The sequence below is a fragment of the Nocardia brasiliensis IFM 10847 genome, assembly GCF_000710915.1.
In the GTDB taxonomy this organism is placed as follows: Bacteria; Actinomycetota; Actinomycetes; order Mycobacteriales; family Mycobacteriaceae; genus Nocardia; species Nocardia brasiliensis_A.
Window position 1 is genome coordinate 1 of record NZ_BAUA01000120.1, and the last position, 54,261, is coordinate 54,261.

At 68.6% G+C, this 54,261-nt stretch carries 51 protein-coding genes and 3 pseudogenes; 30 read left to right on the forward strand and 24 right to left on the reverse strand.

The window, feature by feature from the left end:
- The first annotated feature begins 7 nt into the window (after window positions 1–7).
- On the forward strand, window positions 8–1,528 hold the full coding sequence (locus NBRGI_RS25930) for an MFS transporter (protein ID WP_063726309.1): 1,521 nt from the start codon (window positions 8–10) through the stop codon (window positions 1,526–1,528).
- Between the two features lie 21 nt (window positions 1,529–1,549).
- On the opposite strand, the gene NBRGI_RS25935 is transcribed toward NBRGI_RS25930, so the two are convergent.
- The gene (locus NBRGI_RS25935; protein ID WP_029899824.1) at window positions 1,550–2,134 is read right to left on the reverse strand and encodes a TetR/AcrR family transcriptional regulator; all 585 of its coding nucleotides are present in this window, start codon (window positions 2,132–2,134) and stop codon (window positions 1,550–1,552) included.
- Between the two features lie 99 nt (window positions 2,135–2,233).
- Between NBRGI_RS25935 and NBRGI_RS25940 the strand changes: the two genes are divergently transcribed.
- Both NBRGI_RS25940 and NBRGI_RS25945 read left to right on the forward strand, forming a co-directional pair.
- Window positions 2,234–3,295: a nucleoside hydrolase gene (locus tag NBRGI_RS25940; RefSeq protein ID WP_029899825.1), complete on the forward strand. Its 1,062-nt coding sequence runs from the start codon at window positions 2,234–2,236 to the stop codon at window positions 3,293–3,295.
- On the forward strand, window positions 3,292–4,179 hold the full coding sequence (locus NBRGI_RS25945; RefSeq protein WP_029899826.1) for an amidohydrolase family protein: 888 nt from the start codon (window positions 3,292–3,294) through the stop codon (window positions 4,177–4,179). Before NBRGI_RS25940 ends, NBRGI_RS25945 begins: the two co-directional genes overlap by 4 nt.
- A gap of 3 nt (window positions 4,180–4,182) precedes the next feature.
- On the opposite strand, the gene NBRGI_RS25950 is transcribed toward NBRGI_RS25945, so the two are convergent.
- Window positions 4,183–4,824 carry an NAD(P)-dependent oxidoreductase gene (locus NBRGI_RS25950; RefSeq protein WP_029899827.1) on the reverse strand — a complete coding sequence of 214 codons (642 nt, stop codon included), beginning with the start codon at window positions 4,822–4,824 and terminating at the stop codon, window positions 4,183–4,185.
- A 106-nt stretch (window positions 4,825–4,930) separates the two neighbouring features.
- Between NBRGI_RS25950 and NBRGI_RS25955 the strand changes: the two genes are divergently transcribed.
- The gene (locus NBRGI_RS25955; RefSeq protein WP_029899828.1) at window positions 4,931–5,425 is read left to right on the forward strand and encodes a MarR family winged helix-turn-helix transcriptional regulator; all 495 of its coding nucleotides are present in this window, start codon (window positions 4,931–4,933) and stop codon (window positions 5,423–5,425) included.
- A 53-nt stretch (window positions 5,426–5,478) separates the two neighbouring features.
- Here the strand turns inward: NBRGI_RS25955 and NBRGI_RS25960 are convergent, their stop codons facing one another.
- The gene (locus NBRGI_RS25960; RefSeq protein ID WP_029899829.1) at window positions 5,479–6,150 is read right to left on the reverse strand and encodes an L-2-amino-thiazoline-4-carboxylic acid hydrolase; all 672 of its coding nucleotides are present in this window, start codon (window positions 6,148–6,150) and stop codon (window positions 5,479–5,481) included.
- A 274-nt stretch (window positions 6,151–6,424) separates the two neighbouring features.
- Between NBRGI_RS25960 and NBRGI_RS48210 the strand changes: the two genes are divergently transcribed.
- Window positions 6,425–6,895, forward strand: a complete 471-nt coding sequence (locus NBRGI_RS48210; protein ID WP_029899830.1) for a type II toxin-antitoxin system VapC family toxin — start codon at window positions 6,425–6,427, stop codon at window positions 6,893–6,895.
- Here the strand turns inward: NBRGI_RS48210 and meaB are convergent.
- From meaB to NBRGI_RS25980, 3 genes are read right to left on the reverse strand one after another with little or no spacing between them, the layout of a single operon-like run.
- A complete protein-coding gene (gene meaB / locus NBRGI_RS25970; RefSeq protein ID WP_228836889.1) occupies window positions 6,776–7,855 on the reverse strand; it encodes a methylmalonyl Co-A mutase-associated GTPase MeaB in 1,080 nt (359 codons plus the stop codon). The genes NBRGI_RS48210 and meaB overlap by 120 nt on opposite strands.
- Entirely contained in the window at window positions 7,852–10,131 is a 2,280-nt protein-coding gene (gene scpA / locus NBRGI_RS25975) for a methylmalonyl-CoA mutase (RefSeq protein WP_029899832.1), read from the reverse strand. Before scpA ends, meaB begins: the two co-directional genes overlap by 4 nt.
- A complete protein-coding gene (locus NBRGI_RS25980; protein ID WP_029899833.1) occupies window positions 10,131–11,987 on the reverse strand; it encodes a methylmalonyl-CoA mutase family protein in 1,857 nt (618 codons plus the stop codon). The genes scpA and NBRGI_RS25980 overlap by 1 nt, the downstream gene beginning before the upstream one ends.
- A gap of 183 nt (window positions 11,988–12,170) precedes the next feature.
- On the opposite strand from NBRGI_RS25980, the gene NBRGI_RS25985 reads away from it, so the two are divergent.
- Window positions 12,171–12,851: a TVP38/TMEM64 family protein gene (locus tag NBRGI_RS25985; protein WP_029899834.1), complete on the forward strand. Its 681-nt coding sequence runs from the start codon at window positions 12,171–12,173 to the stop codon at window positions 12,849–12,851.
- A gap of 72 nt (window positions 12,852–12,923) precedes the next feature.
- On the opposite strand, the gene NBRGI_RS25990 is transcribed toward NBRGI_RS25985, so the two are convergent.
- The gene (locus NBRGI_RS25990) at window positions 12,924–13,826 is read right to left on the reverse strand and encodes a S1C family serine protease (protein WP_029899835.1); all 903 of its coding nucleotides are present in this window, start codon (window positions 13,824–13,826) and stop codon (window positions 12,924–12,926) included.
- 104 nt (window positions 13,827–13,930) lie between these two features.
- Complete coding sequence (locus NBRGI_RS25995; protein WP_106387040.1) at window positions 13,931–14,218, reverse strand: hypothetical protein; 288 nt, start codon at window positions 14,216–14,218, stop codon at window positions 13,931–13,933.
- Between the two features lie 290 nt (window positions 14,219–14,508).
- On the opposite strand from NBRGI_RS25995, the gene NBRGI_RS26000 reads away from it, so the two are divergent.
- Genes NBRGI_RS26000 through NBRGI_RS26010 form a run of 3 tightly spaced genes read left to right on the forward strand, consistent with a single transcriptional unit; the run spans window position 14,509 to window position 17,863 of the window.
- Window positions 14,509–15,387 carry a metal-dependent hydrolase gene (locus tag NBRGI_RS26000; RefSeq protein ID WP_051728034.1) on the forward strand — a complete coding sequence of 293 codons (879 nt, stop codon included), beginning with the start codon at window positions 14,509–14,511 and terminating at the stop codon, window positions 15,385–15,387.
- Window positions 15,384–16,922 (forward strand): flavin-containing monooxygenase, encoded by a 1,539-nt coding sequence (locus NBRGI_RS26005; RefSeq protein WP_036560829.1) that lies wholly within the window; start codon window positions 15,384–15,386, stop codon window positions 16,920–16,922. Before NBRGI_RS26000 ends, NBRGI_RS26005 begins: the two co-directional genes overlap by 4 nt.
- Window positions 16,919–17,863, forward strand: a complete 945-nt coding sequence (locus NBRGI_RS26010) for an SDR family NAD(P)-dependent oxidoreductase (RefSeq protein WP_029899839.1) — start codon at window positions 16,919–16,921, stop codon at window positions 17,861–17,863. Before NBRGI_RS26005 ends, NBRGI_RS26010 begins: the two co-directional genes overlap by 4 nt.
- Window position 17,864: 1 nt before the next feature.
- Here NBRGI_RS26010 and NBRGI_RS26015 read toward each other — a convergent pair whose 3' ends face one another.
- The 3 genes from NBRGI_RS26015 to NBRGI_RS26025 are packed head-to-tail and all read right to left on the reverse strand — an operon-like array spanning window position 17,865 to window position 19,778.
- Complete coding sequence (locus NBRGI_RS26015; RefSeq protein WP_029899840.1) at window positions 17,865–18,584, reverse strand: TetR/AcrR family transcriptional regulator; 720 nt, start codon at window positions 18,582–18,584, stop codon at window positions 17,865–17,867.
- Window positions 18,585–18,641: 57 nt separating this feature from the next.
- The gene (locus NBRGI_RS46615) at window positions 18,642–19,586 is read right to left on the reverse strand and encodes a CorA family divalent cation transporter (RefSeq protein WP_081878232.1); all 945 of its coding nucleotides are present in this window, start codon (window positions 19,584–19,586) and stop codon (window positions 18,642–18,644) included.
- Between the two features lie 3 nt (window positions 19,587–19,589).
- Complete coding sequence (locus tag NBRGI_RS26025; RefSeq protein WP_148310954.1) at window positions 19,590–19,778, reverse strand: hypothetical protein; 189 nt, start codon at window positions 19,776–19,778, stop codon at window positions 19,590–19,592.
- Window positions 19,779–20,227: 449 nt separating this feature from the next.
- Here NBRGI_RS26025 and NBRGI_RS26030 point away from each other — a divergent pair, with 449 nt between their 5' ends.
- Complete coding sequence (locus NBRGI_RS26030; RefSeq protein ID WP_235211104.1) at window positions 20,228–20,572, forward strand: ArsR/SmtB family transcription factor; 345 nt, start codon at window positions 20,228–20,230, stop codon at window positions 20,570–20,572.
- Between the two features lie 105 nt (window positions 20,573–20,677).
- Complete coding sequence (locus tag NBRGI_RS26035) at window positions 20,678–21,199, forward strand: DUF3558 family protein (RefSeq protein ID WP_029899844.1); 522 nt, start codon at window positions 20,678–20,680, stop codon at window positions 21,197–21,199.
- 20 nt (window positions 21,200–21,219) lie between these two features.
- Here NBRGI_RS26035 and NBRGI_RS26040 read toward each other — a convergent pair whose 3' ends face one another.
- From NBRGI_RS26040 to NBRGI_RS26075, 7 genes are all read right to left on the reverse strand, one after another.
- Window positions 21,220–21,813 (reverse strand): DUF4291 domain-containing protein, encoded by a 594-nt coding sequence (locus NBRGI_RS26040; RefSeq protein ID WP_029899845.1) that lies wholly within the window; start codon window positions 21,811–21,813, stop codon window positions 21,220–21,222.
- Between the two features lie 56 nt (window positions 21,814–21,869).
- Complete coding sequence (locus NBRGI_RS26045; RefSeq protein WP_029899846.1) at window positions 21,870–23,591, reverse strand: urease subunit alpha; 1,722 nt, start codon at window positions 23,589–23,591, stop codon at window positions 21,870–21,872.
- Window positions 23,592–23,664: 73 nt separating this feature from the next.
- On the reverse strand, window positions 23,665–23,979 hold the full coding sequence (locus NBRGI_RS26055) for an urease subunit beta (protein WP_029899847.1): 315 nt from the start codon (window positions 23,977–23,979) through the stop codon (window positions 23,665–23,667).
- A 13-nt stretch (window positions 23,980–23,992) separates the two neighbouring features.
- The gene (locus NBRGI_RS26060) at window positions 23,993–24,295 is read right to left on the reverse strand and encodes an urease subunit gamma (protein ID WP_014984739.1); all 303 of its coding nucleotides are present in this window, start codon (window positions 24,293–24,295) and stop codon (window positions 23,993–23,995) included.
- An 81-nt stretch (window positions 24,296–24,376) separates the two neighbouring features.
- The gene (locus tag NBRGI_RS26065) at window positions 24,377–24,823 is read right to left on the reverse strand and encodes a PaaI family thioesterase (protein WP_029899848.1); all 447 of its coding nucleotides are present in this window, start codon (window positions 24,821–24,823) and stop codon (window positions 24,377–24,379) included.
- A 43-nt stretch (window positions 24,824–24,866) separates the two neighbouring features.
- Window positions 24,867–25,676, reverse strand: coding sequence for a carbonic anhydrase (locus NBRGI_RS26070; protein WP_029899849.1), 810 nt, complete (start codon window positions 25,674–25,676; stop codon window positions 24,867–24,869).
- A gap of 310 nt (window positions 25,677–25,986) precedes the next feature.
- On the reverse strand, window positions 25,987–26,697 hold the full coding sequence (locus NBRGI_RS26075; protein ID WP_029899850.1) for a hypothetical protein: 711 nt from the start codon (window positions 26,695–26,697) through the stop codon (window positions 25,987–25,989).
- 109 nt (window positions 26,698–26,806) lie between these two features.
- Here NBRGI_RS26075 and NBRGI_RS26080 point away from each other — a divergent pair, with 109 nt between their 5' ends.
- The 13 genes and pseudogenes from NBRGI_RS26080 (at window position 26,807) to NBRGI_RS26140 (ending at window position 41,724) form a co-directional block, all read left to right on the forward strand.
- Window positions 26,807–27,853, forward strand: coding sequence for a FecCD family ABC transporter permease (locus NBRGI_RS26080; RefSeq protein WP_029899851.1), 1,047 nt, complete (start codon window positions 26,807–26,809; stop codon window positions 27,851–27,853).
- Window positions 27,850–28,935 carry a FecCD family ABC transporter permease gene (locus NBRGI_RS26085; protein WP_029899852.1) on the forward strand — a complete coding sequence of 362 codons (1,086 nt, stop codon included), beginning with the start codon at window positions 27,850–27,852 and terminating at the stop codon, window positions 28,933–28,935. Before NBRGI_RS26080 ends, NBRGI_RS26085 begins: the two co-directional genes overlap by 4 nt.
- A complete protein-coding gene (locus NBRGI_RS26090; protein ID WP_029899853.1) occupies window positions 28,932–29,801 on the forward strand; it encodes an ABC transporter ATP-binding protein in 870 nt (289 codons plus the stop codon). The genes NBRGI_RS26085 and NBRGI_RS26090 overlap by 4 nt, the downstream gene beginning before the upstream one ends.
- A 71-nt stretch (window positions 29,802–29,872) precedes the next feature.
- On the forward strand, window positions 29,873–30,262 hold the full coding sequence (locus NBRGI_RS26095) for a BlaI/MecI/CopY family transcriptional regulator (protein WP_029899854.1): 390 nt from the start codon (window positions 29,873–29,875) through the stop codon (window positions 30,260–30,262).
- Between the two features lie 40 nt (window positions 30,263–30,302).
- A pseudogene (locus NBRGI_RS44245) lies at window positions 30,303–31,239 on the forward strand (M48 family metalloprotease).
- A 220-nt stretch (window positions 31,240–31,459) separates the two neighbouring features.
- A pseudogene (locus tag NBRGI_RS44250) lies at window positions 31,460–32,752 on the forward strand (DEAD/DEAH box helicase); the annotation flags it as partial.
- Between the two features lie 443 nt (window positions 32,753–33,195).
- Entirely contained in the window at window positions 33,196–34,041 is an 846-nt protein-coding gene (locus NBRGI_RS26110; protein ID WP_029899856.1) for a DMT family transporter, read from the forward strand.
- A 123-nt stretch (window positions 34,042–34,164) separates the two neighbouring features.
- On the forward strand, window positions 34,165–35,601 hold the full coding sequence (locus tag NBRGI_RS26115; protein WP_029899857.1) for a GuaB1 family IMP dehydrogenase-related protein: 1,437 nt from the start codon (window positions 34,165–34,167) through the stop codon (window positions 35,599–35,601).
- A 294-nt stretch (window positions 35,602–35,895) separates the two neighbouring features.
- Window positions 35,896–37,338, forward strand: a complete 1,443-nt coding sequence (locus tag NBRGI_RS26120; RefSeq protein ID WP_036560858.1) for a hemolysin family protein — start codon at window positions 35,896–35,898, stop codon at window positions 37,336–37,338.
- Complete coding sequence (locus NBRGI_RS26125) at window positions 37,331–38,395, forward strand: hemolysin family protein (protein ID WP_029899859.1); 1,065 nt, start codon at window positions 37,331–37,333, stop codon at window positions 38,393–38,395. Before NBRGI_RS26120 ends, NBRGI_RS26125 begins: the two co-directional genes overlap by 8 nt.
- The gene (locus NBRGI_RS26130; RefSeq protein WP_029899860.1) at window positions 38,392–39,315 is read left to right on the forward strand and encodes a hypothetical protein; all 924 of its coding nucleotides are present in this window, start codon (window positions 38,392–38,394) and stop codon (window positions 39,313–39,315) included. The genes NBRGI_RS26125 and NBRGI_RS26130 overlap by 4 nt, the downstream gene beginning before the upstream one ends.
- 172 nt (window positions 39,316–39,487) lie before the next feature.
- Window positions 39,488–41,062, forward strand: a complete 1,575-nt coding sequence (locus tag NBRGI_RS26135; RefSeq protein ID WP_029899861.1) for an LVIVD repeat-containing protein — start codon at window positions 39,488–39,490, stop codon at window positions 41,060–41,062.
- A gap of 2 nt (window positions 41,063–41,064) precedes the next feature.
- The gene (locus NBRGI_RS26140; protein ID WP_029899862.1) at window positions 41,065–41,724 is read left to right on the forward strand and encodes a DUF305 domain-containing protein; all 660 of its coding nucleotides are present in this window, start codon (window positions 41,065–41,067) and stop codon (window positions 41,722–41,724) included.
- A 98-nt stretch (window positions 41,725–41,822) separates the two neighbouring features.
- Here the strand turns inward: NBRGI_RS26140 and NBRGI_RS26145 are convergent, their stop codons facing one another.
- Window positions 41,823–42,581 carry an NAD(P)H-dependent oxidoreductase gene (locus NBRGI_RS26145; RefSeq protein ID WP_029899863.1) on the reverse strand — a complete coding sequence of 253 codons (759 nt, stop codon included), beginning with the start codon at window positions 42,579–42,581 and terminating at the stop codon, window positions 41,823–41,825.
- A gap of 150 nt (window positions 42,582–42,731) precedes the next feature.
- On the opposite strand from NBRGI_RS26145, the gene NBRGI_RS26150 reads away from it, so the two are divergent.
- Complete coding sequence (locus tag NBRGI_RS26150; RefSeq protein ID WP_036560838.1) at window positions 42,732–43,496, forward strand: PaaI family thioesterase; 765 nt, start codon at window positions 42,732–42,734, stop codon at window positions 43,494–43,496.
- On the opposite strand, the gene NBRGI_RS26155 is transcribed toward NBRGI_RS26150, so the two are convergent.
- Entirely contained in the window at window positions 43,474–44,526 is a 1,053-nt protein-coding gene (locus tag NBRGI_RS26155) for a chitinase (protein WP_235211105.1), read from the reverse strand. The genes NBRGI_RS26150 and NBRGI_RS26155 overlap by 23 nt on opposite strands.
- A 246-nt stretch (window positions 44,527–44,772) precedes the next feature.
- On the opposite strand from NBRGI_RS26155, the gene NBRGI_RS26160 reads away from it, so the two are divergent.
- Window positions 44,773–45,015: a hypothetical protein gene (locus tag NBRGI_RS26160; RefSeq protein ID WP_051728036.1), complete on the forward strand. Its 243-nt coding sequence runs from the start codon at window positions 44,773–44,775 to the stop codon at window positions 45,013–45,015.
- A gap of 56 nt (window positions 45,016–45,071) precedes the next feature.
- Here the strand turns inward: NBRGI_RS26160 and NBRGI_RS26165 are convergent, their stop codons facing one another.
- Window positions 45,072–47,162, reverse strand: a complete 2,091-nt coding sequence (locus NBRGI_RS26165; protein WP_200882220.1) for a phosphocholine-specific phospholipase C — start codon at window positions 47,160–47,162, stop codon at window positions 45,072–45,074.
- Window positions 47,163–47,237: 75 nt separating this feature from the next.
- Window positions 47,238–48,125, reverse strand: coding sequence for an RNA polymerase sigma factor SigJ (sigJ, locus tag NBRGI_RS26170; protein WP_029899868.1), 888 nt, complete (start codon window positions 48,123–48,125; stop codon window positions 47,238–47,240).
- A 106-nt stretch (window positions 48,126–48,231) separates the two neighbouring features.
- On the opposite strand from sigJ, the gene NBRGI_RS26175 reads away from it, so the two are divergent.
- Window positions 48,232–48,810 carry an NADPH-dependent FMN reductase gene (locus NBRGI_RS26175; RefSeq protein WP_029899869.1) on the forward strand — a complete coding sequence of 193 codons (579 nt, stop codon included), beginning with the start codon at window positions 48,232–48,234 and terminating at the stop codon, window positions 48,808–48,810.
- Between the two features lie 10 nt (window positions 48,811–48,820).
- Window positions 48,821–49,312: a nuclear transport factor 2 family protein gene (locus NBRGI_RS26180; RefSeq protein WP_029899870.1), complete on the forward strand. Its 492-nt coding sequence runs from the start codon at window positions 48,821–48,823 to the stop codon at window positions 49,310–49,312.
- Window positions 49,313–49,441: 129 nt separating this feature from the next.
- Here NBRGI_RS26180 and hrpB read toward each other — a convergent pair whose 3' ends face one another.
- Window positions 49,442–51,883, reverse strand: a complete 2,442-nt coding sequence (hrpB, locus tag NBRGI_RS26185) for an ATP-dependent helicase HrpB (RefSeq protein ID WP_200882221.1) — start codon at window positions 51,881–51,883, stop codon at window positions 49,442–49,444.
- 386 nt (window positions 51,884–52,269) lie between these two features.
- Here hrpB and NBRGI_RS45460 point away from each other — a divergent pair, with 386 nt between their 5' ends.
- The gene (locus tag NBRGI_RS45460; RefSeq protein ID WP_148310955.1) at window positions 52,270–53,427 is read left to right on the forward strand and encodes a hypothetical protein; all 1,158 of its coding nucleotides are present in this window, start codon (window positions 52,270–52,272) and stop codon (window positions 53,425–53,427) included.
- Between the two features lie 128 nt (window positions 53,428–53,555).
- A complete protein-coding gene (locus NBRGI_RS48215) occupies window positions 53,556–53,693 on the forward strand; it encodes a hypothetical protein (protein ID WP_158439923.1) in 138 nt (45 codons plus the stop codon).
- A gap of 22 nt (window positions 53,694–53,715) precedes the next feature.
- On the opposite strand, the pseudogene NBRGI_RS26200 reads toward NBRGI_RS48215, so the two are convergent.
- Window positions 53,716–54,261, reverse strand: a pseudogene (locus NBRGI_RS26200) (NAD(P)/FAD-dependent oxidoreductase); the annotation flags it as partial.

The window sequence follows — 54,261 nt, forward strand, 5'->3', positions numbered from 1 at the left end:
CGCGGCGCTGCCCCGAGCCGGGCGACGCGAATGGATCGGGCTCGGTGTACTCGCCCTGGCCTGTCTCGTCTACGCGATGGACCTCACGGTGCTGCACCTGGCCGTGCCGATGATCAGCGCCGACCTGCACCCCACCAGCTCGCAGCTGCTGTGGATCATCGACATCTACGGCTTCATGGTGGCCGGGCTGCTGATCACGATGGGCACGCTCGGTGATCGCATCGGACGCCGCCGGTTACTGCTCGCCGGCGCGGCGGCCTTCGCGGCGGTCTCGGTGATCGCCGCCTTCGCGCCCACCGCCGAGACCTTGATCCTGTGCCGGGCGCTGCTCGGCATCGCGGGCGCGACCCTGGCGCCGTCCACTTTGTCGTTGATCTTCAACATGTTTCGCGATATGCGGCAGCGCTCGGTGGCGGTCGGCGTGTGGATCGGCGCGTTCTCCGCGGGCGGCGCAGTGGGCCCGCTGTTCGGCGGCGTGCTGCTCGAATACTTCTGGTGGGGTTCGGTTTTCCTGCTCGCGGTGCCGGTGATGGCACTGCTGCTGGTGATCGGGCCGAAGGTGCTGCCGGAGTTTCGCGACGATGCCGCCGCCACACTCGATCCGGTGAGCGCGGCGCTGTGTGTCGCGACCATGATCGCGCTGGTGTTCGGCATGAAGAAGATCGCGCAGGACGGCGTCGGCGGCACCGCACTGCTCGCGCTGGCGGCAGGCGTCGCGGCGGGAATCGTGTTCGTGCGCAGGCAGTTGCACCGGCCCGACCCGATGCTGGACCTGCGGCTGTTCCGCCTCGGCACGTTCCGGATCGCGTTGCTGATCAACGTGGTCGGCATCTTCGTCGCGTTCGGCTACTTCCTGTTCGTCGCGCAGTACTTCCAGCTGGTGCTCGGGCTCTCCCCGCTCGGCACCGGTATCGCGATGGCGCCCTCGGGCCTGGGCTTCATCGTCGGTTCCCAGCTCGCGCCGCGCATCGTGCGAATGGTGCGGCCCGCGTACGTGATCGGCGTCGGTATGGCCGCGACCGCGGTCGGCATGGTGCTGATGACGCAGCTCGCCGTGACAGGCGGCCTCTGGCTCGCCGTCGCGGCGTCGATCGTCAGCTCGCTCGGGATGGCGCCGGTGTTCGGCATCACCACCGAACTGATCGTCGGCTCCGCGCCGCCGGAGCAGGCCGGGGCAGCCTCGGGCGTGTCCGAGACCGGCGCGGAACTCGGCGGCGCACTGGGCATTTCGATCCTCGGCAGCATCAGCATCGCGCTGTACCGCGGCGATCTGGCCGAGACCTTGCCCGCCGGACTGCCCGCCGAAGCCGGCCACTCGGTGCGCGACACCCTGGGCGCCGCGGTGGAAACGAGCGCGGGGCTGCCCGGCGAACTCGGCGAGGCGGTGCTGCTCGCGGCGCGGGAGGCGTTCCTGCACGGCGTGCACGTCACGGCGGGGATCACCGCGGTCGCGGCCGTCGCCCTTGCGGTGATCGCGGTGCTGCGGCTGCGGCACGTCCCGGCGGGCGTGCTGAACGAAGAGCACTGAGCAGCAACGGGTTCCGGTTGGTCATTCGCCTCCGGTGCGGTCGCCCGCGATCGCCGTCAGGGCCTGCGCCAGCCGGTTCCCGTCCGGCAGTGCGCCGTTCGGTGCGATGACCCAGAGCACGCCGAGTCCCTGCGCCAGCACGAAATACAACTGGGCGATCGACTCGGCCTGCTCTTCGGTGAGGTTCGGGTGGGCCGTACGCAGCGCCGCGCCCATCTCGCGGTAGATCGTCGGCAGGCTCTCGGCGTAGAAATCCTTCGCCTCGCTCGACCGCGCGACCCGCACGATGTTCTCCATGCTGGCGACCATGCTGTCCCGGTTCTGCGCGAACACCTCGGGCATGCCGTTCCACAGCTGCGCGAATCCGGTGAGCAGCGCAACACCGCTGGTCTCGCGGATCATCGACTCCATGGTGTCGCCGATCGCCGTGCCGAGCGCGTCGGCGAGCGCCTCGGTGATCAACTGTTCCTTGGAACCGAAGTGGTAGCCGATCGCGGCCAGGCTCACGCCCGCGGCGGCCGCGATATCCCTGGCCGTGGTCTTGGCGACGCCGCGCTCGACGATGGCTTTGCGCGCACCCGCCAGCAGATCTTCCCGGTTTCCCATCCGGCCAGGTTACAACGTGATCAGACATCTGTGCCAGACGCCTGTGCCACACCGGTCCCGGGCGGCGCGGGTGCGGCGCACCGCGGCTAGTCTCGTGGCGTGCGGCAGAAGATCATCATGGACGTCGATACCGGGGTCGACGATTCCCTCGCGCTGCTCTACCTGCTCGCCTCCCCCGAGGCGCAGATCATCGGCATCGCGTCGACCGCGGGCAACGTGCCCGCGCCGCAGGTCGCGGCGAACAACCTCGCCTGGCTCGACGTGTGCGGCGCACCCGAGATCGAGGTCGCGCTGGGTGCGCTCGCACCGCTCGCGGTCCCGCTGCGCACCACCGAGGACACCCACGGCCCGCAAGGTGTCGGCTATGCCGAACTGCCCGTGTCGAATCGCGCGCTGTCGCCGCGCAGCGCCGCGCAGATGTGGGTCGATCTGGTGCGCGCCCACCCCGGCGAGATCGTCGGGCTGTGCACCGGACCGCTCACCAACCTGGCGCTCGCGCTGCGGTTGGAGCCCGGCCTGCCGACCTTGCTGCACCGCCTGGTGATCATGGGCGGCGCGTTCAATCACCCCGGCAACACCACGCCGACCAACGAATGGAACGTGCACGTCGACCCCGAGGCCGCCAAGGAGGTGTTCGACGCGTTCTCCGCCGCCCCCGCCGACCGCAGGCCGATCGTGTGCGCGCTGGACATCACCGAAACCATCGAGATGCGCCCGAAGCATCTGGCGTTGCTCGCCGAACGGGCGGGCAGCCTTCCGGTCGAAACGGTGTCACCGGCCGATCCGGTCGAGACCAGGTCGGCGGCGAGCAATCCGATCGTCCGGCACGTCACCGACGCGGTGCGGTTCTACTTCGACTTCCACCAGCTCTACGACCTCGGCTATCTCGCGCACATGCACGATCCGTTCGCGGCGGCGGTCGCGCTCGACCCCGCCTCGGCCCTCACCCGGCCCGCGACCGTCGACGTCGAGCTGGCCGGAACGCTGACCCGCGCGACGACGGTGGCCGACTGGGCGGGCATGTGGGGCCGCAAACCCAACGCGGACATCGTGATCGGCACCGACCAGGACTTGTTCTTCGATCGCCTGATCAGCCGGATCGGCGATTTCGCGCGGGCCGTGCACCCGCCCGCGCCCGAACAGCGACAGGAGCGACTGTGAGCGGCGACCAGGACGACACCGCATATCTCGCCGAGTTCCGCGCCCGCCTCGGCCTGCCCGGGATCATCGACGTGCACACCCATTTCATGCCCGAACCGGTGATGCAGAAGGTGTGGGCCTACTTCGACGCCGCCGGTCCGCTCACCGCCCGGGCCTGGCCCATCGCCTACCGCGACGACGAGCAGGTGCGGTTGAAGACGTTGCGCGGCTTCGGTGTGCGCGCGTTCAGCTCGTTGGTCTACCCGCACAAGCCGGAGATGGCGGCCTGGCTCAACGAGTGGACCGCCGAATTCGCCGAGCGCACACCGGATTGCCTGCACACCGCCACGTTCTACCCGGAGCCCGGCGCCGAGGTCTACGTGCGCACGGCACTGGCACGTGGTGCGCGACTGTTCAAAGTGCACATCCAGGTCGGCCGCTTCCATCCAGGCGATTCCTTGCTCGATCCGGTGTGGGCATTGCTGCAAGAGTCCGCGACGCCGGTACTGATCCATTGCGGATCCGGGCCTGTCCCGGGCGAATTCACCGGGCCCGCGCCCATTGCCGCACTGCTGCGCCGCTTTCCGCGACTGCGGCTCATCGTCGCGCACATGGGCGCACCGGAGTACACCGAATTCTTCGATCTGGCCGAGGAATACCCGCAGCTCCGGTTGGACACGACCATGACTTTCACCGACTTCTTCGAAGAAGTGGATCCGTTTCCCGCCGCCGAGCGCGGCCGGATGCAGGCTCTCGGCGACCGTATTCTTTTCGGCAGCGATTTCCCGAACATTCCCTACACCTACGACCACGCCGTGTACGCGCTGGAACGACTGGATATGGGCGATGATTGGCTGCGCCGGGTCTGCTACCACAATGCCGCGGAGCTGTTCGATCTCGAATAGCGGTCAGACGGCGGAGACGGTGAACCGGGCACGCCGGTGTGCGGGACGTTCCGCCTCGTCGAGCAGAGCGACCGCGAAGTCCTCCATCGAAATGGTCGACACGCCATCGGCGCGGGCGATCAGCTCGTCTGCGCCGAGCCGATAGACGCCGGTGCGCTCCCCCGGCACGAGTTCCGCGGGCGGGCTCAGATAGGTCCAGTCCGCTACCTCTTCGGCGCACACCAGCATGAACTGCTCGGCGCAGGCCTGCGCGATCGGTCGCAATTCGGCTGGGAAATCCGGGGTTTCGTGCAGCGTGACACCATCGGCGCCGGGGACGCGCAGCGTCGAGGCGCCCCCGACCACGAGGAGCCGGACGCCGACGTGCGCCAGCGCTGTCAACAGCACCGAGGTGAGCGCGGGCAACTCGTGCTCCTGCCCCGCCGGCGGGCGGGTCGCGGTGATCACCAGATCCCTTCCGGCGCTGAGCGATACGACGTCGTCCGGGTTGCTCGCGTCACCCACCCGCACCTCGGCCGCCGCAGGCACGGCGGCCGCCTTCGCGGGGTCGCGGACGACCGCGAGCACCTCATGGCCTCTGGTCAAAGCCTCGGCCACCACCCGGCTGCCGACGTCACCGGTCGCGCCGAACACCGTGATGCGCATGATCCCTCCTCCACTCGGATTACTTAGCTCTAAGCAATCTAGCTTAGAGCTAAGTAATCGGAGCTATGAAGTATCTCACCGCTGAGGTATTCGCTAGAGTGCGAGAGTGACCGATCACGTCGACCGAGTGCTCGCGCAGTGGCAGGCTCAGCGTCCCGACCTGGACGTATCCCCCATGTCCGTGTTCGGGCGACTGTCCAGGCTGACCCAGCTCACCGGCGTCGAACTGCGCCGGACCTTCGCCACCCACGACCTGGACCCGGCATCGTTCGATGTCCTGGCCACCTTGCGCCGCAGCGAGCCGCCGCACACCCTGACCCCTACCGAGCTGATGCACTCCGCCATGGTCACCTCCGGTGCCATCACCCAGCGCCTCGACCGGCTCGAGGAACGCGGCCTGGTCCGCCGCTCCCGCAACGAGTCCGACGGCCGCGGCGTCCACGTCACCCTCACCGCCGCCGGCCACACTCTCATCGACGCAGCACTCCCTGACCACATCGCCACCGAAGAACGCCTGCTTGCACCCCTTTCCGCCGCACAGCGCGACCAGCTGGCCACCACCTTGCGCGTCCTTCTCGAATCCCTGGGCGACGCAAGCTGATTCGCCCGCCGGGTGTCGAGCAGTGCGCGGACGCACTGCTCGACCTCGATCGATCAGCCCTCGATGCGATCCCAATGGAACGGGCAATGCGTGCCGCCCAGGCCGAGAGTGGTCGCCCGCTCGAAGGTGAATCCGTGCCGTTCGGGGTCCATCGCGACGATCCAGTTGGTGTCGAACGCACACATCACCGGCGTCAACTCCGGTACCGAATGCGCTGTCAGCACATCGTGATAGAAGCAACGGGCGACATCGACGTGATAGCTCCGCTCGTCGTCCACCGTGCGTACGAAGGTGAAACCAGCACCGAAGGAATGCTTTTCACGCGCCTTCGAGGCGGCGACGATCGTCGCGAACGGATCGCCGGTCTCGAGCATCGCCCGAGTGCTTTCGCCGACAGCCACACTGAGCGGTTCGACGAACGCCGCCCGCACCGCCGCCAGCGCCGATTCCCGGCCGAGCCGCGGCACCAGTGCGCGATACGCGACCACGAGCGCAAGGGTCATGTGCAGGTTGTAGCGGGCGGGTTCATCGACGATGCGATGCGCGTCCGCCGCCACCAACTCGGCGATGTTGCCGCGCATGCCCTCGAAAAACCCGTCGGGTAGATCCTCTGTCCGGAGGTGCATGGCGAGGTGTGCGAAGAATCCCTCGACAACGGCAATCGAATCGGCTTCCGCGCCAGGCACATACGCGTCGTCGCCGAGGTCGGAACGGTCGGTGGTCATACTGTGTCCTTTCGAGACGTCGCCGGCCTCGAACACAGCCCACCACGAAACAGTGAGCGCGCCGTGCTCGCACCGACGAGCACGCCAACACGCTCCACCGACCTACCAGGCGTTGACGACAAGTGGATGGCCCTCACAATCGAGGCACCAGCCGAGCCCGACATCACGCCGACTCGGCCCCCGCAGTCTCCCACGCCGACCCACCCTGTTCAATACCCCAGCCACCGAGCATATTCGGACGAGCGCCCCGGGGTTCGCGCAGCATCGACAAAGGATGGTGCTCGATTGGTTTCGTCCGACGCGACAAGCCGACCAGTGGCTCAGCGTGATCACCCTCGGCGAACTACGCCGCGGCGTCACCCTGTTGCGCCGTCGCGGCGACAATCCACGCGCCGACAGATTGGACGCCGCCATCTCCGATATCGAATCCCGCTACAGCGACTGCATTCTCCCCGTCACCGCCGACGTCGCCCGCACTTGGTCCCGCCTCAGCGCCCCCTCGATCGACATGGCCGACGGCCTCATCGCCGCCACCGCCCTGACCCACGGCCTCGCCGTAGTAACACGCAACATCGAAGATTTCGAAGACACTGCGGCACTCATCGTCAACCCGTTCGCAATACGCTCAGCGGGTGTCGAAGGCGCGCAGGAGTTGTTCGGCGGCCAGGGCGGCGGTGAGGGTTCCTTCGCGGACCTGGGATTCGACTTGGGTCCGGATGGCTTTCACGTGGGGGTTGTCGGCTAGGCGGCGCAGGAGTTGGTCGTGGACCATGGTCCAGGTCCAGTCGATCTGCTGGCGGCGGCGCTTTTCATCGAATTCGCCTGCGTCGGTGAGGACGCGGCGGTGCTGCAGGACGGTGTCCCAGAACTTGTCCAGCCCAACGCCTTCCAGGCCGCTCATGGTGAGTACCGGTGGGCGCCACAGCGCGTCGTGCGGGTGAATGAGGCGCAGTGCGCCGGTCAGTTCGCGGGCGGCGGCCTTCGCCTCCATCTCGTGTTTGCCGTCGGCCTTGTTCACCGCCACCAGATCGGCCAGCTCCAGCACACCTTTTTTGATGCCCTGCAACTGATCTCCGGTGCGGGCCAGGGTGAGAAAGCAGAACACGTCGACCATGTTGGCGACGGTCACCTCGGACTGGCCGACGCCGACGGTCTCGACCAGGATGACGTCGTAACCGGCGGCCTCGAGCAGCACGATGGTCTCGCGGGTCGCCTTCGCCACGCCACCGAGCGTGCCCGCGGTGGGCGAGGGACGGATATAGGCGTTGCGCTCCACCGACAATCGCGCCATCCGGGTTTTGTCACCGAGGATGGAGCCGCCGGTGCGGGTCGAGGACGGATCGACCGCGAGCACCGCGACGCGGTGCCCCTTGCCGATCAGGTCCATGCCGAGCGCGTCGATGAAGGTCGACTTGCCGACGCCCGGAACGCCGGTGATACCAACCCGATTCGACACGTTCGCGGTCGCCGAACTGTGCGTGTCCGGCGTCAGCCGCAGCAGCAGCTGCTGGGCGAGGTCGCGGTGATCCGAACGGGTCGATTCGACCAGGGTGATCGCCCGCGCCAGCGCGGCCCGCTCGCCGGCCCGGATCGACTTCGCCAGCGCGTCGACATCTATCGCCCGGCCGCGCGACGGGCGGCGACCTTCGGGGGGCGTGCCCGCCCGAAGGTCACCAGCGGTCGCGGGAGTGTCCCGACCGGTCATTCGGCGGCGGCGGATTCGCCGGCGCCGCTGCCGATTTCGTGGCCGAGCTCATGCGCGAGCTTCTTCAGCAGGTCGATCGCGGCTTCGGCGATGACGGTGCCCGGCGGGAAGATCGCCGCCGCGCCCGCCTCGTACAGCGCGGCGAAATCGTCCGGCGGAATCACGCCGCCGACGATGACCATGATGTCGGGTCGCCCCGCCTCGGCCAGTGCCTGCCGCAGGGCGGGCACCAGCGTGAGGTGGCCGGCCGCCAGCGACGACACACCGACGACGTGCACGTCGTTGTCGGCCGCCTGCTGCGCCACCTCTTCGGGGGTCTGGAACAGCGGGCCCACGTCGACGTCGAAGCCGAGGTCGGCGAAGGCGGTGGCGATCACCTTCTGGCCGCGGTCGTGGCCGTCCTGTCCCATCTTCGCGACCAGGATGCGCGGACGACGACCTTCCGCCTCGGCGAACTCCTCGACCAGATCGCTCGCGGTGGTGATGTTGGTGACCTTGCCTGCCTCGTCGCGGTACACACCGGAAAGCGTACGGATCTCCGCCTGGTGCCTGCCGTACACCTGCTCCAGCGCGTCGGAGATCTCACCGACGGTGGCCTTGGCGCGGGCGGCGTCGATGGCCAGGGCGAGCAGGTTGTTCGCCATGCCGCCCTCGGACGAGGCCGCGGCCCTGGTCAATTCGGCGAGCGCCCGCTCCACCTCGGCCGAATCCCGTTCGGCGCGCAGTCGGCGCAGCTTCTCGATCTGCTCGGCGCGCACCCGCGAGTTCTCCACCTTGAGGACCTCGACCTGCTGATCCTCTTCGGCCTGATACTTGTTGACCCCGATCACCGGCTGCTGACCGGTGTCGATCCGGGCCTGGGTGCGGGCCGCGGCCTCTTCGATGCGCAGCTTCGGGATGCCCTCGCCGATCGCCTGGGCCATGCCGCCGTGCGCTTCCACCTCTTCGATGTGCGCGCGGGCCCGGTTGGCCAGCTGATGGGTCAGCCATTCGACGTAATACGAACCGCCCCACGGGTCGACCGGACGGGTGGTATTGGACTCCTGCTGGATCAGCAGCTGGGTGTTGCGCGCGATGCGGGCGGAGAAGTCCGTCGGCAGGGCCAGCGCCTCGTCGAGCGCGTTGGTGTGCAGCGACTGGGTGTGGCCCTGGGTCGCGGCCATCGCCTCGATGCAGGTGCGGGCCACATTGTTGTAGGCGTCCTGCGCGGTGAGCGACCAGCCCGAGGTCTGCGAATGCGTGCGCAACGACAGCGATTTCGCGCTCTTCGGCTCGAACTTCGCAACCAGTTCGCTCCACAGCAGCCGTCCGGCCCGCAGCTTGGCGACCTCCATGAAGAAGTTCATGCCGATCGCCCAGAAGAACGACAGCCGCGGCGCGAACTTGTCCACCTCCATGCCCGCGTCGATACCCGCCCGGATGTACTCCACCCCGTCGGCGAGGGTGTAGGCCAACTCCAGGTCGGCGGTCGCGCCCGCTTCCTGAATGTGGTAGCCGGAGATGGAGATCGAGTTGAACTTCGGCATCTTGGCGCTGGTGTAGGCGAAGATGTCGGAGATGATCCGCATCGAGGGCTTCGGCGGATAGATGTAGGTGTTGCGGACCATGAACTCTTTCAGAATGTCGTTCTGAATGGTTCCGGCCAGCTGCTCAGGCGCGACGCCTTGTTCTTCTGCCGCAACGACATACAGCGCGAGGATGGGCAGCACCGCGCCGTTCATCGTCATCGACACGCTGACCTGATCCAGCGGGATGTGATCGAAGAGCTGACGCATGTCGAGGATCGAGTCGATGGCGACACCGGCCATGCCGACGTCACCCTGCACACGCGGGTGGTCGGAGTCGTAACCGCGGTGCGTCGCGAGGTCGAACGCGACCGAGAGGCCTTTCTGCCCGGCCTGAAGGTTGCGGCGGTAGAAGGCGTTCGAGTCCGCCGCGGTGGAGAAGCCGGCGTACTGGCGGATGGTCCACGGCTGATTGACGTACATCGTCGGGTAGGGCCCGCGCACGAACGGCGCGACGCCCGGCACGGTGTCGAGCGGATACCCCTCGGCCACAACGGCATCCCGGTCGGCCCTGGTGAACACCGGTGGCACGTCGATGCCTTCGGGCGTCGACCAGGTCAACTGCTCGGGCGCGTAGTGGTTCGCGGCGGCGGCCGCACGCACGTAGGCGTCGACCTGCGCGGCGTCCACCGCCGCGGGTGCGGCGGCCGGGTCCGTCAACGGGACCTCGGCGAAACTGCCTACCACGTGTTTGATTTCCCTGGTCGTCATCAGGCTCCCACCTTCTCCAGCAGGCCGGACAGCGCCGCGACCGCATCGATCTTCGCCGCGAGGAATCCGTCGGGTCGTTGCGCGTCACTCAATTCGGCGACCGCCTTCGCGGCACCGGCCAGCAACACCGTTTCCACCCCGGCTGCGCGCAATTGCTCTACTGCCGCACCGGCTTCGACGCCGTACCGCTTGTCCGCACCACAGAGCACCGCGATCGGCGCACCGGCTTCGGTTGCGGCGGCGGCGATTCCGTCGATCGCCAACGGACCCGGATTCATCGATTCGATCCCGCCGGAGGCCAGCAGGTTCGCGATGAAGGTCACCCGCACGTTGTGCTCGGCGACCGAACCCAGCGGCACCAGTAGCGCTTTCGGCCGGGCGCCATGTGCGGCCAAATAGGCGTCGGAGCGGTTGCGCAACTCCTCGAACGCCGCGCCGTAACGGGCGACGCGACCGGCCTGCCGGGCGGCCTCGGACAGCGGCTGCTCGGCCAGGTTCGGGAATTCGTTGACCCCGGTGACGGCGGTCTTCCGGTGTGCGACATCGGCGTCGCGGGCCGCCTTGGTGGCCGCGATGCGCTCGCCCAGCAGCCCGGAGTCCAGCGCGGCGAGATAACCGCCGGCGGCCTCGATCTCCTGCATGAATTCCCATGCCTTCGCGGCGAGTTCGCTCGTGTAGTCCTCTACGTACCAGGAGCCCGCCGCGGGGTCCTGCACGAACCCGAGCCGCGACTCCTCGAGCAGCAGCAGCTGGGTGTTGCGCGCCATGCGGTCCGCGAACGACTTCGAGACGCCGAGTTCCCCCGCGGGCAACGCCGAATCGAACGGCAGCACGGTCACCGAGTCCGCGCCGCCGACCCCGGCGCCGAAGGCCGCGAGGGTGGTGCGCAGCAGGTTCACCCACGGGTCGCGCTGAGTCATCATGGCTGCGGAGGTCACCGCGTGCTGTGGCGCACCACCGAAATCGGGCGCGCCGCACACGTGTGCGACCCGGGCCCAGAGTTGCCGCGCGGCACGGAACTTCACGATCGTGGCGAACTGGTCGTCGGTGGCGGCGAACCGGAAGGCCAACTGCTCCAGCGCATCCGCGATGTCCAGACGCTCGGTGAGCGCACGCAGATACGCCAGGCCCGCGGCGACGGCGGCACCCAGTTCCTGTGCGTCCGAGGCGCCCGCGTCGTGGAAGGCGGTGCCGTCCACGGTGATCGCGCGCACCGTCTCCGCACGGGCGGCCGCGGTCTCGGCCAGCGTGATCGTCTCGGTCAGGCCGAGATCGCCGCGCTCGGCGAAGCGACTGGTCAGCGGTGCGGCGCCGAGCGAGACCCGGATGTCCGGGCGGGCGGTCGCGTCGTAAGCGTCCAGCGCCGCGAACACTTGCGCGGCCGCCTCGGCGGTAACCTCGCCTGCGTCCAGAGTGAGCGGCGCGAGATCGAACAGCACGCCGGAAAGAGCGGCGGGCAGGTCCGCGACCGCGACGCCACGCTCGCCCACGCCGAGCCACAGCGCGCTGATCCCGCTCTCCAACCCGGCCATGATCTCGCGGTTGACCGCTGCCGCATCGGAACCGCCGAAGTAGGCGCTCACATGCCAGCCGCGGTGCACGTCGCGGGTGGCGTCGCTGCCCCGCACGAACGGGAACGTGCCGGGCAGCGGCTGTTCCGGCCGTTCGTTCCGGCGCGTGTACAACGGCGCTATCGTCAGCCCGTCGTAGGTGGTTTCGTCGAGGAGCTGCTCGGGCTCCTCGGGCAGATCGGCGATTTCGACGCGCCGGACCTTCGCCAGCACCCCCGCCACACCCTTGCGCCACGCGGCATACTCGGGCACCGGTTCCGTCCCGGGCTCTGAAGCAATCGGCATAGCTTGCTGTTCCTCTTCCACTCGACTGCAGGCGCACCCGTGGTTTGTGCCGAAAACCTCCGCATTCGCCCTGTTCAGCGACCACTTTGGTTAACGAGCATTCGTCCCGTTTCTTCTGATGCTAGCGGCACCCGCCGCACGCGTTGCTCCCTAGTACCACTACCACCCGGTAATCTGGCCCCGGTGACCAGGCTGATCCGTGACCCGCGAGTGCTCGCGCTGCTCGTCGGCGTGGCGGCGCTTTTCGTCGCGGCGCTGCTGGTTCCGCTGCCGAGTCCGCAGCAGATCCAGGACTGGGCGGGCTCGGTCGGACCGATCTTTCCGTTGCTGTTCTTCGTGGTGCACGCGTTGGTGACGGTCGCGCCGATACCGCGCACCGTGTTCACGGTCAGCGCCGGGCTGCTGTTCGGCCCTGCGCTAGGCATCGCGCTCGCGGTCGGCGCGACGACGGTCAGTGCCGCACTGGCCATCCTGCTGGTGCGGGCGCTGGATCGCGAACAGGTCGCATCCCGGCTCACCCATCCTGCGGTCCGTGCCGTCGACGACCGGCTGCGGCGGCGGGGCTGGCTCGCGGTCGGCTCGCTGCGGCTGATCGCCGCCGTACCGTTCTCGGTGATCAACTACTGCGCCGGATTGTCCTCGATCCGCTTCTGGCCGTACATGATCGCCACCCTGCTCGGCGTGCTGCCCGGCACCGTCGGCACGGTGATCCTCGGTGACGCGCTCACCGGCAACACCCACCCGGCGATGATCGTGTTCTCCTGCGTCCTCATCGCGATCGGTATCGCGGGTCTGGTCATCGATGCCCGGATGACCACCGCGCCCGCGCCGGAACCGGAACCGGTCGCTGCCGCCGCCGAATAGCGGGCACCCCTTCCGTGTTCACGCACCCGCTGTGGCGGGCCGATGAGGATGCGGGAGCACCGAACCCGTGCGTCAGTCGACGGTCAGCTCGATCGGCACCGCGATCACGTCGACCATCGCACCGTTGCGCAGCACCGTGACGGGGAGCTCGGCGCCGATCGCGTCGGCGAACAGCTGGCGTTGAATACCTTGCGCGTCACGGACTTCCGCTCGTGCGACGCTCAACACCAGATCGCCGCGACGCAAGCCCGCGGCATCGGCGGGGCCACCGCGCACCACCTCCATGATGCGCACCCCGGCGGCCTGGCCGGTCCGCTCCGCCACCGGCCCCGGCAGCGGTGCGGGCATCCCGACGAGTCCGAGATACGCGCGGCGCACCCGGCCTTCGGTGTGCAAGGTGCCGATGATGCGGCGAGTCGTCGCGTTGATCGGAATGGCAAGGCCCAGACCGATACCGGCGACCGCGGTGTTGATGCCGACCACGCGGCCCGCTGAATCGGACAGCGCCCCACCGGAATTGCCGGGATTGAGCGCGGCATCGGTCTGGATGACGTCTTCGATCACCCGCCCGGCGCGCCGGGACGCCACCGGCACGGCCCGTCCGAGCGCGCTCACCACACCCGCGGTGACCGATCCCGCCAGGCCGAGCGGGCTGCCCACCGCGACCACCAGCTGCCCGACGACGAGTTCGTCCGCGTCACCGAGTTTCACCGCGCCGGGCGCGCCGTTGCGCGAGCGCAGCACGGCCAGGTCGGACAGCGGATCGATGCCGACCACCTCGAATTTCGACTCCACACCGTCGGCGAAGACCACCTCACCACCGCCGGCCGACCCGATCACGTGCGCGTTGGTCAGCATGAACCCGTCGTCGGTGAACACCACCGCCGATCCGCTCCCCCGGCGCGTCCGCACGCTCGCCACGTGTGGCGTGACCGACGCGGCCACCGAGATCACCGTGCGTGAATAGGCATCCATCGCGGCATCGTCGTCCACGGCACCAACCACCCCTGTTCAGGTCTGCATCAACCCTTACAGGATGCCCGCAGATCGCCGCGGCCGCACCGACTTCGGGCGCGATCCTAGGTGCGCGGAGCTACCGTCGCGCCTTCGAAGAACTCTGCCTGAGTGATGGCGAGGCGGTTGGTCACCAGCTCCAGGGCCAGCTCCAGCACCTCATGGGCGGTGGGCGCGACCACCTGGGACTGTTCGAGGCGGCTCGTTCCGCATTCGACGCGGACCCGGCAGCGCCAGCCCGCCCCGGCGGGATAGGGCTGCGGCCGGCCGATCGTCACGCCGAAGCGCACGCCGTCGCGTAGGAATTCATTGGTGGCCAGCAGGTCATCCTGCGGCGTGATCATCATGGTCATGCCGTTCACGCCCTGCCATGGAGCAATGTTGCAGCTACAAGTCGGTTCCTCATCAGATGCTCCCGGGACTTCTCGAAAAGCTAGGGCACTTACGACTATCCGTCCTGGACGAACGTAACCCGTTTTCCGGAACTCTGCAACCTCTCAGCAAACATTTGGCCGCGGCCGTACCGCTCGGCGATTCCCGGCGGCGGACAGTCGTTCCCGAACACCTCTTGCCCCAACCGTCTGAGACGGTATCGTACTAGTAGTACCGCATACTGACGGTACCGAGCTCAATGAGGTGCGAAATGACCGACCAACGGGTGCGCACAGCGCAACGCACGGGCAGCGGCTATCCGAAAGCGCGGCGGATCAGATTCCGCTTCGGCGAGCCGGTTCCGATGGCCAAGTACTACGCGGGCGGCGACAGGGTGTTCAGCCATTTCATCGCCGGGCTCTCCGCGGGCTTCCCGCCCGGCGAGGAGTCGTTCATCCGCTCGGTACGGCGGTTCGCCGACCAGATCACCGATCCGGTGCTGAAAGAGCGGGTGTCCGGATTCATCGGGCAAGAGGCGACCCACGGCCGGGAACATCGCCGGCTCAACGACCGGTTGGTCGAAATGGGTTATCCGATCGAATGGCTCGATGCCCCGAGCGTGATCGAACGGCAGAAGCGCTTCGAACAGCGCATCCCCGCGCACCTGCACCTGGCCGCCACCGCAGCGGCCGAGCACTACACAGCCGTGCTCGCCGAACGGGTGCTGTCCAGCCCGGAGATCCAGGCCCTGGCCGGTGACGAAGAAGTGCGAAACCTGTTGAACTGGCACGCCTTCGAAGAGTTGGAGCACAAGTCGGTGGCCTTCGACGTCTACCGCGCGGTGGGCGGCACCGAGACGATGCGCATCCTCACCATGGCCACCCTGGTCGCGCTCACCGTCCCGTTCACCGCGGTCAGCCTGACCATATCGCTCAGTCGCGATCCGGACGCCCGGCGGTATCCGCTGAGCCTGGCCAAAGAGGCGTTCACGCTCTTCCGCGGCCCGGTGTTCCGCGGTCTCGGCCGGGAACTGGTGCTGTATCTGCGGCCCGGTTTCCATCCCGACGACATCGACTCGCGCGAGCTCTTGCAGCGCTGGCAGCAGGAGCTGTTCGGCGCCGAAGGCTCCCTCGTCGGCCACCTCCGATGAGCGCGGTAGGTCCCGACCACGAGGTGATCGTGGTCGGCGCGGGCTTCGGCGGCATCGGCGCCGGTATCGCTCTGCAGCGCAAGGGCATTCACGACTTCGTCATCGTGGACAAATGGGATCGGGTCGGCGGCACCTGGCACGCCAACACCTATCCGGGTGTGGCGGTGGACATCCCCTCGTTCATCTACAGCTTCTCCTATGAGCAGCGCGGCGACTGGTCGCGAATCTTCGCGCCCGGCACAGAGTTACGCGACTACGCCGAAGCGATGGTGGACAAATACGGGCTGCGGCCCAAGCTGCGGCTGAATACCACCGTCGTGTCCGCGGTGTACGACGAGGGCGACCGCCTGTGGCTGCTCGGCACCGACGGCGGGCGCACGCTCACCGCCCGGCACGTGGTGATGGCGATCGGCGGGCTGGAACGGCCGAAGATGCCGGATATCCCCGGCCTGCACGACTTCGGCGGCACGCTGATGCACACCGCGCTGTGGGACGACGACGTGGCATTGGCGGGCAAGCGGGTGGCGGTGATCGGCACCGGCGCGACTGCTCTGCAACTGATACCCGCGATCGTCGACGAGGTGGCCCATCTGAGCGTGTTCCAGCGCACGCCGATCTGGGTCTTCCCGAAAACCGATGCGGCGGTGGGCCCGCTCGGTCGTGCGATCCTCGGGCGCCCCTGGCTGCGCTCGGGTATCCGCATGCTCGGCACGGTCGCCACCGAGGTGGGCATGGGCGGGATGGTCGTCGGACCCACTTGGCTCTCGGACGCGGGACGCAGGCTGGCCGAGATTCCGGCCCGCCGCTGGATGCGCGCCCAGGTGCACGATCCGGTCATCCGGGAGAAGCTGATTCCGGCCTACGGCCTGGGCTGCAAGCGCCCGTCGATGTCGAACGAGTACCTCGCCACGTTCAATCGACCCGACGTCAGTCTGGTCACCGAGCCGATCGGTTTCATCGGCGAGCGCGGCATCACCACCGTCGACGGCAACGAACACGCGATCGATGTGCTGATCTGCGCCACGGGATTCAAACTGTGGGAAAAGGATTCGGTTCCGCCCTTCCCGGTGACCGGCCGCGACGGGCGCGATCTCGGCGAATTCTGGGACCGGCACCGGTTCCAGGCCTACCAGGGCGTCTCGGTGCCCGGGTTCCCGAACATGTTCACCATCACCGGACCCTACGGTTTCGTGCTCGGCTCCTACATCTGGATGATCGAGGCCACCGCGGCGCACCTGAGCCGTGCGATCGCCGAGACCAAACGGCGCGGCGCCACCGAGTGCGAGATCAGTCAGCAGGCCCACGACGCGTACTTCGCCAAATGTCTGCAACGACAGGAGAAGAACTTCTTGTTCACCTCGGCCTGCGCAGGATCGAACACCTATTACATCAACAGTCACGGCGATTCGCCGTTCCGCCCGTCCACGCACGGCGAGATGTACTGGCACAACCGGTATTTCGATCTCGACAACTACCACTATCGGCAACCCGCCCCGGCCCGCCGCACGGGCGCGATCCTCGAGGAATCCGCATGAGACGCACCAATATCCGGCCCGAACTGGTCGTGGTGACCGGGGCGGGCAGCGGCATCGGCCGGGCGATCGCGCTCCGTTTCGCCAAGGCGGGTGCCCACGTAGTGGTCTCCGACCTCGACCCAGATTCCGCGCACGCCACAGCGGCCATGATCCACGCGCAGGGCAGGCGAGCCAGTGCGGCCGAACTCGACGTGACGGATCCGGACGCCTGGGAAGCGTTCGCCCGCAACGTCTTGGCCGATCACGGCGTGCCCGATGTGCTGGTCAACAATGCGGGCATGCTGGTCAGCGGCGCGTTCGTGGACCTGTCCCCCGCCGACTGGGAGCGCCAGCTGAGCGTGAACCTGTTCGGCGTGGTGTACGGCTGCCGGGTGTTCGGCAAGCAGATGATCGACAACGGCACCCGCGGCCACATCGTGAACATCGCCTCGGCGGCCGCGTTCACGCCCACGCCGGTGATGTCGGCCTACTCGGTGTCCAAGGCCGGGGTGAAGATGCTCACCGAATGTCTGCGACTCGAGTTCGGGCCCAAGGGCATCGGCGTCAGCGCGATCTGTCCCGGGGTGATCAACACCAATATCGGCGAACACGCCGTGACGGTCGGCGTCGATCAGGAACTCGTCACGCGCGGAAAGGAACTGGCCAGGCAGGTCCAGGAGGTGGTCGCCAAGCTGCCCTTCTCGCCGCTGAGTCCGGATCTGGTGGCGCGGGCGGCCCAGCGGGCGGTGCGCTACGACCTCGCGGTCGTACCGGTCCGGGCCGAGGCGTGGCTGGGCTACTTCCTGCTGCGCATCGCGCCGGGCGTGAATCGGCGGATCGCCCAGCCTCTGGATATCGCGCGGATGGAGCGGATCGGCCGCCGGGCGTTGCGCTTGCTCGACCCGGGTCGCCCGATTCCGACTGCCCCGCAGCAGGTTTCGGCACAGGTCGAGGTGTCGTGACTCACTCCGTCCGGAACGCGAGGTGGACCGGCTGATCGACATCGATCGGCAGGTTGTTCAACCGGGCGACGCCGTCGAGCATGCCCTCGGCGATGACGCTGACGTGCTCGGCGAACCGCTCGGTGGACATCACCTCGGTGCGGGCCCGGTTGGCGCCGAGCCACCAGTCGGTGGCCGAGCCGACCGCGCCGAAGATGGCGTACGCGGTCAGCTCCAGGCTGCCGGTGTCGACGTCCTGCCCCGCCAGGCGCTCCTCGATCAGCTGAGCGGCCAGCAGGGCCGAACGCTGCGCCACCTCGATCGCGCGCTCGGGCTGCTCGGCCTGCTGGGCCATCCTGCTGTGCACCAGGAAGCGGAAGACGTCGGGCTGTTCCTCGACCACCGCGACGTACTCGGCGATCGCGGTGTGCAGCAGATGGGCGAGGGTATCGGTGGTCAGGCTGATCCGGGCCAGCACGCGCTCCCACAGCGTGCTCTGCACCCGTTCGAGGATCGCCAGGTACAGATCCGTCTTGTCCGCGAAATGCCGGTACAGCTTGGGTTTGGCACAGCCGGCGGCCCGCGCGATATCGTCCATGCTCACATCGGGCCCGTGCTCGGCGAGCGCCCGGAACGCGGCATCGACGAACTCGCCGCGCACCTGCTCCCGGTGCGCACGCCAGCGTTCGGTCCTGGCGTCCGGGCGCGGTGCCGTGGGCGAGCTGCTACCGGCGGCCGTCATGCTTGTCATGATATTGAACGGCCCGCCGGGCCACGGCATTCAGGCCGGGAGCCGCGCTCAGCGCAGCCAGCCCTTCCGTTTGATGTAGGCGAGCGGGATCACGGCCGCCACCAGGGTCATCAGCGTGGTCGCCAGGAAGCCGTGCTGCCACTCCAGCTCCGGCATCCAGGTGAAATTCATGCCGTAGAAGGTGGCGATCAGCGTCGGCGGCAGAAACACCGCGGTGATGATGGTGAACACCTTCACGATCTGGTTCTGTTTGACGTCGAGCCAGGTCATCACCGACTGCTGTAGATAGCGCACCTTGTCGTGCTCGAAGCCGGCATGCTGCTTCACACCGTCGATATCGGCGATCAGGATGGCGATCAGGCTCTCCAGCTCGGCACTGTGCACGGCGATATCGGCCATCAGATGCCGTGCCGCACGGGCCAATTGGAGCTGGGTCTCCTGCGTGCGCGAGACGATCTCCTCGGCCGCGTTCATCCGGGACATGGTGCCGCGCATGTCGGCGACGCCGATCTCGCGGCCGCGCTGGTCGTAACCGTTGGTGGCCATCTCGATCTCGTCGTTCATCGCCTCCAGCGCGTCGCTGGCGTAGTAGATGACCCGCTCGGACGCCTCGTTGAGCGCCCACAGCAGCGCGTACATGACACCGTGCGCCGAACCGGTGAGCGCCGGGTTGCGGCGCATCTTCGCAATGGCCTTGTCGAACGGCACGAAATGCTCGTCCGGTTGCAAGGTCACCAGGAACTCGGCGCCGAGTGCGAACACGATCGTCTCGCGTTCGATCGCGTCGCCGCGTTTGTAGTTCGCCACCACCGGCAGATAGAGGAAGTTGTCGGTTTCCCAGACCCGTTGGCGCGCGGCGGCGAAATCGACGCCGAGCCGCTCGCGCAGCACCGCGGCGGTATCCGCGTCGGCGGCCGCCAGCGGAATCCAATGTTGTTGCAGGACTTCGGTATCGAAACGGTCGGCGGCCGCGACGCCGCTGGTGGGCCGCATCGGTCAGCGTCCGTAGGAGGAGTGGGCGGGCGAGACCGACGACGAACCGACCGGCCCCTGCGGGTGCGCGTAGTGCATGGTCAGCAATCCGACGCTGATCAGCGGGTAGAGCCCGATCGTGAACCAGATCGCCTGACGCTCCAGATTCGGTGCGCGGTGCGGTGTTTCGGCCCTCTTGAACATGGTCGCCATGGCGAACTCCAATACTTCGTGACGTCTGGTGAGGCTGCGGCCCGCTGCGTGCGAGCCCGGCGCCCGCGCGCACGCGGCATCGAGTCGCGCCCGGGCCTCGGCGCGGCCGCCGGAGACGGACGCGCCTACTGCACAGGTCCGCGCCTCGTGCGCCGACCTGTCGGTCGAAGAATGTCGAAATCCGGTGCCGCGTCGGGCGATCGGCGGGCCGCTACCGGCCCGGATCGCGCGGGCAGATCAACGACGAACCGGCACAACCCGTTTCGCCGAGGCGGTCCGGCTGGAGACGTCGATACTGTCAACCGGCATCAGCCGCTCACCCCGCTTCGTTGGTTGCTCATCCACGCAGAATTGCGCACCCATAATTAGAAACCCGGTGACCGGTGTTCGTCAATCAGTTGCGCAAGTATTCGACTCCGTGCCACGCTACGGTCAGGTTGGAGGCGGACGTGACCGAACACGGCGAGCCGGACCTCATCCCGGCGGCGGAACTACAGGACGCGGCAGCGGTTTTCGGCATGCTCGCGGCTACCGCCCGGCTGCAGATCCTGTGGCTGCTGAGTCAGGACGAACGCGATGTCGGCACCCTCGCGGCCGAGATCGGTCAAACCGTACCCGCGGTCAGTCAGCATCTCGCAAAACTCCGACTGGCCGGTTTGGTGAAGATGCGCAAAGCGGGCAGACGCAATGTCTATTCGATCGCCGATTCCGGTATCGCGGATATCGTGCGCCTCGCGTTCCGGCATCACCGGCTGCGCGGCGGTGCGCTGCCGGGCTCCACCGCTGAGCGCTGACCGACCTGGAGTGAGCAAGATCGCCCCTGCTCAGGTGGCCTCGCTCGGCGTGTCTCGATATCGTCGCCTGGTCTGACCCGAGATCGATCCAGAAAAGGGGCGGTGATGAAGCCGTTCGCTGCCCGCATCGCCGGACTCGCCGCGTTCGCCGCCGTCCTGGCCGGATGCGGAACTCCCCCGCCCGATGCCGCCCCTGCCGTCGCCGCCCATCCCTACGCCGACTGCGCCCCGGTCACCACGGATCAGATCCGCGACGCCGTGCGGGCCACCGCGCTGCTCGCCCATCACACGCCGCAGGCCTGCCTCTGGGACGCCCAGATCGGCGACGGCGACGCCGGTGTCAGCTTCACCTTCTCGGCCCGGGATTCGCTCCAGCAGATCTGGGACCGCGCCCGCGCCGACGGCTTCGAGACCGAGCACATGGTGATCACCAAGCACGTGCTCGGCACAGTGACCGCCACCGCCTTCTACATCCGCAACCCGCACGACACCGGCGATTGCGCCGTCGCCGCAGCCGCCAACGGCTCCATCATCTGGCGCATCCAGAACCGCACCCAGACCACCCAGCTGAACCCCTGCGCCGCCGCCCTCCAACTGGCCACCCTCATGGTCGACCTCTCTCCTTAGCCTGATGCCGACCACACCGCTCACGGACGAAGGTGGCCCAGCAACTCGTCCGTAGCCGGGTACGGACGCTCCTGCGGCAACAGCCGGGCAGCAGAGTCGAATTCACCGGCGCCGACCAGTGCGTGGATCTCGTGGGCGAGCGGCGTCACATCATCGATGGCGACCGTCCACTCGTCCGCGTAAAGTCGTGCGGCTTGCCCGCTCAGCCCGAGTTGCAGCGATCGATGCGGCAGAGCACGCATGGCGAGATCCCGCTCGGGATCCCATTGCACCCGAGCGGGAGCTCGCTTCAGCTGACTTCGCCAGGCATCGCGGTCGGGATACCGGCCCGGCTGATAGCTCGACAGACAAGCGTGCCGTAACGCCCATTCGAAGCCGCTACGCGAGATCTGCACGGCGAGAACGGTTTCCTGGTCCGGCTTGGTACCCCAGCCGCAGCGGTACATCATCCACAGGAACGACGGCTTGATCCAGGTCATCCGATCCCGCTGCCACGCCGCGGGGAAACGCCCGTCGCGGGCAGCGGGACGGCCGATGGCCGGCGAGTACGCCTGATAGACAGTGATGGTGGATTCGGTATGAAGCGCGCGGATCTCACGCTGTGGTACTTCCATGCCGTAGAGCGTGCCGCCGGACAGCCCTGACCGCGAGCGATTTTCGGTGGGTGCGCTCAGAAGAGGAAATAGCGTTGGGCCATGGGGAGTTCGGTGGCGGGTTGTTCGGTCCAGACTTCGCCGTCGATGCGGACGGTGAAGGTGTCGGGGTCCACTTCGATGCGGGGCATGGCGTCGTTGTGCGGCATGTCGGTCTTTGTGCGGGCGCGAACGTTCTTGACCGGGGCCAGTTTTCGGTGCACGCGCAGGCGGTCGGCGAGGCCGTCCTCGATCGCCTGCTCGGAGACGAAATGCAGGGAGGTGGCGGCGGCGGCCAGCGGGGCGGCGCCGAACATGGGGCGCGGGAGCACGGGCTGCGGGGTCGGGATGGACGCGTTCGCGTCACCCATCGCGGCCCAGGCGATCGCGCCGCCCTTGAGCACGGCGTGCGGGCGCACCCCGAAGAAGGCGGGCTCCCACAGCACCAGATCGGCCAGCTTGCCGACCTCGACCGAGCCGATCTCGTGGTCCAGGCCGTGCGCGACGGCCGGGCAGATGGTGTATTTCGCGATGTAGCGCTGCACCCGGGCATTGTCGGCGGCGCCGTCGCCGGGCAGCGCGCCGCGGCGGCGTTTCATCACGTGCGCCGTCTGCCAGGTGCGCAGCACCACTTCGCCGATGCGTCCCATCGCCTGGGAATCGCTGCCGATCATGGAGATCGCCCCGAGATCGTGCAACAGATCCTCGGCGGCGATGGTGGACGGCCGGATCCGGCTCTCCGCGAACGCCAGATCCTCCGGGATGGACGCGCTGAGATGATGGCACACCATGAGCATGTCGAGATGCTCGTCGAGGGTGTTGACCGTGTGCGGGCGGGTCGGATTGGTCGAGCTGGGCAGCACGTTGAGATGCGCTGCGACCGTGATGATGTCGGGCGCGTGCCCGCCGCCCGCGCCTTCGGTGTGATAGGCGTGGATGCCGCGGCCGGCGATGGCGCCGAGGGTGTCCTCGACGAAACCGGCCTCGTTCAAGGTGTCCGAGTGCAACGCCACCTGCACCCCGGCGGCGTCGGCGACCCGCAGGCAGGCGTCGATCGCGGCCGGGGTGGACCCCCAGTCCTCGTGCAGCTTGAAACCGGCCGCGCCGGCGCGCAATTGTTCCCACATGGCGTCGGCGCTGACCGTGTTGCCCTTGCCGAGCAGCACGATGTTCAGCGGCCACCCGTCGGTGGCCTCCAGCATGCGGGCCAGATGCCACGCGCCGGGCGTGACCGTGGTGGCCTTGCTTCCTTCGGCCGGGCCGGTGCCGCCGCCGATCAGGGTGGTGATGCCGCCGCCGAGCGCCTCGTCCATCAGCTGCGGGCAGATGAAGTGCACATGGCAGTCGATCGCACCCGCGGTGAGGATACGACCGTTGCCGGAGATGATCTCGGTGGACGGGCCGACGACGAGGTCGGGATGCACACCGCTCATCGTGTCGGGATTGCCCGCCTTGCCGATGCCGCAGATGCGTCCGTCACGGATGCCGATGTCGGCCTTGATGATTCCCCAGTGGTCGATGATCACCGCACCGGTGATCACGGTGTCCGGCGCGCCGTCGGCGCGGGTGGCGCGTGACTGCCCCATCGACTCGCGCAGTACCTTGCCGCCGCCGAAGACGGCCTCCTCACCCGCGAGACCAGGCCCGCCGCTGCGGTCTTCGGTGATCTCGATCAACAGATCGGTGTCGGCCAACCGGATCCGGTCACCGGTGGTCGGGCCGAAGAGCTCCGCGTACCGGGCCCGGCTCAGTTCGGTCACGATGCCTCCTCGGTCCGGCGCGCATCCGAGTCGACGGACGAATCCTGGTGCGGCACAGCTTCGATGTCGTTGCTCACTGGACGTCCAACCGGCCCGGCGGGTTCGCGCTGATGCCGTGCACCTCGCGGGTGCCACCCAGCGGCACCAGTGAAACACGCTGCCCGAGACCGGGTTCGAAGCGCACCGCGGTACCCGCAGGAATATCGAGCCGGTGGCCGTGCGCCGCCACCCGGTCGAAGCGCAGCGCGGCGTTCGCCTGCGGGAAATGCACATGGCTGCCGACCTGCACCGGCCGGTCGCCGGTATTGACCACGTCGAGTTCGATTCGGGTCGCACCCGCGTTCAACGCGATAGTCCCCGCCGCGCAGAGGTATTCACCGGGAATCATGCTGCGCGTCCTTCTAGGCGATCGGGTGGTGGACGGTGACGAGCTTGGTGCCGTCCGGAAAGGTGGCCTCGACCTGGACGTCGTGGATCATCTCCGGCACGCCGTCCATCACATCCGCGCGCGCGAGCACCGTGCGCCCGGACGACATCAGTTCGGCGACCGAGCGACCGTCGCGCGCGCCCTCGAGCACGTGATCGGTGATCAGCGCGACGGCCTCGGGATGGTTGAGCTTGAGTCCGCGCGCCTGCCTGCGCCGGGCCAGTTCGGCCGCATAGCTCAGCAGCAGCCGTTCCTGCTCGTGCGGGGACAGGCGCATCCGGGCTCCTCACCGGGTCGGGTTGTCAGGGTGACGGTTATTCTGGCACGCCCGTTCCGGCGGCGCGGCGCGAGCGCCCGCTCAACGCTCGGCGGGCAGGTTCTGCAACCGCACCTGACCCCGGGCCACCACGCGCTGCTGGTCGTCGGTGATCACCACGACCCACAGCTGTTGCAGCCGGCCGCGATGGATCGGCGTCGCTTCGCCATAGAGCACGCCCTCGCGCACCGCCCGCAGGAAATCGGTGTTGTTGTTGATGCCGACGACAGTGCCGCGCCCGCCGTACCAGATGCCGCCACCGACGCTGGCCAGCGTTTCGATGACGGTGCAGTACACGCCGCCGTTCTGGATGCCGGCGGGCTGGTGCAGCCGCGGCGCGACAGACCACTCGCCACGCACCCGATCAGGGGTGGTCTCGGTGTAGCGCAGGCCGATCAGGTCGGTGAAGGTTCCCTCGCTCGCCTTCGTCATCAACTCGGGGGTGATGTCCGCCATGAACTCACCCATGGTGGTCTGCTGCTCTGTCATGCCGTCCACTTTTGCACAGCGTTAGCCGAGGATCTCCGCTGGCTCAACTGCCCGCCAGCGTGACCGCCCGGCCGTGCAGCGGCTGCGTCGGACGGTTGCTGTGCGCGAACAACGTCCGATAGTGATCGACACCGGCGGACCCCACCGCGACCGGATGCTCGAGCACGGTCCAGGAGACGCCTTCACTACAGGGCGGCGTGGTGAGCGAGCCGCGATACCGGAACTGGTCCAGATCGGCGGGCAGCAGGGCTGGCAGATCGAGACCGGCGGCCGCGACCGGAGCACCCGTCGCCGCCGGTGCGGCCGCGAGGATCGGGTCGAGGGGCGAGGGTCCGGCGGCGGCCTGCAGCAGCACGCCCAGCACCGCCAGGGCGCCCGCACCGTTCTTGTGCACGAGGTGCAACTCCATCGCGGTGCCCGCGCCGTCGACGGTGTGTTCGCTCGGCAGGTGGAAGTGGAACTGGGCCAGTTCGAACTCCGCGCCCCCGATGACGAGCCGATTCCCGTTGCCTGCGGGCAGATTCGCCTGCACGGTGTGCCCGTTGTTCACCAGTTCGAGCGCGGGCACCGTCGTGTAGTCGATGTCGATGTGGTCGTCCGGTTCGAGCCGGGTGTGGCTCGGCAGGTCGATCGGCGACTGTTCGTGGCCGTTCTGACAGGTCAGGTAAGCGTGGTCGAGGTCGGCCCAGTGGTCGGGGCCTTCGGCGTCGTAATCCCAGTGCGGGCCGCTCGGTGCCGCCACGTGACCGCGTAATTGCGGATCGTGGCCACCGCACGCGGATACGAGCAGCAGCGCCGCCGCGGCGGTGAGGCCTGCGAGACAACGACGACGCGAGAATTCTCGGACGAGCACCCGGCACACTCCTCGGCACGCGATGAGTAGCCGAGAAGGTTTGCGGGACAGCGCAAACGGACGGTCGGCGACTCGAAATCGGACGAATCCCCCAGGGGTTCAGGAGGATTCACGTCCGTGACGGCGTCCGACACTAGACCCGGAAATTCGCGCCACGCCAGAGGCGAACCGAGCGACATAGGTCACAGCAGACAGAGCTGAGGGCCCCACCCGGAGGTGAGGCCCTCAGCGGCACTGGATCGGGGGTCACCGCAGCCCTCGGGACTCTCGCTCAATCCTTACGCCGGTTATGAGTATAGGTCAGGCTTACCTAAGTAAGCAAGCCCGTCGTGCGACGCACCGGCAATCCCCGGCGCTCCAGCGCCGCCAACAGGCCTTGACCACGCCGGGTGCCGACCACCGCGTCGGTCCGCGCCAGATCCGGCACGTAAGTCGAAGCGCCCGCGATGGATTCGCCGACGAGCTGCCAGAAGCGCCGCGGGTTCAGACCCGAGTACCGAGCCATGCTCGACTGGATGAGCGTCAGCGAGGGTTCGCACCGATGCGCGAGCCAGACGTACATCGCCCCCTCGCACGGCAGCGCCACCACACCCGGCTCACGCGCCAGCGCATCGCCGTCGACCACGCGAATCGTGGTGTCGCCCAGGCCCGCCCAATCGATGCCGCCGTCGTTGTCGGTGTGGATCCACAGGTTCTCCAGTCCCGGATCCCAGGCTCGCCCTTCCGAGACCAGCAGCGCGGTCACCCGGCCGACCACCGCGTGGATGAGCGCGGTGGCCACCACCTCCGCCGCCACGTCGGCGCGGATCATCTCGGCCGCGTGCCGCCGATACATCAGCTCGATGCGCCCCTCACGCACCCCGTCGGCCAATCGCCACCAGCGCCGCTTGCCCTGCTCCGCCATCGCCGCCACCGCGTACACGCGCGGATGTTCAGGTTGCAACGCGCGCAACCTGGCACCGGCATGATCGAACGCCATGGTCGTATGGCGTGGCGGGCAGGTGGTCATGAGCTCGGGCATTGCGCGAACCTCCTGAGGGGTTGGCCGTCGCGGTGGGTACAGCAAGATAGGTTAGGCTTACCAGACCAACCAGTACTGTGCCAGACCGAATCAGGAGTAGTTCGTCACCGTGACCACGCTTGGGACCGCACGGCGGCGGCGACTGACCGGACTCCTCGTCCTGACCGCCCTGCTCCTGCTCACCGTGATCGCGAGCGTCGCGATCGGGACCAGGTCGCTCTCGCCCGGCACCGTCTACGACGCCGTGCAGCACGCCGTCACCTGCGCGGGCGGGCCGTTCAACTGCTCCGCCGGATCCACCGCCGAGGAAATCGTACGAGGGCTCCGGCTGCCTCGCACGGCACTGGCCCTCGTCACGGGCGTGGCGCTCGGCATGGCGGGCGCGCTGATCCAGGGCTACACCCGCAACCCGCTCGCCGACGCCGGCCTGCTCGGATTGAACGCGGGCGCTGGGTTTTTCGCCGCGCTCAGCATCTACCTCTTCGGCCTCACCACGCCCAACCAGTACATCTGGTTCGCGTTCGTCGGGGCGTTGCTGGCCGGGGTCGTCGTGTTCGGCGCCTCGGCCGTCGGCGGCGGCAAGGCCAGCCCGCTCAGCCTGGTACTGGCCGGCGCGGCCGTCACCGCCTTCCTGCAAGCCATGACCCAGGCCGTGGTCCTGCTGGACGCCACGGCGCTGGACACCTACCGCTTCTGGGTGGTCGGCACCATCGCGGGCCGCGACGCCACGGTGCTGTGGCAGGTGCTGCCGTTCCTGGCGTTCGGCGTCCTGCTCGCCGTGCTCGCCTCGCCCGGATTGAACCTGTTGAGTCTCGGCGACGAGGTGGCACGCGGACTGGGCGTGAACATCGGCCGCAGCCGCGCCCTCGGGCTGGCCGCGGTGGTGCTGCTGTCCGGCGCGGCCACCGCGGCGGTCGGGCCGATCGCTTTTCTCGGTTTGATCGTGCCGCATATCGCCCGCGTCGTGACCGGACCCGACTTCCGTTGGATGATCCCCTATTCCGGGTTGATCGGCGCGATCCTGCTGATGGTCGCCGATATCGTCGGGCGGGTGGTCGCCCGCCCCGGTGAACTCCAGGTCGGCGTCATGCTCGCCGTGATCGGCGCGCCCTGCTTCATCGCGTTCGTGCGCCGTCGAAAGCTGGTGAGCCTGTGACCGTCTCGTTGAAAACCCGGAGCGCGAGACCGGCCCTGCGGGTCGGACCGGTCTCGCTGGTGCTGCGCCCGGCCATGGTGCTGATCGTCGTCGCGCTGGCCGCGGCGATGCTGGTGCTGTTCTGCCTCGACATCGCCACCGGCGACTCGCATATCCCGCTCGGCCGGGTGCTCGACGTGTTGTCCGGCGGCGGCACCCGATCGCAGCGCTTCATCGTCCTGGACTCGCGCCTGCCCCGGGCGCTGACCGCCCTGGTCGTCGGTGCGGCCCTTGGCCTTTCGGGCGCGATCACGCAGTCGATCCTGCACAACCCGCTGGCCGCGCCGGACATGCTCGGCATCACCACGGGCGCCAGCCTCGGCGCGGTGACGGTGATCGTCGGCGCGGGCGGCACCGGCCTGGCCGCGACCATCGGCGCACCACTGGCCGCGCTGGCCGGTGGCCTGCTCACCGCCGCGGCCATCTATCTACTGGCCTGGGGACGCAGCGCGACCGGTGATCAGGGCGTCACCGGACTGCGGCTGGTCCTGGTCGGCGTCGGCCTCAATGCCGTGCTGCTGGCGGGCATCAGCTGGTTGATCACCCGGGCCACGCTGCAGGACGCGCAGCTGGTCCAGTTGTGGCTCAACGGATCTCTCAACAACGCCGATCGATCCCGTGTGGTCCCAGCGGCATTGGCGCTCGCGGTGGTGGTACTGGTTGCGCTCGGCTCGGCCCGCACGCTGGCGGCGCTGCGGCTCGGCACCGACACGACCCGATCGCTCGGCGTGCGCATCCAGACCCAGCAGGCGATCCTGATCGGCGCGGCGGTGGTCAGCTCCTCGGTGGCGACCGCGGCCGTCGGGCCGGTGGCCTTCGTCGCGCTGGCCGCCCCGCAGATCGCCCGCCGACTGCTGCGCACCCCCGGCGAACCGCTGATCGGGTCGGCGCTCGTCGGTGCCATCCTGGTGGTCGGCGCGGATATCGCGTCCCGCTCGGTGTTCCCCGCCGACCTGCCGGTGGGCATCGTCACCGCCGGGCTCGGCGGCCCGTTCTTGCTCTATCTGCTCGTGCGAATGAATCGGAAGGCGACGCTGTCATGACCACAGATGCCGCGGACGGCAGGCAGCCGGCTCGGCTCGCCGCCGTCGACGTCAGCCTCGGCTACGGCGACCGGGTGATCGTCGACGGACTCACCCTCGACATCGCCCCCGGCGTGATCACCACCGTGATCGGCCCGAACGGATGCGGCAAGTCGACCCTGCTGCGTTCGCTCGGCCGGCTGCTGCGCCCGCAGCAGGGCCGAGTGCTGTTGGACGGCAAGGCTATTTCGACGATGAAGACCAAGGACGTGGCCCGGGTGATCGGCATGCTGCCGCAGTCGCCGGTCGCACCCGAGGGCCTCACCGTCGCCGATCTCGTCGCGCGCGGCCGGCACCCGCACCAGTCCTGGTTCCGGCAGTGGTCGGTGGACGACGAGGCCGAGGTGATGACCGCGCTCGAGCAGACCGGCATCGCCGATCTCGCCGATCGCGCGCTCGACGAGTTGTCCGGCGGCCAGCGCCAGCGCGCCTGGATCTCGATGGCGCTCGCGCAGGGCACCGACATCCTGCTGCTCGACGAGCCGACCACCTACCTCGACCTCGCGCACGCGGTGGACGTGCTCGACCTGGTCGACCGGCTGCACGCCGAGCTGGGCCGCACGGTGGTGATGGTGCTGCACGATCTGAATCTGGCGATCCGCTACAGCGACGAGCTGATCGTCATGCGCGACGGCCGGATCCTCGCGCAGGGCCGTCCCGCCGACATCATCGACGTGCAGTTGCTGCGCGAGGTCTTCGATCTGGATGCCTCGGTGCTGCCGGATCCGGTGTCCGGCCGGCCCATGATCGTGCCGATCGGCACCCGGCATGTGGTGGGTAAAGCAGGTGGGCCTGCTATGTCCAAATCCGCCGCATATGACAAATGACACACCAGCTATTCCATAGTTACGACACCGTGTAGTACGCATCGGCGTCGTTGAGTCCCTAAAATTGTGGGATGGCAGGACTTGGTGAACTCGAGAAAGCGGTCATGGACCAATTGTGGTCAACCGACGAACCGCAGACCGTCCGGCAGGTGCACGAGGCACTGGCCGCACGCCGCGAGCTCGCGTACACCACGGTGATGACAGTGCTGCAGCGACTCGCGAAGAAGAACCTCGTGGTCCAGCAGCGCGACGACCGCGCGCACCGGTACGCGCCGGTGCACACCCGCGACGAGCTCGTGGCCAGTTTGATGGTCGACGCGCTGCAGCAGGCCGACGCCGCGGGCAGCCGCGCCGCGGCCCTGGTGCACTTCGTCGAACAGGTCGGCAAGGACGAGGCTGCCGCACTGCGGGAGGCACTCGCTAAGCTCGAAGCATCCGAGGACACACCGCCACCGCAGTAGACTCCTCGCGACCTTGCCCCCAACGCAGTGAGCTGAGTCGATGAACGCAACCGCGCCGGTATTCGCCGGTCTCGCATTGCTTCTCGCGGGGCCTGCCCCGGCCCTGCTCAGCCGGGCGACCTGGACATACCGGACGCCCCGCGCAGCAGTCGTGCTCTGGCAGGCGATCGCGCTGGCCGCCGTGCTCAGCGCGTTCGGCTCCGGCTTGGCCATCGCGGCCGAACTGCTCGTGCCGGGTTCGGACGGGCGGCCCACCACCTCCCCCACCCGAGAGATCGACGCGCTGGGTCTGCCGCTGTGGCTCGCCTACGTTTTCGTGTTCATGCTCACACTGCTGGTCGGCGCGCGGCTCATCTACGCGATCGTCCGGGTCGGCGTGCACACCCGTCGGCGCCGCGCCCGGCACCGGATGCTCGTCGACCTGCTCGACCAGAGCGGCCCGCACCGGCGCGCCGCCGATATCCGCGTGCTCGCCGCCACCGAGCCGATCGCCTACTGCCTGCCCGGCCTGCGCCAGCGCGTGGTGATCAGCGAGGGCACGCTGACCAACCTGGACGACGCCGAGATCACCGCGATCGTCAGCCACGAGCGTTCGCACCTGCGCGCCCGGCACGACCTGGTGCTCGAGGCGTTCACCGCGGTGCACGAGGCATTTCCCCGGGTGGTGCGCAGCAAGGCCGCGCTCGGTTCGGTGAAACTGCTGATCGAACTACTCGCCGACGATTCCGCGGTGAAGGTGACCGGCCCAAACCGCTGGCCCGCGCCCTGGTCGCCTGTTCCAAGTCGACCGCCCCGCAGGCGCGCTCGCCGCGGGCGGACCCACCACGCTCATCCGCATCCAGCGGCTCACCGGCCGGATCGGGGACGTGCGTGTGGCCAGCGCCGCCTACCTCGGTTCCGCGGCCATTCTGGTCGTGCCGACCCTGGCCGTCGCGGTACCTTGGCTGGTCGAATTGAGTCGGCTGTTCCGCGGCTGAACTCATAGGACGTATCCTGGACACTTGGCCTACCGAACGGTCGGCCGCATCGCCCCTTCGCGCTGCACCCCGAAACCCTCTGTCCGCAGCGCGCGCTGCACCGTAGCGTGCACCGCCCCGACCCACTCTGCACAGCGTGTTCTGCTCTGCGAACACGCCGTCTTACGAAAGGCACACACCACTCGTGACCCCCTCGACCACCGTCGCCGCGGCGCCCACCGTGTCATTTACGGACCTGGGCCTGCCCGCCGTGCTCGTACAGGCACTGCGGCGCGACGGCATCGAGGCACCGTTCCCCATTCAGGCCGCAACGGTGCCGGACGCCCTGGCGGGCAAGGATGTGCTCGGCCGCGGCCCGACCGGATCCGGCAAGACCCTCGCCTTCGGACTGCCCATGCTGGCCCGCCTCGCCGGCGCCGCATCCCAGCCGGGCCGCCCCCGCGGTCTGGTGCTGGTGCCCACCCGTGAGCTGGCCGCGCAGATCGAACGTTCGCTGGACGCACCGGCTCTCGCTCTCGGCCTGCGGGTCGCCTCGGTGGTCGGCGGCGCGCCGATCAAGCGGCAGGCCGACCGCCTCGCCCGCGGCGTCGATCTGCTGATCGCCACCCCGGGCCGGCTCGCCGATCTGGTGACGCAACGCTGCGCCTCGCTCGCCGACGTGCGGATCACCGCGCTCGACGAGGCCGATCACATGGCCGACATGGGCTTCCTGCCGCAGGTCACCAAGCTGCTCGACCAGACCCCGAAAGACGGTCAGCGCCTGCTGTTCTCGGCGACGCTGGACGGCGAGGTGGACAAGCTCGTCAAGCGCTACCTGCGCTCCCCCGTCACGCATTCGACCGCACCGCCCGCCGCGTCGGTCGCGACGATGACCCACCATCTGCTCTTCGTGCGCGACAAGCTCGTCAAGCGCGCCGTCGCGTCCGAGATCGCCGCGCGCGAGGGCCTGACCATCATGTTCGTCCGCACCAAGCACGGCGCGGACCGGCTGGCCAAGCAGCTGCGCGGGGTCGGCATCCCGGCCGGTGCGCTGCACGGCGGCAAGGCGCAGAACAACCGGACCCGCACGCTCGCGGCCTTCGCCGACGGCTCGGTACCGGTGCTGGTCACCACCGACGTCGCCGCGCGCGGCATCCACGTCGACGGCATTTCCCTTGTGGTGCACGTCGATCCGCCCGCGGAGTCGAAGGCCTACCTGCATCGCGCGGGCCGCACCGCACGGGCCGGTGAGGACGGCGTGGTCGTCACGCTGGTGATGGACGAGGAGCGGCGCGACGTCGAGTCGATGACCCGCAAAGCCGGCGTCGACATCAAGGGCGTCGCGGTGCGCCCCGGCGACCGCACCCTGATCGAGATCACCGGCGCGCGTCAGCCCTCCGGCGTTCCGGTCGCCGCGCCCACACCGCCGAAGCAGGTTGCGGCCGAGGGTGGTTCGAAGACCGGGACCGGCCGTCGCCGTGCCGGGTCCGCCGGCCGCGGCGCGGCCGCCGCCGGGTCCACGGGCCGTCCGGCCCGTGCCGGTCGCTCAGGAGCCGCCTCAGGGCGTGGCACGGACGGCCGCAGCGCCGGTACCGGCAAGGGTCTCGGCGACGACGCGACGACCGCACGGACGAACAGCGGCCGGGGCGAAGGCTCCGGCAAGGGCTTCGCGCGACGCGACGACGGCGCCACCCGTTCCGGCGCGGGGGCCACCGGGCGCGGCGAAGGCTCGGGAAGGTCAGGCATCGGCCGCAGCGGGTCCGCCGGCCGTGGCGCGGCCTCGGCCAAGATCGGCGCAGGTCGCGGCGCCGCGCCGGCGAGCGCGAACCGAAACGCCGCGGGCGCGGCCGGATTCGCGGGTACCGGTGCCCGGTCCGGCACGAACAGCGGCGGCGACACGCCCGGCAGGGCACGGCGACGCGCCGTGCGCCCGGAACGTGCGCCGAGCACCCGCAACCGCGGGGCAAACTAGCGGTCGTGACCGGCCATCCGGTGGGCGCCGTCGCCTGCGCACTGCTCGCCGCGCTGTTCTTCGCCGTGGCGGCGGTGGCGCAGCAGCGGGCGGCCGCGGCGGTGCCCGACGATGTGCCGCTCGTCCGGGCGCTGTTGAGCAATCCGCGGTGGTGGGCCGGTGTGGTCGGCGATATCGGCGGCTACGCGATGCAGGTGGCCGCGCTCGCACTGGGCGCGGTCCTGCTCGTACAACCGATCCTGGTGAGCGCCTTGGTGTTCGCGCTACCGCTGGCCGCGCGGCTGAACGAACGCCGAATCTCGGCCCGCACCTGGGCGATCGCGCTCGCACTGGTGGCCGCACTGGTCGTGTTTCTGGTCGTCGGTAACCCGTCCGAGGGGAATACCACTGCACCGCTGCATGATTGGCTGATCCCGCTGGTCGTCCTGGTGGCCCTGGCAGGTATCGCGGTCGCGGTCGGCCTCCGATCCGCCGATACCGGCCGGCGCGCACTGCTGCTCGGCGCCGCGAGTGGTTCGCTCTACGGCTTGGCCGCCGCGCTCACCTCTTACGTCACGGATCTGTTCGAACACGGCCCGCTCGAGGTGCTGACCAGCTGGCAGACCTGGGCGCTGATCGCCGCCGGGATAGCCGGGGTCTACCTGCAGCAGAAGGCATTCCAAGCCGGTTCGCTCGCGGCATCGCTGCCCGCGGTCACCATCGCCGAGCCACTCGCGGCGGCCTTCGTCGGCGTCACCGTGCTCGACGAGCGCTTCCGCACCAACGGTTTCGGGTTGCTGGTCACCGTGCTGGCCGTGCTCGTCATGTGCGGCGCCACGATCAGCCTGTCGCGCTCGCAGGCCGCGGCCTGACTCAGCACAGCTCACACCGTCCGGGCGCACCGCGACACGCCCGAGGCGCGGGTTGTGAGGTTCGTCTCGGCCGAATGCCGGCGGATTGCGCACCACCGCCCGGACTTGGTTATCATCGGTTAAGTGCAGTTTCTCCCTGGCCATCAGCCGCCGTATGACCTGACCTACGACGACATCTTTCTCGTCCCCAACCGGACGGATGTCGCCTCCAGGTTCGATGTCGACCTCTCCACCGTCGACGGCACCGGCACCACCATTCCCATCGTCGTGGCCAATATGACCGCGGTCGCGGGACGCCGCATGGCCGAGACCGTCGCCCGTCGCGGCGGCATCGTCGTGTTGCCGCAGGATCTGCCGATCAGCGCGGCCGCCGACACCATCGCCTTCGTCAAGAGCCGCTCGCTCACCGCCGACACCCCGGTCACCCTCGATCCGGAGCGCTCGGTGTCCGAGGCCGTCGCCCTGATGCACAAGCGCGCCCACGGCGCCGTCGTCGTGGTCGAGGCGGGCCGCCCGGTCGGCGTCGTCACCGAGGCCTCGTGCACCGATGTCGACCGCTTCGCCCGGCTGCGCGACGTCGCGATCACCGATTTCGTCCAGGCTCCGGCCAGCACCTCACCGCGCGAAATCTTCGAGCTGCTCGAGGCCGGGCACGCCCAGCTCGCGGTGCTCACTGCCGCGGACGGCACCCTGGCCGGCGTGATGACCCGCACCGGTTCGGTGCGCGCCGGGATCTACCAACCCGCCGTCGACGACCGCAACCAGCTGCGCGTCGCCGCCGCGGTGGGCATCAACGGCGACGTGGTCGCCAAGGCCAAGGCCCTCGTCGACGCCGGCGCCGACGTGCTGGTCATGGACACCGCGCACGGCCACCAGGCCAAGATGCTCGAATCCCTCAGCGCCGTGCGCGATCTCGCCCTCGGCGTGCCGCTGGTTGCGGGCAATGTGGTCTCCGCGCAGGGCACCCGTGACCTCGCCGCCGCAGGCGCCGACATCATCAAGGTCGGAGTCGGCCCCGGCGCCATGTGCACCACCCGCATGATGACCGGCGTCGGCCGCCCGCAGTTCTCCGCGGTGGCCGAATGCGCTGCCGCCGCAAAGGAACTCGGCGTGCACATCTGGGCGGACGGCGGCGTGCGGCACCCGCGCGACGTCGCCCTCGCGCTGGCCGCGGGCGCGTCCAACGTGATGATCGGCTCCTGGTTCGCCGGCACTTACGAGTCCCCGGGCGACCTGCGCGTCGACCGCGACGGCAACGCGTACAAGGAAAGCTTCGGCATGGCCTCCAAGCGCGCCGTCGCCGCGCGTACCGCCTCCGACAGCGGCTTCGACCGCGCCCGCAAGGCCCTGTTCGAGGAGGGCATCTCCAGCTCGCGTATGCGGCTGGACCCCGAACGCCCGGGCGTCGAGGACCTCATCGACCACATTTGCTCCGGCGTGCGCAGCGCGTGCACCTACGCGGGTGCGCGCAGTCTCGCGGAACTGCACGACAAGGCAGTGCTCGGTGTGCAGTCGGCCGCCGGATTCGCCGAGGGCCGGCCGCTGCCCAGCGGTTGGTGAGCACCGTTCCCTGAGACACCCGCCCGGCACGGCGTCCGACACGCCCGTGCCGGGACACCCACCGGCCCACGCGTTCCACGACGTGGGCCGGTAACATGGGAGTTGCCGGCCTCCGGCAGCACATCACCGGCTTCGCGAAAGGATCCAGTTGTCACCCGCGTCCAAGGGCGCAGCACAGGAGGGCTCCTCTACCGAGCCGGGTGACAAACCCGGCGTCCTCCTACTCCCCCGCGTCCTCCGAGTCCGAGCTCCATTCCCGATCGGCGGGTCTCCGGCCATCAGGTGGTGCCGACGATGACCGTCGCGCTCACCGTGCTCAGTTTGCTCGGATTCATCGCTCTCACGGCAGGCACCGCGCTCTTCGTCGCCGCCGAATTCTCCCTCACCGCCCTGGAACGCAGCACCGTCGAAGCGCACGCGCGCGAGGGTGACGTCCGGGCTCGCATGGTCCGCCAAGCGCATCGCACGCTTTCGTTCCAGTTGTCCGGCGCCCAGCTCGGCATCACGATCACCACGCTGATCACCGGTTATATCGCCGAACCAGTGCTCGCCCGGCTGCTCGATCCGCTGTTCACCGGCCTCGGGCTCAGCGACGGCGCCGCCCGCGGTCTCTCGCTCGCGCTGGCGCTCGTACTGGCCACGTCGCTGTCGATGATCTACGGCGAACTGGTGCCCAAGAACATCGCCATCTCCAAACCGCTGGCCACCGCACGCGTCACCGCCGCGCCCATGGTCGCGTTCTCGGTGGTGTTCAAATGGCTGATCCACTTCCTCAACAACACCGCCAACTGGGTGGTGCGCCGCTTCGGCGTCGAACCCGCCGAGGAATTGCGTTCCGCGCGTTCGCCGCAGGAACTCGGCTCGCTGGTCCGCACGTCCGCACTGCGCGGCGCGCTGGACTCGCGCACGGCGCAGGTCATCGACCGCTCGCTGCAATTCGGTGAGCGCAGCGCCGAGGAACTGATGACCCCGCGGGTGAAGATCGAATCGCTGGACAAACTCGATACCATCGCCGACCTCATCGAGGCCGCCGGCCGCACGGGCTACTCGCGGTTCCCGGTGATCGACGGCGATCTGGACAACACGCTCGGCGTGGTGCACGTCAAACAGGCGTTCACCCATCCGGCGGGGGTCCGGCGGACCGTCCCGTTGCAGATGCTGGCCCATCCCGTGCCGATCGTGCCCGCGAGCCTGGACGGCGACGAGGTGCTCGAACGCATCCGCGCCGACGGCATGCAGGTCGCGCTGGTGGTCGACGAATACGGCGGCACCGCGGGCATCGTCACCATGGAGGACATCATCGAGGAGATCCTCGGCGACGTCCGCGACGAGCACGACGAGGAAGAACTCGACGTGCGCCGCGTCTCCGACGGCTGGGACTGCTCGGGTCTGCTGCGCATCGACGAGGTGTCCAGAGCCACCGGATACGACGCGCCCGAGGGCGAATACGAAACACTCGGCGGCCTGGTGCTCACCCGTCTCGGCCGCATCCCGGAGCCGGGCGACGAGGTGCTGTTGCCCAATCCCCGTTCCCAGCAATGGTCTTCAGAGGATTCACCGGCTTCCGGTGGCTGGATCGCGCGGGTGGAACGCATGGACGGCCGCCGCATCGACCGGGTCCGGTTGATCCCGGTCGCCCCGGAGGAGCTCGCGCTGCGGCGCTTCCAGCACGAGGAGACCGCCCCGGCCGAGTCCGGCCCGACGGCAGATCGCGAACAGGAGCACAGTCATGGGTGACCTGTTCGGCGTGCTGCTCACCGTGGTGCTGCTCGCCAGTAACGCCTTCTTCGTCGCCGCCGAATTCGCCTTGATCTCGGCCCGCCGGGACCGGCTCGAAGCGCTGGCCGCGCAAGGAAAACGTAATGCCGACACCGTAATTCGGGCAGGCGAGAACCTGTCGATGATGCTCGCCGCGGCGCAGCTCGGCATCACCATCTGCTCCATCCTGCTCGGCCGGGTCGGCGAGCCCGCGGTGGCGCATCTGCTGGAGGGCCCGTTCGAGTTCCTCGGCTTGCCCGAACAGCTGCTGCACCCGGTGGCTTTCGCGATCGCGCTCGCCATCGTGGTGATCCTGCACATCCTGTTCGGCGAGATGATTCCGAAGAACATCGCGCTGGCGGGCCCGGAACGCAGTGCGCTGCTGCTGGTTCCGGTGCACCTGATGTGGTTGCGTTTGGCGCGTCCGCTCATCGCGGTCTACAACCTGGCCGCGAACCTCACGCTGCGCATGGTCCGGATCGAGCCCAAGGACGAACTGGAAGCGACCGTCTCTTCCGTCGAACTCGCCGAGATGATCGGCGAATCCCGCTCGGAGGGCCTGCTCGACGAGGAGGAGCACCGCCGGCTCACCCAGGCGCTCGGTACCAGCGACCGCGTGGTCACCGATGTGATGGTGTCGCTGGCGACCACCCGCACGGTGCCGTTGCGGGGCAGCGGAACCACGCTGGGCGATATCGAATCCGCCGTCGCCGAAACCGGTTTCTCCCGCTATCCGGTGCAGGCGAGCGACGGTTCGCTGGTCGGCTACCTGCACGTCAAGGACGTGCTGGACAAGGTCGCCGACGAGACGGCGGGGCCGGAGACGCCGATACCCCGCACCGATATCCGGCCGTTGCCGACCGTCAGCATGCACACGCCGCTGTACGAGGCGCTGGCCCGGTTACGGCGCACCAACAGTCACCTGGGGCGCGTCGTGGACACCCGCGGCAACACCACCGGCATCGTGGCGTTGGAGGATCTGGTGGAGGAGTTCGTCGGCACGGTCCGCGACGGAACGCACCGGATCATCGAATGAGTTCTCGGTACGGCGTTTTCGCCAGTTCGGCGATGAGCACGGGTGCGACGACGGTGCTCCCCGAGCACGAGTGGCGCGCTGCGGCGGCCGCGCACCTCGACCGCCTCGATGCGCTCGTCGGCCCGTATCTCGAACGGCGCGCGTCGGGTTCGACGCATCCGGTGATCGATTTTCTGTTCACCTACTACGGGCACAAACCCGCGCAGTTGCGACGCTGGCATCCCGGCTTCGGCATCGCGCTGGCGGGTGCCCGCGAATACGACGGCGCCCGCGGCTATCACCGGGTCGGTGCGGCGCACACCGCCGACCCGGCGTACCTCACGCGCCGCCGCGACACCCTCGGATTCATCGCGAAGTTGTTGCGCGCCACCGCGGCTCGCCCCGCGCAGCTGTCCTGCTTCGGGCTGCACGAGTGGGCGATGGTGTACCGCACCGACGATATCCGGCACCAGCAGGTGCCGCTGCGGCTGGGCCACGCGGGCACCGATGCCGTCGTCGAGTCGATGTCGTTGCGCTGCACCCATTTCGACGCGTTCCGCTTCTTCACCCCGGCGGCGGTGGGCCGCAACGCCGAACCGCTCACCCGCGCCGACCAAGTGCGCCGCGAGCAGCCCGGCTGCCTGCACGCGAACATGGATCTCTACAAGTGGAGTTTCAAGCTGGCCCCGCTGGTCTCGTCCCGGCTGATGCTGGACTGCTTCGAGCTGGCCTGCGCCGCGCGCGAACTCGATATGCGGGCCAGTCCCTACGATCTGTCTGAGTACGGCTACGCGCCGGTGCGCATCGAGACCCCGGCCGGGCGCGCGGAGTACGCCAGGGCCCAGTCTGCGCTGGCTGACCGTTCAGCCGAGTTACGCGGCGTTCTGCTCGGGGTCTGCGATGAGCTGCTGACCCAGGAAACGCAGCTCACCAGCAACTGAACGCCCGTACCAGATCCCACGTCACGGGACGGCACGCCGCGTGCACTGCCAATTTCCGCGAAACCCTTCCCATAAGTTAACGGTAGTTACTACCATTCAGTCAGTTCGGTCGGCTGTCCCAGTCAGTTTGGGCGACCATGTATCAACTTGCTGAAGGTTGGGGAGTTCGACGATGCGCTCACTGACACGCCTGCGCGGCACCAAACCACTGGTGCTCGTCATGGTCGGTCTCGCGGCCGCACTGATGGTGCCGAGCAGTGCGTCGGCCGATCTGCAGTCCGATATCCAGACGGCCGTGCAAGAGTTCCTCGACGTCGGCCGCACCGCGGTCCCGCGCGCCGACTGCGGACCGGGTTCGGCGCCGGAGAACGGCATGCAGGGCGACGTGACCGCCGCCGACCGGGACAGCGGACGCAGCACGCAGGGTTATCGCTGCAACATGTCGTTCGTCGGCGGCTTCGCCGGCCGCGGTGCGGGCATCACCTCGACCAGCTTCGAGCACTGCGCCTATATGGGCTCGTTCTTCCCCGGCGACCTGATCAGCGAGGGGCGCGGCGTCCAGGTGCTCGACGTGTCCGACCCGGCGCACCCGCGCCCGACCGCCACCCTCACCGAACCCGCCATGCTCGCGGGCACCTGGGAGAGCCTGAAGGTCAACACCGCACGAAAACTGCTGGTGGGCACGGGCGTCCCGGTGGGTACCGGCGTCGGCTACCTCTCGGTCTACGACATCTCCGACTGCGCGCATCCGCGCCTGCTCAACCCGGGCCCCGGCACGAACATGCTGATGCCGCTGCCGATCACCACGCACGAGGGTGGCTTCTCCCCGGACGGCAACACCTATTGGGCCTCAGGCATCGTCCCCGGTTTCGTCAGCGCGGTCGACCTCACCGATCCGGCGAATCCGCGCGTCGTCTGGCAGGGGCTCACCGGTATCGAAGCGCACGGCTTCGGGATCAGCGCCGACGGCAACCGGATGTATCTGTCCGCGCTCGGCGGCTTCACCGTGCTCGATATCAGCGCGGTGCAGCGCCGCGACCCGAACCCGCAGGTGCACCACATCGGCCGGGTGTTCTGGACCGACGGCTGGGCCACCCAGCACAGCATTCCCGTGACCTATGGCGGCAAGCCGTATCTGTACACGGTCGACGAAGGCGGTTCCGGCGGTGTGAAACTCATCGATATCGCCGACGACACCGCGCCCAAGGTCGCCGCGAAGATCAAGCTGGAAATCAACCTGCCGCAGAATATCGACGCCAATATCGGTTCCTCCATGGGCGGTTCGGCGTTCGCCTACGAATCGCACTACTGCACCGCCGATCGCCGTGACGATCCCACGGCGCTGGCGTGTGGTTGGATCTCCTCGGGCATCAGGGTTTTCGATATCCGGAATCCGCGCGACATCCGCGAGATCGCCTACTACAACCCGCCCGCCCGCACCGGGCAGAACCTCAGCCTGTGGAACTCGCCGCACGCGCTGGCGTCGATCATCGGTGTGCCGCTGATGAGTACCCCGCCGGCGCTGCGCGCCGTACTGGAGGGCCAGTTCAATCCGCTGGACGCGCTGACCCCGCGCACCGGCAGGCTGGCCTTCGGCGACGTGTCCACCGACTGGTGCCTCTCGCCACCGGAATGGCGTGGCTCGCAACTGTATGTCACCTGCTCCGACAACGGGTTCATGGTGTTGCAGCTCGACAACGACGTGTATTCGCCGCCGGCGGACCAAGAGTCGATCGTCGGGTCCTAGCCGTGCCGCGCTGGATCCGGGGTGCCGCGTTCGTCTCCGCCGCGTTCGCCCTGCTCGTGCTCGGCGCCGCGTTGCGGCCCCTCGTGCTGCCGGAGAAGCACACGGCGACACCGATTCTCAGCGCGGTGGAGATCGGCTTCACCCAGGACATGACCGCCCACCACCAGCAGGCGCTGATCATGGTGCAGCGGCTCGACCCCGGCGTCGATCCGACCGTCCTGCGCCTGGCCCAACAGCTCGACAGCACCCAGCGACTCGAGATCGGCACCATGCTGGGCTGGCTGCGGCTGGCGAACGCCGCACCCATGTCGGCCCGTCCGATGGCCTGGATGCACACGGACGAGACTGCTACACACCAACATTCGCTGCCGGTCGCGCAGACCGAACCGAAAGCGCCGCCCGGCACCGGGATGCCGGGAATGGCGACCACCACCGAGTTGGACGCGCTCGCCGCGGCGCGCGGGCGCGACGCCGAAATCCAGTTCCTGCAGTTGATGTATCGCCATCATCGCGGCGGCATCGCCATGGCGCAGGCGGCCGACCAGCTGCTCACCGCGGGCCCGGTGAAAGAAACCGCGCGCTCGATGGTCCACGGGCAGGCGCAGGAGGCAGGCTTGATGGGGATGCTGCTCGCCGAGCGCGGAGCCGCTCCCCTGCCCTGATCGGTGCACCAGGACACGAGCCGCAGCGCCGCCGGCCGCGGCACAGGTCAGTGCGCGGCGCAGGTGCAGCCGCCACACAGGGCCGATCGCGGTACGAGTCAGTGCGCGATGTGCAATTCGAATCCGCTGGCGCCGCGCGGCTCCCGCCCCGGCTCGAGCCGCAGCCTGCGGTCGTAGTCCCCGCCGCCCTGCGGCCGGAACCCGATCGGTTCGATCTTCGGCAACTCCGTCATGCGGGCGCGCAGATCCGCGGCGACGGTGTCGAAACGCTCGGAGTCGAGCCGGATGGCGCCGTGCACCAGGAACGGCGGCAGCACGTCCATCCCCGGGTAGTAGAGAATGCCGTGCTGGATCGGGAACAGCAGGTCCTCGACGGGGCCGTTGATACCGCGATCGGAATACGACGGTGCTTTGCCGCCGATCGATACCACGAGCATCGCGCGGCGTCCCGCGAGCACGCCCGCACCGTACCGCGGCAACGCCGTGCCACCGGCTCCATAGGCGAAGCCACACGTGAAGACCCGGTCCACCCACCCTTTCAGGATCGCGGGCATGCTGAACCACCACAGCGGAAAGTGCAGCAGAACGGCATCGGCCCAGAGCAGTTTCTGCTGCTCGGCCTGGATATCGGCACTCAATGTGCCTTCCTGATACGCCGCACCCGAGGCGAGCATGAAATTCGTTTCGGACACCGCGCCGAAATCCTCGGTGTCCGCGTGCGCTTTCCAGCCCATCGCGTACAGATCGCTGATCCGGACCTCGTGCCCGTCCGCCCGTAACTGGTCGACTGCTACGTCTTTCAACGCACCCGTCAGTGAGTCCGGCTTCGGGTGCGCGTACACGACAAGTACGTTCATTCCTGCTTTCGTCACGTTCCGTGGCAACACGCGGGCATCCGGGGGAATTCCGGCGCACCACTGCGCCGCAGTTCACGACAGGCACGCACAATGAACCGACGCGGCGCCGGTATCGTCTACTCGGCAGCACGACGGAGGGGCGGAGATCGCATGATTCGAACAGACACGATCGTCGTGCCCGAACACGTACACGGATATCCCGGCGTCGCGTTCGGCGGATATGTCGCCGGTGTGCTCGCGGCACAGTCGGGCGCGTCCGCGGTGCGGGTCGACTTCCGCCGCCGCGTCCCGGTCGAGACGCCGGTGACCCTGCGGCGCAACGACTCCGACGGATTGGTCTTGACCGATCTGGAAGGCCTGCCCCTCGTCGAAGCCGTGCCCGCCACGCTGGCACTCACCGCGCCGCCCGCACCGTCCTGGGACGAGGCGCTCGCCGTCACCGAGTCCTCGGCTCCGCTGCGGCACGAATCCGATTGCTACGGCTGCGGTTCGCTGTGCGCGCCGGGGCGGGGTTTGCGGCTGTTCCCGTGGCCGCAACGCGCGCAGAACCGCGTCGTCGCCGCCTGGACACCGGACGAAAGCCTCGCCGCCGACACCGGTGACCTACCCACCGAACTGGTTTGGGCGGCACTGGACTGCCCCGGCGGGTGGGTGGCGATGGCGCTGCACACGTTGCGCCACGGCACCGTCACCGCCGCGCTCACCGCCACCCAGCTCGCGCCGGTCCGGGCGGGCCGAGACTACGTCTCCTACGCCTGGCCGATCGCCGAGGCGGGCCGCAAATCCACGGTGGGTGTGGCTCTGGCCACTCGCGACGGCGCGGTGTGCGCCCTCGCCGAAGCCCTGTGGATCCATCCGAAACCCGCACCCGGTCACAATGATCGACGTCGGCTCAACGACCCTGCAGCGACTTGACGTTGTCGCCGAAGGTCCAGCCGCGCGATCCGTCCCAGTTGATGGACCACGTCATCAAGCCCTTCAAGCTGTTCGCCGCACCGGTGCCGTAGTGCTTCCACGCCTGGGACACCAGGCTCGGTGACATGTAACCGCCGCCGGCGCCGGGCTGCGCGGGCAGACCGGGGACCTGCTTGTCGTAAGGCACGGTGATCGTGGTGCCCTGGATGTTCAAACCCTTTGCCAAGCAATCGGTTTGCGCGGTGAAGCCCTGCACCGTCCCGGCCTGATACGAATCACCGGCGCAGCCGTACATGCTGCCGTTGTAGTACTGCATGTTCAACCACCACAGGCGGCCGTTGTCCGCGTACTTCTTGATGATCGGCAGGTAGGCGCCCCAAATGGAGCCGTAGGTGACGCTGCCGCCGGTGACGTAGGCGGTCTCGGGCGCCATGGTCAAGCCGAAACCCGCCGGCATCTGCGCCAGTACGCCGTCGATGATCCGGATCAGGTTGGACTGCGAGGCGGACAGGGTCTTGATGTTGCCCGAGCCGGTGAGTCCGGTCTCCAGATCGATGTCGATGCCGTCGAAGTTGTACCGCTTCAGGATCGGCACGATGGTCGCGACGAAACGGTCGGCGACCGCGCTCGAACTCAGATCGATACCCGCCGCCGCGCCGCCGATCGACATCAAGATGGTCGCCCCCGCGGCCTTGGCCTGGCACATCTCGGCCGGTGTCGCGACCTTCACGGTCCGATCCATACCGTCCTCCCAGCGGGCGGTGCCGTTCGATTCGATCACCGGGAACGCCGCGTTGATCACGTTGTGGCCGTGCGCCGCGATGCGCGGATCGGTGATCGGGATCCACCCCATGCCCGGATGCACGCCGTTCGACGCGCCGTCCCAGTTCTCCCAATATCCCTGCAGCACTTTGCCGGTCGGCTTCGGCTTGGTCGCACACGTGTCCTCCGCCGGCGCCGCGTGCGCCGCCGGGCCGACCCCCACCGCCAGCGCGCTCACCACCCCCACCACAGCCAGCAAACTCCGCACCACAACCGACCGACGCCCCCCACCTGAACCTTTTGTCCTTTTCATACCCAAGTAGAACCACACCCACGAGATCGAACTCGACCACCGACAACTGGGGACGCAACCCGCCCTACCTGAACAGCCCCGCCACCACCGATGGGGAGATCGACTCCACCGAAAACCACGGCGCGGCACAGCAACACCGCACATCCTGCACGGCGACACTCCGGCGCGAAAACGCCGCCCAACTCACTCCCCGGCCCCTACATGAGCGACTACTTCAACGAAATGCACTTCAAGGCCGAGGCGGAAGGCCGTGCCAAAGGTGAGGCAGAAGGCCGCGCCGAGGGCAAGGCCGAAGCGCTGCTCACGGTGCTGGGAGCCAAGCACCTGGAAGTGCCGCCCGCGCTCGAGGCAAGAGTCGTCAATGGCACGGACGTGGATCAACTCGATACCTGGATTGTTCGCGCCGCGAAGTACGACTCGATCGATGAGGTTTTCGCGGACTGATCTGCGGCGCGCCGTACCGAGGTCCGTCCGCTCGCGCGGGCGGACCCTGGCTGCTATCAGTCGACGTCCACGGCGGGGACTTCGATACGGCCGGTCAGACGACAGATGAAGGGTGGATCCTCGGCGCATGTGACGGTGAGGTCGTACCAACCGTCGTCGGTCGGCCAATCGACGGATTCCGTGGTGCCGGGCGGCAGGATCACTTCGCGCCGGGTCGTGGTGAAGCGGCGGGCGGAGAGGGTCAGCGTGACCTGGTCGTTCCCGCCGTTGGCCAGGTCGACCGAGAGGCGCCCGCGCCGAATCAGTTGGCGGACAACGATATCGGCCGCGGCGCCCGAGGTGTTCCCCCGCAGTTCGTGCCAGAAACGGTTCGGCCCCTGTACGGCGATATCGTAAGCACCTGCGACGGTGACGATTTCGGTCGCTTCGTGCGCGACATCGAGGTGGACCGGGAAGCTGGGTTCGCCCGCATAGCTGTAGAGGGTGAAGTGCGCGGGTCGCGCACCGCTGTTGCGCAGTGTGACCGCCAGCCGGGTGGGCGAACGCAGCACGGCCGACACCGTCGGCTGGTAGGGCAACGTCCGAGCCGGTCGGCGGCCGGGCTCCTGTTCCGGAACCGATTGCGCGGGTGGCGGATTCGGCATCCACCGGGTGACGGGCGCGGGCACCGGTCCGGGACGGTGCAGCGTCGGCGGCCTGCCGGGGTTCATGAAGTCGAAGGCCGAGGTCAGGTCGCCACAGGCGGTGCGGCGCCACTCGCTGATATTCGGTTCGGCGACGCCGGTCCAGGTTTCCAGGAATCGCAGCACCGAGGTGTGGTCGAACACCTCGGAGTCGACGAAACCACCGATGGTCCAGGGCGATACCACCACCATCGGCACCCGCGGTCCGAGCCCGATCGCCCGTCCCTCATACCAGTCGTCGCCCTCTCCGTCCGCGGGTCGCGGCGGCACGGGCGGCGGCACGTGGTCGAAGAAGCCGTCGTTCTCGTCGAAGTTGATGAACAGCGCTGTCTTCGACCAGGTCCCGGGATCCGACGCGATGATGTCGAGCAATTCGTAGATGAGGTTCGCGCTGGCCACCGGCGTCGAACCGGACGGATGCTCGCTCAGCGCCTGGGGCGGCACCAGCCACGTCACCGCGGGCAGGGTGCCCGCCGCGACGTCGGCGCGGAAGCGTTGCAGCAACGTTCCCGGCGCGCTGCGGTACATGGCACGGTCGAACAACCTGCGCTGCTGCGCCGTCAGCCCGCCGAGTGCCGCGTCGAGCTGTCCGAGCAGCCGCTGCCGGTCGGCCTCGGGCAGGGTCAGCAGCGCGGTGTACAGCTGTTCGGTGGTCCGGTATCCCCCGTCGACTTCGGCCAGCAGCCGGGTGCCGATGCGTTTGAACGGCAGGAAGTATTCGACCGGGTTGTCGGTGAAGTTGTCCCACTCCTGATAGATCTGCCAGGACACGCCCGCAGGCTCCAGCCGCTCCGGATATGTCGTCCACGCATAGCCGGGGTGATCGATCTCGTAGGCATCGTTGGCGACAGCCCGTTTCCGGGTGCCGGGCTCGAATCCGGTAGTGCCGGTGAAGAAATAGTTCCGATTCGGGTTGGTCCCGCCGAACAGTGAGCAGTGGTAGGCGTCGCAGATGGTGAACGTCTCGGCCAGCTCGTATTGCAGTGGGATGTCGCGGCGCTCGTAGTAGGTCATCGTGGCGGGCGTCTTCGCCGGAATCCAGCCGTCGTACCAACCCTGCGCCCACGCCGCGGTACTGCCGTACCACTCGTGGTTCAGGGCGTCGAGATATTGGATGTCGCTGTCCGGGCGACCGGCCCTGGCCGCCGCGGCGCGCAGGGAGAACGGCAGCACCTCGGTGGCCGGTGCGGGGAGCTGTCCGGGCGGCGCCGGCTGCGGTTGATGGAACACCGAACGCCCGGTGCGCAGCCGCAACGGTGACTCGTCGCCGAATCCGCGCACCCCGCGCAGCGTCCCGTAGTAGTGGTCGAACGAGCGGTTCTCCTGCATCAACAGCACCACGTGCTCGATCTCCGCGAGCCCGCCGCGTCGCATGGGCGCGGCCATGGCGCGGTGTAGCGAAGGCGGCAGCAGCGACGCAGCCGCAGCTGTCGCCAGGGAGCCGAACAGGTGTCGACGTGACATCGGGACCATCTCGGGGATGCTAGTGACCGCGGTTTGCCAGGGGATGAACAGAGCAAACGCTACCGCGACGACGGGTCATTCGGTCCAAGGCCGCAGCTTGTCCGGATTCCGGATCACCCAGATACGAGTGATCCGCCGATCCGCGATGTCGAAGGCGTACACCGAGACGATGACGCCGGCGACGAGCGCCACCAATCCGGGCTGACCGTTCACCGTGCGTTCGATCAGCGTCACCTCCGGAGCCCGGGCGGCGATCTCGAGCCAGGCGGCGGCGATCCGCGCACCGCCGCTGATCGGCTCCCGGAAGGCCGGGGCCAGGCCGCCGCTGTCGGCGGTCGCGATCGCCTGCGGGTCCAGCAGGCCGATCAACGCTTCGATATCGCTGGTCTCCCAAGCCTTCTTGAAATCCCTCACGACCTCCGCGCGTTCGGAGAGGGTGACGTCACGGGAGGTGCGGATCCGGCGACGCGCGGAGGACGCCAGCTGCCGACAGGCCGCCGGGGTGCGCCCGACCACGTCGGCGACCTCAGCGAAGGAGTAGCGGAACACGTCGTGCAAGACGAACGCCACCCGCTCGGCCGGTGTCATGGATTCCAGGACCACGAGAAACGCCATGCTGATCGACTCGTCCAGGGTGATCCGGTCCGCGGGATCCGCGGGCATCGGCCCGCCCAGCCATTCGGAGCGTCCCGGCACCGGTTCCGGAATCCATTCGCCCACATACCGTTCCCGACGGGCGCGGGCCGAACCGAGCAGATCGAGGCAGATGCGCCCGGCGACGGTGGTCAGCCACGCGCCCGGCTCGGCCACGGCCTCGCGTTGCGCGTCGGACATCGCGTACCAGCGCGCGTACGCCTCCTGCACCACGTCCTCGGCCTCGGCCAACGAGCCGAGCAGCCGGTAGGCCAGGTTGATCAGCTGACGACGTTCGCTGAGCACCGGCCGCGGTTGCGGATCGGTCATGGTGGTCGGCTCCTTCGGTCGATACGTTCCTTACCCAGACTGACGAAACAGCGACCCGGTATGTGAGCCGGCCTGACATTTCCCCCGGGTGCGTCGTCGGTAGGGCATGACCATCAGAATCGGCATCATCCTCGGCAGCACCCGCCCGAACCGGAACGGCCCACAGGTCGCGCAATGGGTGCTGGACACGGCGGCGACTCGCGGCGACGCCGAGTTCGACCTCATCGACCTGCGCGCGCACCCGCTGCCCCACCTCGACGAGCCGGTGGCGCCCATGTTCGGCCCCTCGGTGCACGCGCACACCCGCGCCTGGGCCGAGCGAATCGCCCCGTTCGACGGCTTCGTCATCGTGACGCCCGAATACAACCACGGCGCACCGGGTGTGCTGAAGAACGCCATCGATCACCTGTTCGCGCAGTGGACCGACAAGGCGGTCGGCTTCGTGTCCTACGGAGCCGGGGGCGGCGTGCTCGCGGTGGAGCAGCTGCGTCAGGTGTGCAGTGCGCTCGGCATGGCCGACGTGAGCCCGCAGGTCACCGTCTCGGTGCTCACCGATTTCGAGAACTACACCGCTTTCCGTCCGAACGAACGGCACGCCGCCGCACTGGACAAACTGCTGGAGAAGGTCGTCGCGTGGAGCACCGCGCTCGCCCCGCTCCGCCGGTCCGCCCTCGTCACCTCCTGAGGAGTCGAACATGCTGATACCGAACGACTTTCGCGCACTCACCGACCGCATCGAGATCGCGGCGCTCGGTGCCGAGTTCAGCGACGCCGTGATGATGCGCGACCCGGATCGCCTGCTCACCCTGTTCACCGACGACGCTGTGCTCCGCATCCCGGACGCGGAGATCGAACTCACCGGTCGCGCCGAGTTGCAGCACGCGCTCCCGCGCATGCAGGAGGCCTGGGAGTACTTCGTCCAGCACACCCATACCGGTGTCATCGAACTCGACGGCGACACCGCCTCGGGCCGTGCCTACATCCACGAACTCGGTCGATTGAGAAGCGGCAGTACGCATTCCAACTACGCGATCTACCACGATCGCTACCGGCGCACGGCAGCGGGCTGGAAGTTCACCGAGCGGGTCTACGAGATCCGCTATCTCGACAACTCACCGCTGCCGGGTGCACCGCCCGGCGAGCACGGGCTGGGTATCGATGTCTCCGCGGCCCGGCTGCACGGTTGAGCGGGCCGACGCACTCCACCGCAGCCCGCGTTCATCTCCCGGCGAGCCCGGCCGGGTCCCGATGGGCGCCGCCGCTATCCGGCAGATCCGGCGGTTCGGCTGCCGAAATAGCAGGCAGCCCAACAGCGCTCAGTTACGGCTCGCGTTGCGCGCCGTCCCGCGATGGGCGGGCACCGTGGCAGGATCCTCCGGCCAAGCGTGTTTGGGATAGCGACCGCGCAGATCCGCGCGCACCTGCAGCCAGCCGGCGCGCCAAAAGGAGGCCAGGTCCGCGGTAACGGCGACCGGGCGCTGCGCGGGTGACAGCAGGTGCAGGACGATCGGGACGCGTCCGCCGGCCAGGCGCGGCGCGTCCGCCCAACCGAAAACCTCCTGCACCTTGACCGCGAGCACGGGCGGGTCGGCCGAGTAGTCGAGGCGGGGACGACTACCGGACGGGACCGTCAGCCGTTCCGGAGCCAATTCGTCCAGCTGGGCGGCCTCCGGCCAAGGCAGTAGCCGACGCAGTGCCGTTGCGGCGTCGATGCGGGCGAGGTCGGCGCGATTGCGGGCGGCGGCGAGTTCCGGGCCGAGCCAGCGTTCGGTGTCGGCGAGCAACGATTCATCGTCGACCGCGGGCCACGGCGCGCCGAGGGTGCGATGCAGGAAGTCGAGGCGCTGGCGCAGCGAGACCGCCTCGGCATCCCAGCGCAGCACCTCGATGCCGCTCTCCTGCACGCCGCGACGCACTGCGGCACCGAGCAATTCACGGTCCGGGTCGCGAATCGGCCGCTCCGACAGCACGATCGCACCGAGGCGCTCGACCCGCCGGGCCACCACGTCGCCATCCACCCAGGCGACCTCGTCCACGGTGCTCAGCAGGTTCGCCGCCGCGCGGCGCGCCAACTGTTCGTCGGCGACGGCCGCCAGCCGGACCTGCCCGTCGGAACGCCCTGGATCGCGCGTCGCCACGCCGACCGCCAACCACTCCGCATCGCCTAACCCGGAACCCGGCGGCAATGCGACCGCGGTGCCACCGGCCATGAGGTAGCTGGTCGAGCCCGGCGCGCGGCGCCGCGCGAGCCGTTCCGGATAGGCCAGTGCCACAACGAAAGCCGGATCGTCGCGACCGTCCGGCGCAGCCACCGCGCGGGCGAGCCGTGCGACTTCACGCTGCCAGCGACCGGGCCGCTCGCGGCGCAGCGCGCGCAGACCGGACACGAGATCGACACCGGACAGCAGGGTGTCGTCGTCGAGCACGGTCACCACCTCCGCCGCCGCCCGCGCGCCCACCTCGGCCGCACCGTCGAGCAACGCGCGCGCCAACCGGGGATGCAGACCGATCCCGGCGATGCGCCGCCCACGGTCGGTGACCGTGCCGTCGTCGTGCACAGCGCCCAACGCGCGCAACACTTCCCGGCCCGCCGCCAGGCCGCCGGGCGGTGGTGCGTCCCACCAGGCCAGGCCGTGACCGTCGGCCGTACCCCAGCATGCCAATTCCAACGCCAGCCGCGTGAGATCCGCCGTCCGGATCTCCGGCTCCGGATACGCGGGAAGGGTGGCGTGCTCGTATTCCGGCCAGCACCGCCACACGTGGCCGGGGCCTTCGCGGCCGGCGCGGCCCGCGCGCTGTTCGGCGACCGCCGCCGAAACCCGCACGGTCGCAAGCCCGGACAGTCCGCGCCCCCGATCGATGCGCGGCACCCGGGCCAGCCCGGAGTCCACCACGGCCCGAACGCCCGGCACCGTCAGACTCGATTCCGCCACGGCCGTGGACAGCACTATGCGCCGCCGAACGCCAGGGCGCAGCGCCGTATCCTGACCCGCCGCGGCGAGCCTGCCGTGCAACGGGACAACATCCACCTCAGCCAGATCGGCGAGAAGCGCTGTCGTCCGGCGGATCTCGGCGGCACCGGGCAGAAAAACCAGGACATCGCCATCGGTGCCGGCCAGCGCCGCCCGGGTCGCCCGCGCGACCTGAGCTTCGACCCGCTCCCGGGGCAACTGCGGCACATAGGTCGTCCGCACCGGGTACGTCCGCCCCTCGACCTGCACCACCGGCGCACCGTGCGCCGGGTCGAGCAGTGCCGAAAGCCGTTCGGCTGCCACGGTTGCCGAGGTGGCCAGCACTCGCAGGTCCGGCCGCAACCCCGCCCTGGCGTCGAGCAGCAGCGCCAGCAGCAGATCCGCGTCGAGGTGCCGCTCGTGGCACTCGTCGAGCATCACCACACCGACCCCCGCCAATTCGGGGTCGCCTTGCAACCGTCGCACCAGCAGTCCGGAGGTGACCACCTCGATCCGGGTGCCCGGGCCGACACGCCGGTCTCCGCGCACCGAGTACCCGACAGTCTCCCCCACCGACTCGCCGAGCAACGCCGCCATCCGCGCCGCCGCCGCCCGCGCGGCCAGCCGCCGCGGCTCGGCCACCAGCACCCGCCCGGTGCCCGCCGCCGCCAAGGCCAGCGGCACCAGCGTCGTCTTTCCCGTCCCCGGCGGCGCGACCAGCACAGCGGTCGCCCGCTCGGCCAACGTCTCGACGAGACCATCGAGTGCGGGGCGGACCGGTAGCTCGGGCAGTTCGGGCAGTTTCATCGGCAACCAGTCTGCCGTCGCCGCGCCCCGGCGGCGCAACCACCCACCCGGCCAGCCCGCCCGCGACCGTTCAAGGCTCGATCAGCCCGGCCCCGAACGGCGTAGCGAGTCACGAATCCGACACCCCCGCGCATTTTCCTGCGAACTAACGTCGTTGCAGACCGCGCTTAAATACGTTGTCCTGAGACCTTTTTCGCGTGTTTAGCTGCGGCTTATAGTTTGCGCATCGGGGCGTTTCGACCAGTACTGTCGACGCCGCCGGGCCGTGTGACGGAGGCGGTTCGCTGATATTCGGAGGTGTTCAGGTCATGCCTGATGTGGGCGGTCGTCGTCGTTATCGGGGGAAGCATCGGGTTGTGCCGGGGCCGGGGCATGGGCGGCCTCGGTTGTTTGCCACGTTGGTGGCGGGAGCGCTGCTCACGCCTGCGGCGTTGAGTTCGGTCGCGACCGCTGCGGGGGTCGCGCAGGCGGCGAGTTTCGACTTTCGGGCGAAGGTGCAGGGGTATGACAAAGATGGGCGGGCGATCATTCACTATAACAACAAGATTCATGATCCCGGGATCGAGAACGCGGTAAAGCATCTGAATGCGACGCCCGGTCTGAACATCGTGCTCAAACCGGGAACGGGTAATGGCGCGATCGATATCAGCAATGAACATTTTCAAGGCGATGTCGCGGGCTTGGGCGGCTGGGACAACGGTCCGTTCGTCAAACTCGACCCCAAGAACAGCAGTTTCGACCCGGCCGACCGCACCGAGATCGCCGGACACGAACTGCTGCACGCCATCGGCCTCGATCACAACGACAGCGGGTGCAGCATCATGGCCAGCGTCGTCAACCGGTGCGGTGACGGCCCCAGCCCACTGGGTAAAAGCGAAGTCGGCGAACTCAACAAGATGTACCAGCGCGGAAAGCCGAACAACGCGGAGTCGCCCGCCGACAGCACCCCGCAGAAGGGCGACCCCGACGATCGGCCGACCCGTCCCGGCGCACCCCGGCCGAAACCGGAGAAACCGAGCGGCGACGATCAGCAAACCCCGCCCGCCGACGGGTCGGATCGGTTCGGCGACGACCAGAGCGGCGATACTTCACAGCCCGGCGATCCGTTCGGCGACAATCCTTTCGACGATGCAGACCCGCTCAGCGGCGACTACACCGACCTGTTCGGCGATGGTAGCGACGCGTCAGGCCCGGACGATGCGGGCGGCGGATTCGACTGGCTCGGCGACGGTCGAGACGACGCCCCAGGCGACCCCTTCGGCGATCTGTTCGGCACCGACCCCGGCGACCGCTACGGCAGCGACCCGTACGGCAGCGACGACAGCTTCGATTGGTTCGGCGACAGCGGCTGGGACAACGCCTCCGACTTCACCGACATGTTCGGTGACGACAGCGGCCAGTCCTTCGATTGGTTCGGCGACAGCGGCACCCGCTCGTCCGACACCGGCACCCGCATGTTCGACCTCGGCGACACGCTCGACACCGCCGATTGGTCCGGCGGCGGCAACCAGTTCGCCGACCTCGTCGGTGCAGGACTTTTCTGACACCGCGATCCCGGTCCGCGACTCTCGGCCCACAGCAGTGGACACAAGTCACATCCGTCCATGTTTGACCCTCGCGCAACAGGGAATCGCAGCAATACACCACGCCCGATTTACCGGAGGTCGATCCCATGGCAGTATCGCGCACCGACCGCAACGAACCGGCCCTCATCGACAACGTGCCCGGCATGCTGTTGGCGCTGCTACTGATAGTGGTGATCGCCGCGCTCGGGCTGAGTTACTCGCTGACCGCGGCGATCCCTGCGTGACGCGCGCACGCGTCGCGTCCGGCTACGACAGTTCGGCCGCGGCCAATTCGATGTCCGGCGCGTCGACCGGATCGTCGCGGCGCGCCGGACCGCGGTAGCTGTAATCTTCGCGGTCGAAACGCGTTGCCTTGCGATAGGTCTTCAGCAACGACCACGGCCGCAGATACGGGGATTTGCCCTGCGAATTGATGAAGTAACTATTGGATCCCGCGCACCGAGTTTCCAAGTAGTAGGACAGGTTTCGTCCGCTGCGCAGCATCTGCTGATGGAAGCGCTCCTGGGCCTGCGGCCGCACTTCCACCACGGTCGCCCCGCGTCGGCGGGTTTCCTCGATGACCGTCGCGATATGCCGCATCGCGTTCTCCACGAAGTAGTGGAACGCGGTGCCGGTCCATGAGTACGGGCCGATCATGATGAACCGATTCGGCACACCGGCCACCGAGGTGCTGTAGTAGGCCTTGAGTTCCTCGGTGTTGTAGAACACCCCGAGGTCGAACCCGTCGCGGCCGAGCACGGTGCCAGGCTTGTAGCTTTCCGGATCGGAGAACACCTCGTAGCCGGTGGCCAG

Coding starts and splice junctions, on each gene's coding strand:
- NBRGI_RS25935 (WP_029899824.1), bottom strand. CDS start 2,134: ATGGGAAACCGGGAAGATCTGCTGGCGGGTGCGCGCAAAGCCATCGTC.
- NBRGI_RS25950 (WP_029899827.1), bottom strand. CDS start 4,824: ATGCGCATCACGGTGTTCGGCGCGACCGGTGACGTCGGCAGCCGGGTG.
- NBRGI_RS25960 (WP_029899829.1), bottom strand. CDS start 6,150: ATGACCACCGACCGTTCCGACCTCGGCGACGACGCGTATGTGCCTGGC.
- NBRGI_RS48210 (WP_029899830.1), top strand. CDS start 6,425: ATGGTGCTCGATTGGTTTCGTCCGACGCGACAAGCCGACCAGTGGCTC.
- meaB (WP_228836889.1), bottom strand. CDS start 7,855: ATGACCGGTCGGGACACTCCCGCGACCGCTGGTGACCTTCGGGCGGGC.
- scpA (WP_029899832.1), bottom strand. CDS start 10,131: ATGACGACCAGGGAAATCAAACACGTGGTAGGCAGTTTCGCCGAGGTC.
- NBRGI_RS25980 (WP_029899833.1), bottom strand. CDS start 11,987: ATGCCGATTGCTTCAGAGCCCGGGACGGAACCGGTGCCCGAGTATGCC.
- NBRGI_RS25990 (WP_029899835.1), bottom strand. CDS start 13,826: ATGGATGCCTATTCACGCACGGTGATCTCGGTGGCCGCGTCGGTCACG.
- NBRGI_RS25995 (WP_106387040.1), bottom strand. CDS start 14,218: ATGACCATGATGATCACGCCGCAGGATGACCTGCTGGCCACCAATGAA.
- NBRGI_RS26000 (WP_051728034.1), top strand. CDS start 14,509: ATGACCGACCAACGGGTGCGCACAGCGCAACGCACGGGCAGCGGCTAT.
- NBRGI_RS26005 (WP_036560829.1), top strand. CDS start 15,384: ATGAGCGCGGTAGGTCCCGACCACGAGGTGATCGTGGTCGGCGCGGGC.
- NBRGI_RS26010 (WP_029899839.1), top strand. CDS start 16,919: ATGAGACGCACCAATATCCGGCCCGAACTGGTCGTGGTGACCGGGGCG.
- NBRGI_RS26015 (WP_029899840.1), bottom strand. CDS start 18,584: ATGACGGCCGCCGGTAGCAGCTCGCCCACGGCACCGCGCCCGGACGCC.
- NBRGI_RS46615 (WP_081878232.1), bottom strand. CDS start 19,586: ATGCGGCCCACCAGCGGCGTCGCGGCCGCCGACCGTTTCGATACCGAA.
- NBRGI_RS26025 (WP_148310954.1), bottom strand. CDS start 19,778: ATGGCGACCATGTTCAAGAGGGCCGAAACACCGCACCGCGCACCGAAT.
- NBRGI_RS26035 (WP_029899844.1), top strand. CDS start 20,678: ATGAAGCCGTTCGCTGCCCGCATCGCCGGACTCGCCGCGTTCGCCGCC.
- NBRGI_RS26040 (WP_029899845.1), bottom strand. CDS start 21,813: ATGGAAGTACCACAGCGTGAGATCCGCGCGCTTCATACCGAATCCACC.
- NBRGI_RS26055 (WP_029899847.1), bottom strand. CDS start 23,979: ATGATTCCCGGTGAATACCTCTGCGCGGCGGGGACTATCGCGTTGAAC.
- NBRGI_RS26060 (WP_014984739.1), bottom strand. CDS start 24,295: ATGCGCCTGTCCCCGCACGAGCAGGAACGGCTGCTGCTGAGCTATGCG.
- NBRGI_RS26065 (WP_029899848.1), bottom strand. CDS start 24,823: ATGACAGAGCAGCAGACCACCATGGGTGAGTTCATGGCGGACATCACC.
- NBRGI_RS26075 (WP_029899850.1), bottom strand. CDS start 26,697: ATGCCCGAGCTCATGACCACCTGCCCGCCACGCCATACGACCATGGCG.
- NBRGI_RS26090 (WP_029899853.1), top strand. CDS start 28,932: ATGACCACAGATGCCGCGGACGGCAGGCAGCCGGCTCGGCTCGCCGCC.
- NBRGI_RS26095 (WP_029899854.1), top strand. CDS start 29,873: ATGGCAGGACTTGGTGAACTCGAGAAAGCGGTCATGGACCAATTGTGG.
- NBRGI_RS26120 (WP_036560858.1), top strand. CDS start 35,896: ATGACCGTCGCGCTCACCGTGCTCAGTTTGCTCGGATTCATCGCTCTC.
- NBRGI_RS26125 (WP_029899859.1), top strand. CDS start 37,331: ATGGGTGACCTGTTCGGCGTGCTGCTCACCGTGGTGCTGCTCGCCAGT.
- NBRGI_RS26130 (WP_029899860.1), top strand. CDS start 38,392: ATGAGTTCTCGGTACGGCGTTTTCGCCAGTTCGGCGATGAGCACGGGT.
- NBRGI_RS26135 (WP_029899861.1), top strand. CDS start 39,488: ATGCGCTCACTGACACGCCTGCGCGGCACCAAACCACTGGTGCTCGTC.
- NBRGI_RS26145 (WP_029899863.1), bottom strand. CDS start 42,581: ATGAACGTACTTGTCGTGTACGCGCACCCGAAGCCGGACTCACTGACG.
- NBRGI_RS26150 (WP_036560838.1), top strand. CDS start 42,732: ATGATTCGAACAGACACGATCGTCGTGCCCGAACACGTACACGGATAT.
- NBRGI_RS26160 (WP_051728036.1), top strand. CDS start 44,773: ATGAGCGACTACTTCAACGAAATGCACTTCAAGGCCGAGGCGGAAGGC.
- NBRGI_RS26165 (WP_200882220.1), bottom strand. CDS start 47,162: ATGTCACGTCGACACCTGTTCGGCTCCCTGGCGACAGCTGCGGCTGCG.
- sigJ (WP_029899868.1), bottom strand. CDS start 48,125: ATGACCGATCCGCAACCGCGGCCGGTGCTCAGCGAACGTCGTCAGCTG.
- NBRGI_RS26175 (WP_029899869.1), top strand. CDS start 48,232: ATGACCATCAGAATCGGCATCATCCTCGGCAGCACCCGCCCGAACCGG.
- NBRGI_RS26180 (WP_029899870.1), top strand. CDS start 48,821: ATGCTGATACCGAACGACTTTCGCGCACTCACCGACCGCATCGAGATC.
- hrpB (WP_200882221.1), bottom strand. CDS start 51,883: ATGAAACTGCCCGAACTGCCCGAGCTACCGGTCCGCCCCGCACTCGAT.
- NBRGI_RS48215 (WP_158439923.1), top strand. CDS start 53,556: ATGGCAGTATCGCGCACCGACCGCAACGAACCGGCCCTCATCGACAAC.